Source organism: Pseudomonas sp. HMSC066A08 (genome assembly GCF_001813025.1).
Taxonomy (GTDB): Bacteria; Pseudomonadota; Gammaproteobacteria; order Pseudomonadales; family Pseudomonadaceae; genus Pseudomonas; species Pseudomonas aeruginosa.
In genome coordinates this window covers 150008-202703 of record NZ_KV811281.1, presented here as the reverse complement: position 1 = coordinate 202703, position 52696 = coordinate 150008, and the positions used below count along the sequence as shown (strand labels likewise).

Below are 52696 nucleotides of genomic sequence, written 5' to 3'. Positions count from 1 at the left end.
GCGTTCCGCGGGCTCTTTCATCGGCGGCGCGGCTACAGGCTCAGCGGACGGCTGGAAGCCTTGAGGAACTCGCGCTTGAGGTCTTCGTAGGTATGCACCGCGGGGAACTGGGGAAACTCGCGGATCACGTTTTCCGGGGCATGGAACAGGATGCCGGCGTGGGCCTCGGAAAGCATGGTGGTGTCGTTGTAGGAATCGCCGGCGGCGATCACCCGATAGTAGAGGCTCTTGAAGGCGATCACCGACTGCCGCTTGGGATCCTTCTGGCGCAATTGATAGCCGACCACCCGGTCGCTGTCGTCGATCTCCAGCTTGTGGCACAACAGGGTCGGGAAGCCCAGCTGGCGCATCAGCGGCTGGGAGAACTCGTAGAAGGTGTCGGAGAGGATCACCACCTGGAAGCGTTCGCGCAGCCAGTCGACGAATTCCACCGCCCCCTCCAGCGGCTTCAGGGTGGCGATCACCTCCTGGATGTCGCCCAGCTTCAGGCCATGTTCGTCGAGGATGCGCAGGCGCTGCTTCATCAGCACGTCGTAGTCCGGAATGTCCCGGGTGGTCGCCTTCAAGGCGTCGATACCGGTTTTTTCCGCGAACGCGATCCAGATTTCCGGAACCAGCACGCCTTCCAGGTCAAGACAGGCAATTTCCACAGGACTCTCCTCGAAATTCTCTGAACGATGGGGTGACGACGGACGCGGCACTCTAGCCCCTCGCCGAGGGCAAGGCAACGCCAGCTTATTCCTGGAATAAAGGTCGACCGGGGTAAATGGTTATTTAGGGCCATATGCCGCCCTTTGCTACCATCCCCGCCACAGAGCGCGACAGCGCCGCCCAGCACCAGGACCCCAGCCCGATGAGCCAGCCTTTCGACCTTCCCGCCCTCGCTTCCAGCCTTGCCGACAAATCCCCCCAGGACATCCTGAAAGCCGCCTTCGAGCACTTCGGCGACGAGCTGTGGATCTCCTTCAGCGGCGCCGAGGACGTCGTCCTGGTAGACATGGCCTGGAAGCTCAACCGCAACGTGAAGGTGTTCAGCCTCGACACCGGTCGCCTGCACCCGGAAACCTATCGTTTCATCGACCAGGTCCGCGAACACTACGGCATCGCCATCGACGTGCTTTCCCCCGACCCGCGCCTGCTCGAACCCCTGGTGAAGGAAAAGGGCCTGTTCAGCTTCTACCGGGACGGCCACGGCGAGTGCTGCGGCATCCGCAAGATCGAACCGCTCAAGCGCAAGCTCGCCGGCGTGCGCGCCTGGGCCACCGGCCAACGCCGCGACCAGAGCCCCGGCACGCGCAGCCAGGTGGCGGTGCTGGAAATCGACGGTGCCTTTTCCACGCCGGAAAAGCCGCTGTACAAGTTCAACCCGTTGTCGTCCATGACCAGCGAGGAAGTCTGGGGCTATATCCGCATGCTCGAACTGCCCTACAACAGCCTGCACGAACGCGGCTATATCAGCATCGGCTGCGAACCCTGCACCCGTCCGGTGCTGCCCAACCAGCATGAGCGCGAGGGCCGCTGGTGGTGGGAGGAAGCCACCCACAAGGAGTGCGGGCTGCACGCCGGCAACCTGATCAGCAAGGCCTGAAACCGTCGATAGAGCGTATGCAATCGGGGTAAAGTGCGGCTCGAACCCCGAGCGGAGACCCAGCATGCGCATCACCATGGTCAAGAAAGTCCTCGCCAATGGCGAGGACTGCCGCAAGTGCAAGGAAGTCCGGCAACGCCTGGAACAAGGCGGCTACCTGCCGCGCATCCATCGCACCCTGGTGGCCGACGAACGCGACCCGAACAGCGCAGGCTGGATGGTCGCCGCCCAATATGGCGTAGAGACCGCGCCGTTCTTCGTGGTTCGCCACGACGACGGGCGCGAACAGGTCTACACCGTGTTCATGAGCTTCCTCCATGAAGTCCTCGAACCGCGAGCCGAGCAGGCCGCGGACGCCGATCGCGAAGCGCTGGCCAAGCTGGCCGGGCGCGACAATCTCGACATGCTCTGAGGGCCAGCCATGAAAAAGCCCGGCACCAGGCCGGGCTTTTTCATGGGCCGAGGCGATCAGTAGACCGGCAGTTCGATGCCGTCGAACAACTCGTCCAGCTCGGCCTTGTTGTGGCATTGCACGGCCTTGGCCAGCAGCTCGCGGGTCAGATGCGGAGCGAATTTCTCGATGAAGTCGCACATGAAGCCGCGCAGGAAGGTGCCGCGGCGGAAGCCGATCTTGGTCACGCTGGACTCGAACAGGTGGCTGGCGTCGAGGATCACCAGGTCGTTGTCGAGCTTCGGATCGACCGCCATGTGCGCCACGATACCGACCCCCAGGCCCAACCGCACGTAGGTCTTGATCACGTCGGCATCGGCCGCGGTGAATACCACCTTGGGCACCAGGCCGCGCTGGCTGAAGGCTTCGTCGAGCTTGGAGCGGCCGGTGAAGCCGAACACGTAGGTGACGATCGGCTGCTCGGCCAGGGCTTCCAGGGTCAGTTTCGGCAGCTTGGTCAGCGGATGGCCGTGGGGCACGATGACGCAGCGATTCCAGCGGTAGCAGGGCATCATGATCAGGTCGCCGAACAACTCCAGCGCCTCGGTGGCGATGGCGAAGTCGACAGTGCCGTCGGCCGCCATTTCGGCGATCTGCATCGGCGTGCCCTGGTGCATGTGCAGGGAGACGTCCGGGTACTGCTTGATGAAGCCGCTGATCACGTTGGGCAGCGCATAGCGCGCCTGGGTGTGGGTAGTGGCGATGGACAGCGTGCCCTTCTTCTCGTTGGAGAATTCCTGGGCGATCTGCTTGATGCTCTCGACCTTGCGCAGGATCTCGCCGGCGGTATGGATGATCCGCTCCCCCGCCGGCGTCACACGGGTCAGGTGCTTGCCGCTGCGAGCGAACACCTCGACGCCCAGTTCGTCCTCCAGCAGGCGGATCTGCTTGCTGATGCCCGGCTGCGAAGTATAGAGGCTCTGCGCCGTGGCGGAGACGTTGAGGTCGTGGTGCGCAACCTCCCAGATATAGCGCAATTGCTGAAGCTTCATGGAGATTCCTCGAAAAGGTTGTCGCGACCGGCGATCAAGAACCGAAGGTATATAACCATATTAATGGTTTGAGGAATAAAATTAGACGTTTTTTTTGATTTTGCACGCTTTTTCACCAGCGACCGCTGGCCTAAAGGTCGCGACTACGGTGCTGCAACATCGGCACCAGGTACACCGGTACTTCCGCCAGTTGCACCAGACGCGCGGCAGTCCGGCCCAGCGGCGTGTCGAGCTGGGTGCCGTGGCTATGGCTGCCGGCGACGATCAGGTCCACGGCCAGCTTTTCCGCCTCATCGAGGATCATCTGCGGCGGGTCGCCCTGCACCACCCGCACGCTCTTGACCAGCGCCGCATCCTGGGGCAACTCGCCGAGTTCATCGCGAAACCCTTCCAGGACTCGCTTCTCGATGCTTTCCATGACGTTGTCCAGCCCTTGCGCCCGCAGGTCCTGGAGACGCTCGGTGTCAAGGTAGGTCTGCAGGACCGACTCGGCGAACAGCCCGAGGGGCTCCACCACATGGATGACATAGAGCTCGGCGTTGTAGGCGCGGGTCAGCGACAGGGCGTGTTGCAGGACATAGGGAGCATAGAGCCCCAGGTCGGTGGCATAGAGAATCGAACGAATCATGCGGCCTCCTCGACAGCCTGCGCGGCGGGCCTCATTAGCAGATTAGCAGCAAGCATCCATTCTCCTAGCGTTCCCTGCTGTTTCGGGCTTTTTCCGGCCCGTTGGGGTAAATCCCTTTTCTTCCTGCGAGCGCGAGGCCGGCTGGTCGCCGCGCTCGGCTCTTCAGCGCGATTGCGCTTCGAGGAAACGCAACGCCTGGTGCAGCGCCTCGACCCTGGGCATCCGGTGGCCCGCAGCAGCAGCGCGGGCCAGGGGCGCGGCATAGATCGCCGCCAGCTCCAGTGGCCGCCCCTGGGTGAAGTCGTGGTACATGCTCGGCCGATAGTCGGGCATCCGCTCGGTCGCCGCCAGCAGTTGGTCCGCATAGCCCTCCGGCAGGATGAAGCCGCAGGCGCCGGCAGCACCGATGACTTCCTCCATGATCGCCTCGATCAGCGACCGACTGTCCGCGTTGGCCATCAGCGGCGCGGTGCTGCTCTTCAGCAATACCGACAGTCCGTTGTAGGGGATGTTCCAGACCAGCTTCTGCCAACGCGCCTGCTCCAGGTCGGGCATCGCCGTAGACTCCAGCCCGGACTCGCGGAACAGCGCGGCGCCCTCCTCGACGATCTCGCGCCGGCGTCGCTCGTCGGCCGGTCCGGAATGATAGCCGAGATTCACTCCGCCGTAGGCCTGGTGCTCGATCACGCCCGGTTCGCCGCGATGCACACAGATGAAGCAGAGGCCGCCCAGCAGATGCAGGCTTTCCGGCAGCAGCGGCCGCAGCCGCTCCTCCACGCCCAGACCGTTCTGCAGCAGCAGAACCTTGGCTCCCGGCGCCGCCGCTGCGCGGATCAGGGGGGCCAGCTCGTCATTGCCGGTGGTCTTGACGCCCACCAGCAACCAGTCGCAGGACGGCATGTCCTGCGCCGAATGGTAGGCCTGGACCGGCGCCAGGCGCCGGAAGCCATGCACCGCACTATTCAGGCTGAGTCCGGCGCGATTGACCGCCTCGAACTCGCTGCGCAGGAGAAAATGCACGTCGTGACCGGCATGCGCCAGCATCAATCCATAGAAGCCGCCGATGGCTCCCGTACCGATGACGCCGACCCGTTGCTGCTTGGAATCCATCAGGGCAACTCCTCAGGTAAAGCGGTCGACCCCGCCAGCACCGCACCCCGCAAGGCTTCCTGGTGCAGCGGAACGTTCAGTGCGCCATGGAAGCGGCCGTCGCGGACCATGAACAGGGCCGGCAGGTGAAAGACGCCGTAGCGTTCCACCAGGCCGCCATTGCGGCCGGCGTCCACCCAGCACAGGCGCTCGATGGGCAGGTCCATCGCGGGGAGATGGCGCCGGGCCCAGCGGCACGACGCGCAGCCTTCGCTGGTGAATACCAACAGCGAAACCCCTTCCAGGGCAAGCAACTGCCGGTCGGCGTCCAGATCGGTGAGTTCCAGGGACGGCACGCTGCTGACCTCGATAGAAAGGAAGAAATGGGTCCCCACCATCATCCCTATGCTTCGGCTCCTGCGATAGCGGTGGCGTCCTCCTCGGCCAGCGGATACGGGCAAGGCGCGCCCCTCCGCAGCACCTGCACAATATCGTCCGCGGCGGCCTCGCCTGCAACTCCGCTGGCAGCCTTGGCCCGGAGCAACGAAGAAAACGTGCGCAGAGCGGGGAAAACACCGGCGAACCGCGTCCCGCCCATTGTCTAGGCCCGGCCCGACACGTTAAGGTTCGTCTCCCCGTTTGCGAACTTCATGCCTGCGCCCTTTCGCAGGGGGCCTCCCGGCGCCCGTGACCTGATTGAGTACCACGATGGCTGATTTACAGATCGACGACCTTAACGTTGCCTCCAACGAGACCCTGATCACGCCGGAGCAGCTCAAGCGTGAAATTCCCCTGACCGACAAGGCGCTGCAGACCGTGGCCCATGGTCGCCAGGTGGTGCGCGACATCCTGGATGGCAAGGACCACCGTCTGTTCGTGGTGATCGGCCCCTGCTCCATCCACGACATCAAGGCCGCCCACGAATACGCCGACCGCCTCAAGGCGCTCGCGGCCGAAGTGGCGGATACGCTGTTCCTGGTGATGCGCGTGTACTTCGAGAAGCCGCGTACCACGGTGGGCTGGAAAGGCCTGATCAACGATCCGTACCTGGACGACTCGTTCAAGATCCAGGATGGCCTGCACATCGGTCGCCAACTGCTCCGCGACCTCGCCGAGAAAGGCTTGCCCACCGCCACCGAAGCGCTCGACCCGATTTCCCCGCAGTACCTGCAGGACCTGATCAGCTGGTCGGCGATCGGCGCCCGTACCACCGAATCGCAGACCCACCGCGAGATGGCTTCCGGCCTGTCTTCCGCGGTCGGCTTCAAGAACGGCACCGATGGCAGCCTGACCGTGGCGATCAATGCCCTGCAGTCGGTCTCCAGCCCGCATCGTTTCCTCGGCATCAACCAGCAGGGCGGCGTATCCATCGTGACTACCAAGGGCAACCGCTACGGTCACGTGGTGTTGCGCGGCGGCAACGGCAAGCCGAACTACGATTCGGTCAGCGTCGCGCTCTGCGAGCAAGACCTGAACAAGGCGAAAATCCCGCTGAACATCATGGTCGACTGCAGCCACGCCAACTCCAACAAGGACCCGGCCCTGCAACCGCTGGTGATGGACAACGTCAGCAACCAGATCGTCGAAGGCAACAACTCGATCGTCGGCCTGATGGTGGAAAGCCACCTGGGCTGGGGCAGCCAGCCGATTCCGAAGGATCTCGACCAACTTCAGTACGGCGTCTCCATCACCGACGCCTGCATCGACTGGGCGACCACCGAGAAGAGCATCCGCAGCATGCACGCCAAGCTCAAGGACGTGCTGCCGAAACGCCAGCGCGGCTGAGCGAGGCGGAAACGAAAACGCCGGGCTGATGCCCGGCGTTTTTCATTGCGCGCCTGCTCAGGCGGCCGGATCGGCCTGACGCTGGCGACGCTCGATATAACGCTCCACGTAGGAGCAGGACGGGATCACGCTGTAGCCCATGCGGTCGGCGTACTGCAGGGCGTGTTCGGTCAGCGCGGCGGCGATACCGCGACCACGCAGCGAATCCGGTACGAAGGTCCGGTAGATATCCAGCGTCTGCTTGCCCAGGTCCATATACGCCAGATAGGCACGATGGCCATCCACCGTCGTCTCGAACTGATGGCCGCCCACGTCATGATGGATGGACAGGGACTCGCTCACTTTGGATCTCCTCAACGGGTTCGTAACCCGACCCGCGCCTGATTGATAGGGTTCCTCGCGAGGATGCCCCCGCGTACCGGCCTTCAGCAGGCCGCCGGATAACTTCGTCCGTTCTCGTCTCGGCGGCTGATCGCGCCTGGCGGACATCCTCGAAACGGGTGACCTGCACCGCATGCAAGGCCGGACTAACGATAGGGCCCATATTGCTGTCTTCCCCGGCCAGACTCAACCGTTTCTTCTGGCAGGAACGCGCAGGCGTCACTGGAGCCCAGTTCGGGAGGCCCACGCAAGCACAATCGCGCATGACCCGCGGGTCAGCCAAAGCGCTTTACGCCGACGACGCCCATCAGTAAGGTCTGCGCCACTCCACCAAAAGGAATCCTGCCATGAGCGAGTTGATCAGCTACCAGTTCGAAGACGGCATCGCCACCCTGACCCTCAACAACGGCAAGGTGAACGCCATCTCCCCGGCGGTGATCGACGCCTTCAACCAGGCTCTCGACCAGGCCCTGCAGGACAAGGCCGTGGTCATCGTCACCGGCCAGCCGGGCATCCTCTCCGGTGGCTACGACCTGAAGGTCATGACCTCCGGCCCGGAGAATGCCGTCAACCTGGTCGCCGCCGGCTCGACCCTGGCTCGCCGCCTGCTCTCCCATCCCTACCCGGTGATCGTCGCCTGCCCCGGGCACGCGGTAGCCAAGGGCGCCTTCCTGCTGCTCTCGGCCGACTACCGGATCGGCGTCGACGGGCCGTTCCAGATCGGCCTGAACGAAGTCGCCATCGGCATGACCATGCACCATGTCGGCATCGAGCTGGCCCGCGATCGCCTGCGCAAGTCGGCGTTCACCCGCTCGGTCATCAATGCCGAGATGTTCAGTCCGGCCGCTGCGGTGGATGCCGGATTCCTCGACACCCTGGTCAGCCCCGACCAGTTGCAGGAAAGCGCGCGTGCAGCGGCCCAGCAGTTGAAGAAACTCAACATGACCGCGCACCGCAATACCAAGCTCAAGGTGCGCAAGGCACTGCTGGAAACCCTCGACCAGGCGATCGAGCTGGACAAGAAGCACCTGGGCTAAGGCCCGCTCCAGCGAAAGCCCGGTTGGTACCGGGCTTTTTTGCGCCCAATAATTACTTATTACGCAAAGGTAACTCTCATTAACTGCTATTTTTAAAAAATTATTACGGATTATCCTGATGACATTCCCAAGGAAAACCGGAGGTCATCATGAAACGCAACGTCTTCGCCGCCATTCTCCTCGGCATGGCTACCACCCTCGCAGTGCAAGCCAGCTTCGCCGACGAATCCAGCCTGATGGAAAACCGCATGGTCCAACTGAACCAGCACGCCATCGAGCAGGCCCAGCAGCAACAGGCCACTGCGCCAACCACGAGCGACACCGATGCGCAGGGTTGAACGCCGCCTGCCAGGAAGTTTTTTCTTTTCCCCGCAACCCTGAAAAGCCCGGCTAACGCCGGGCTTTTCGTTCAGGCCAGCTTTTCCTCGGCCGCCACGCCCTTGCGATAGACCTCGTAGAGAATCACCGGGATCTCCAGGTCGCCCAGGTGGCGAACCACCAGCGGCTTGACCTCGGACCAGTCCAGCCCGCCCACTCCCGTCGCCACGCAGGGTAGAGCCAGGCTGCTCACCCCTTCGCTGCGCACATAGCGGGCCAGCTCGCGCAGGGCATGGCCGACATCCTCCAGGCTCGCCTTGCCCGGCTTGGCGCTGCGACCGCTGTGCAGCATGCCCTGGGTGATCAGGTTGACGATGCACTGGGTCTTGCCCTGCTCGTCGACCCCGGCCCAGACCCAGATGCCGCCCGGCTCGGGCGCCCTGGCATGGGCGGCATGCCGGTAGTCGCGAACCATCGACGGCCAGCGTTCGCGCAAGGCGAGGGCCAGGCCGCTGTCGAAATGGTCCTGGGGCGCGATGCCGTGGGCGATCACCTGGGCCCCGGAAAGCAGAATGTCACCTTCAACTTCACGAATCATGAGCGTTTCCTTCTTGGCTTCGGGACAGGCGCTTCGTGCGCCGCCCTGCATCTTTCACCGTACGCCTTGCCCGCCGGCGCCAGTTGATGCGTATCAAGAACGGCCGGTCCCATCCGCTACGGGCCGACTAGACTGCATGCGAGGGAACCTTGGAGGCGCCTCGCCTCTCCATTGGATTCCAGCCTCATGCCGTCTCATCCATGACAAGGAAACAACCGCCATGCCGAAATGGATTGCACTTTGCCTGATCCCGCTGTTGGCAAGCTGCGCCACCTGCCGCCAGGACAGCGACAGGGAAAAACTGCTGTACGAGAACGACATGCTGCAGGCGAAACTGATCATCGTCGCCAACGACCGCGATCGCCTGCCGCTGGCCCAGGCCCTGCTGGAGCGCGCGGCGCGCGACGACCGCAGCGGCGAGGCGGACTTCTACCAGGCCGTGCTGATCGCTCGCCGCGACGGCCAGGCCAGCGATTGCGAGCGCATCACCCACCTCCTCGAACGTTCCGCCGAGCGACGCTACCCGCTGGCCAACGCGATGCTCTACAAGATCTACGCCGAGCCCTTCCTGTTGCCGCGCGCCGACATTCCCAAGGCCGAGACCTATCGCCAGGCCTACGCCGAGCTCCCGGTCGCGCGCAGCGGCTACCCTTCCTTCGAGCGTGCCCGGCAGGTGGTCGATCGCCTGCTCGCGCCGACTTCGTCCTGATCCATCGAGGGCCTGGACCCGGGCCCCGCAACCCGTACCGGTCGTTCGGCTAAAGCATCATTTCTGTCGATAGTTAATAGCGCGACAATTCGTTATCCAATCGAATTCTTCTCCGCGATCCTATGCCCATCCGAGGTATCGATCACGGAAGCCGCCATGAAACGCCGCAGCCCACGCCACTACGCCCGCAACACCGCCCTGGCCACCCTGGGTCTGTACGCCATCCTCATGCTGGTCGTGCTGAGCCTCGTCGCCGGCGCCGAAAGCGCCAGGAACGCCACACCCGACAACGACACCGCCACGACCTTATCCAACCAGATCGGCCAGGCCCTGCCAGGCCTGCTCTCGGGGTTGAACAGTCGACGCGCCGGTTGAACGCCGGCTTCTTTCCCGGAAACAGCATGAGAAGGCAAACACGGAAATTCTGGATCGTCGCCGCCCTGGCGATATTGACCAATGGCTACTCGCTACTCGGCCTCGCACAAGGCTCGGCGGGTGCGCTGGCGCGTACCATCGAATGCAACCAGGCGATGGTCCGCGCGCTGGCAGCCAGCCTGGCGCTGAAGCTGCAGAGCGGCACTCCGCCGGCACGCCCGCAGCGCTGGATCCCGGAGCGCTTCATCCTCGACTGCCCGGCCTGAAACGAAAACGCCGCCAACCCCGGGAGGCTGGCGGCGCTCGCATGGCGCGGGGCCGGCTCAGGCGCCGGTCGGCTGGCGCGCGACGAAACGCATCATCCATTCGGCGACGACGGTGCCCTGGTGGTCCCTCGCCAGGCTATCGACCCCCTTGCGATAGAGTTCCTCGCCCAGGTGCTGCTGGCGCAGTTCGAGCAGTTCGCGGGAATAGTCGTGGACGAACTCGGGATGCCCCTGGAAGCACAGCACCTGGTCGCCGATGGCGTAGGCGGCATAGGGACAGAAGTCGCTGGAAGCGATCACCCGCGCGTTTTCCGGCAGCCGGGTGACCTGGTCCTGGTGGCTGATCAACAGGGTCAGGTCCGGCAACGCCGGGCTCATCCAGTCGGCCCGTTCGTTCAACTGGTACTGGTGGATGCCCATGCCCCAGCCCTGGCTGGCGCGCTCGGCCTTGCCACCGAGCAGCAGGGCCAGCAACTGGTGGCCGAAACACACGCCGAGGAGCTTGTCGCCGCGCTCGTAGCGGTCCAGGAGGAAGGTCTTCAGGGTCTGGATCCACGGGTCGGGACCGAAGGAGTCGGCCTTGCTGCCGGTCACCAGGTAGGCGTCGAAGCGCTCGTCGTCCGCCGGATAGCGCCCCTCCACCACGTTGTAGATGACGAATTCGGCGGCGATCGGCTGCTTGGCGAACAGTTGCTGGAACATCCGGCCGTAGCCTTCGTACCGCTCGATCAGTTCGGGACGAAGGATATCGGTTTCCAGGATACAGATGCGGAGCGACATAAAGACTCTCTGAAGAAGTGGGGTTATTGTCGTTTTCGTTTGATTTAATTAACACAGGAGCGCGGGCAAGGGAACCGTCGCCCTGGCCTCGAAAGGAATATCCGGACGATTCGCCAAAAAACAAGCGGCCGGCAGAAAGATTCCCGAGACGCTCAACCGTAAAGAAATCTGCACAGGAGACGGAAGGGCTCCCCATGCCCGGAACCGCCACGTAAACTGGCGGTTTTCCCGCGAGGCACACGCCATGTTGCTCAAGGCAGTACGTAACGGACTGGGTCAGGCGATTATCCTCGCCGACTTCGTCAGCCGCCCCCGCAAGCTGCAGCGCAGCGCCGAGGCTCAGGCCGAGGTCGAGCGGGCGCTGCGGAACCTGTCGCTCTACCAGTTCCGCGCCTGTCCGTTCTGCGTGAAGACACGCCGCGCCATGCACCGGCTGAACCTGCCGATGCAACTCAAGGACGCCATGAACGATCCGCAGGCCCGCCAGGCTTTGCTGGAAGGCGGCGGCAAGGTCAAGGTGCCGTGCCTGCGCATCGAGGAAAATGGCCAGGTGCGCTGGATGTATGAGTCCAGCGAGATCATCGCCTATCTGGAAGGTCGTTTCGCCAACGCCTGAGCGGCCGATCAACGGTCCCGGCCGCATCCAGGGGCAGCCGGTGGATCAGGAAACGCGCCGGCACCTCGCCCTCGCGCCCCGGCAACAGGCGGTGGCGAATGCGTGACTCGCTGACATAGGCGCAACCCTGTCCGGTGACGGTCAGGTTGACCGGCGACTCCAGGCCCTCGCGCAACACTTCGATGCCGCGCCGCCCGGCGGCGAGCGGCTCGGCGATCCGCAGCACCTTGCCGGCGCCGCTGCGGATGGCGTTCTCCAGCACGATCAGCGAGCCGTCCGGAGCCAGCGCCATGCCGTCCGGATTCTCCAGCGTTCGGGGCAGTTCCATCTCGCGCAGCCGCGGACGAGTGGCGACCCCTTCGACGACATGGATCGCCCCGCTACCGAAGTTGCCGACCACCAGGGTGTCGTCGTCCACCCGGACGATGCCCGCCGCACCCAGCCCACCAGGGCCGGCCAGGCGGCTGTCACGCAACATCACCTGGAATACCGGTGCCCCGGGCCGCAGCCGCATCAGGCTGCCATCCCGGGTTTCGCTCAGGTAAACCGTTCCGTCGGGCGCCACTGCGAGATCGTTGCCCATCCCGTCGCCGGGCAGGGTCAGATATCGGCGCACGGCGCCGGTCGCGAGATCCAGGGCGAACACCCCGTGCGGCCGGCGCCGGCCAGCGGGTAGGAAGTCCGGCGAATTGCCCCAGAGCAGGCCACGCGGCTCGTCCAGCCGCAGCGCGGTGGCAGCGAAGATCGCCGGGTTGCCGGCGAAGAAGGTTTCCCACTCTCCCCCGGGAGGCTTGCGCAGGATGCGCCCGCTGGTGACCAGACCGACGTACAGCGTTCCATCGGCGGCATGGGCGATGCCGTTGGGATACCGGGCCCCCGCTGGCAGGACGATGCTCGTCGCGGCGCAGGACGGCTCGCGGTCGCCCGGCGCACGGGCGAAAACCGGCAAGACGGTCGCCGATACCATGGATACCAGCAGCAACACGGAAGCCAGTCGTCTCATCATGCTTTCTCCGTCGATGTGCGCCCTACCAGCGCGGGGTCCGGGCGTGCGCCGTGAGCGGCGCCTCCAGCGTGGCGCACTCCTCTTCGGCGAGGTCCAGCGTCAGCGCCGCGAGAGCATCCTCGAGGTGATGCGGCCTGGACAGGCCGACGATCGGCGCGGCGACACCTTTCCGGCCAAGCAGCCAGGCCAGGGCGAGTTGCGCCGGTGGAAGCCCGCGGGCAGCGGCGAGTTTCTCCAACGCACCGAAGGTCGACTCGACCTCCTCCCTGCCGCCGTACCAACGCGGGGCCTGTTCGTCCGTCCGGGTCCGCAGCGTGCCGGCGCTTCTTGCCCCGGCCAGCAGCCCACGCGCCAGCGGCGACCAGGGCGTCAACGCGATCCCCTCTTCCTGGCACAGCGGCACGAGGTCCTCCTCGTCCTCGCGAACGATCAGGTTGTACTGGCTCTGCATCGAGATGAACTGCGCCAGGCCGTGGTGGCGCTGGAAGGCGAGCATCTTCATGAAGCGCCAGGCCGGCATCGACGAGGCGCCGAGGTAACGGACCTTGCCGGCACGCACCAGGCTGTCGAGGGTTTCGCAGGTTTCCTCGATCGGGGTGTCCGGATCGAAGCGGTGGATCACGAAGAGATCCAGGTAGTCCGTACCCAACCGTCGCAGCGAGGCATCCACGCTGGCAAGCAGGTGCTTGCGCGACAAGCCGCAAGCGTTGGGCCTGTCGCTCATGGGAAAAAACGCCTTGGTGGCGATTACCAGGTCCTCGCGCTGCGCGAAGTCCCTGAGCGCGCGTCCGAGGATCCGCTCGCTCTCGCCGGTGGAATAGATATCGGCACTGTCGAAGAAGTCGATCCCGGCTTCCAGCGCCTCGCGAATGAACGGACGCGCCCGTTCCTCGTCCAGCACCCATGGACGCCACGCCGGATCGCCATAGGTCATGCACCCCAGGCAGAGTCGGGAGACTTTCAGGCCGCTGTTGCCAAGACGGACATGCTGCATCGTACGACCTCGTCGGAAGACTCTGAAAAGAGCCCGGCCCACCCTGTTCATGAGCCAGGTTTCCCGACGATGCTATATTGCTGCCGAATAGCTAACTATCCTGGAAAAATCTCTTTCACTGTTCGATTTATTTTAATAATCCAATGAAAAAGCCCGATCTCACCGGTCTCGCCGCCTTCGTCGCCATCGCTCGCGAACGCAGCTTCCGCCGCGCCGCCGCCACCCTCGGCGTAACCCCGCCGACGCTCAGCCACACCCTGCGCGAACTGGAAACCCAGCTCGGCATCCGCCTGCTCAACCGCACCACTCGCAACGTCTCGCCGACCGAGGCCGGCGAGCACCTGCTGGCGCACCTGGACCCGGCGTTCGAAGACATCGCCGCCGCGCTGGACAGCCTTAACCGCTTTCGCGAAACGCCTCACGGCCTGGTACGAATCAACGCATCGCGAAACGCCATCGGTCTCGTCCTCGCGCCACGCTTCGGCGAACTGGCCCGCGACTATCCCGGCATCACCCTGGAAGTGGTGGCGGACGAAGGTTTCGCCAATATCGTCGAAGCCGGTTTCGACGCTGGCATCCGCCTCGGCGAAGACCTCCAGCACGGCATGCGCGCCGTGAGGGTCGGCCCGGACCTGCGCTTGGCCATCGTCGCGACCCCGGCCTACTTCCGACGGCAAGGCAGGCCGGGTAGCCCGGAGGAGTTGCTCGGCCACCGTTGCATCGGCTGGCGCAAGGTGTCTTCCGGAGAGCTGTACAAATGGCAATTCAGCAAGGGCACGAAAGCGCTTTCGGTGGCCGTGAGCGGACCGCTGGTCCTCGACGACCCGCGCCTGATGCTGCAGGCGGCGCTGGCCGATGTCGGGATTGCCTTCGCCATCGAGGAGGAAGTCGCCGAGCACCTCGCCGCCGGCCGCCTGGAACGGGTCCTGGCGGATTGGTGCGCGCCGTTTCCCGGTTTCCATCTCTATTATCCGAACCGCCGCAACCACCCGGCGGCGTTGAGCGCCGTGATCGACCTGCTGCGCTACCCCGGCGAGGAACACCCAGGTCCTGCGTAGGTACATCGACGGAAGCGCCCGGGGCGGCCTGGAGGCAAGCATGGAGGCTGGCCTGTGCCGGCGCGCGGCGTAGGGCGCATAACCGCATCGCGGTTATCCGCCGAATCTCGGTATATCGGCGGATAGCGCCTGTGGCGCTATTCGCCCTACCAATGGCGGCTGGAGGCAAGGGCCTGTATCGACGCGCGGCGTAGGGCGGATAACCGCATCGCGGTTATCCGCCGAACCTCGGTATATCGGCGGATAGCGCCTGTGGCGCTATTCGCCCTACTAATGGCGGATTGGAGGCAAGGGCCTGTACCGACGCGCGGCGTAGGGCGGATAACCGCATCGCGGTTATCCGCCGAACCTCGGTATATCGGCGGATAGCGCCTGTGGCGCTATTCGCCCTACCAATGGCGGCTGGAGGCAAGGGCCTGTATCGACGCGCGGCGTAGGGCGGATAACCGCATCGCGGTTATCCGCCGAACCTCGGCATATCGGCGGATAGCACCCATGGCGCTATTCGCCCTACCCGTGGCGGCCTGGCTGGCAAGAACCAGGGATACCGGGGTGGCGTCATCCGCCGCGGTACGCGACCACGAGAAAGCCGGCCCGAAGGCCGGCTCTCCATGCGACGCCAGGACTCAGAACAGCTCGCCCTTCGCCGCCTTCTCCAGCAACAGCGCCGGCGGCTCGAAGCGCTCGCCGTACTGTTCGACCAGGTATTGGGCGCGGGCGATGAAGTCCTTCAGGCCGTACTGGTTGATGAACTGCAAGGCGCCCCCGCTCCAGGCGGCGAAACCGATGCCGAAGATCGAGCCGATGTTCGCGTCGGCGGTGGAGTGCAATACCCCCTCCTCCACGCAACGCACGGTCTCGATGGCCTGGATGAACAGCAGGCGGTCGCGGACATCCTCGGCGGATATTTGCGCATCGGGCTTCTCGAAGCGGCTCTTGAGTTCCGCCCAGAGATGTTTCCTGCCGTTCGCCGGGTAGTCGTAGAAGCCGGCGCCGGCCGCCTTGCCTGGGCGCTTGTACTCATTGACCATCAGGTCGATCACGGCGAACGCGGGGTGCGTCGGCAGAGCCTTGCCCTCGGCCTCGAGGTCGCGGGCGGTCTGGTTGCGGATGTGGGTCATCAGGCTCAGGGAGACTTCGTCGGAAATCGCCAGCGGCCCCACCGGCATACCGGCCTGGCGCGCCTGGTTGTCGATCATTGCGGCGCTCACGCCTTCGCCGAGCATGGCGATGCCTTCGTTGGTGAAGGTGCCGAATACCCGCGAAGTGAAGAAGCCGCGGCTGTCGTTGACCACGATCGGCGTTTTCTTGATCTGCAGCACGTAGTCGAAGCCGCGCGCCAGGGTTTCGTCGCTGGTCTTTTCGCCGCGGATGATCTCCACCAGCGGCATCTTGTCCACCGGGCTGAAGAAGTGCAGGCCGATGAACTTCTCCGGCCGCGCCACCGCCTGGGCCAGTCCGGTGATCGGCAGGGTCGAGGTATTGGACGCCACCACCGCATCGGCCAGGGCATGCTTCTCGGCCTCGGCGGTGACCTGGCCTTTCAGCGCGCGGTCCTCGAAGACCGCCTCGATGATCAGGTCGCAGCCTTCGAAGTCGGCTTCGCTGACGCTCGGCACGATCCGCGCGAGGAAGGCGTCGCGCTTCTCGGCGGACAGGTGCCCGCGCGCAACTTTCTTGTCCAGCAGCCTGGCCGAATAGGCCTTGCCCTTCTCCGCCGCTTCCAGCGAGACGTCCTTGAGCACCACCTCGATGCCGGCCGCCGCCGATACGTAGGCAATGCCCGCGCCCATCATCCCGGCGCCGAGCACGCCGACCTTTTTCGTCGCCCGCACCGCATACCCCTGCGGCCGCGACTTGCCGGCGTTGATCTCGTTGAGCTGGAACCAGAAGGTGCCGATCATGTTCTTCGCCACCTGGCCGGTGGTCAGCTCGGTGAAATAGCGCGCCTCGATCAGTTGCGCGGTGTCGAAATCGACCTGGGCGCCCTCCACCGCCGCGCACATGATCTTCTCGGGCGCCGGGAAGCAACCCTTGGTCTTGTCGCGCAGCACCGACGGTGCGATGGCCAGCATCTGCGCCACGTTGGGACTGGCAGGCGTACCGCCGGGAATCTTGTAGCCGGCGCTGTCCCAGGGCTGCTTCACCGCCGGGTTGGAGAGGATCCAGGCGCGGGCCTTCTCCAGCATTTCCTCGGGGCTGTCGGCCAGTTCGTGGATCAGCCCGGCCTTGAGCGCTTCCGCCGGACGCACTTTCTTGCCTTCGGCGAGGTACGGCAGGGCTTTCTCCAGGCCAAGCAGTCGCACCATGCGCACGATCCCGCCGCCGCCCGGCAACAGGCCGAGAGTCACCTCCGGCAGGCCGAGCTGCACGCCGGGATTGTCCAGGGCGATGCGGTGGTGGCAGGCCAGGCAGATCTCCCAGCCGCCGCCCAGCGCAGCGCCGTTGATCGCGGCGACCACCGGCTTGCCGAGGGTTTCCAGGCGCCGCAGTTGGCCCTTGAGTTCGAGGATGCCCTGGTAGAAGGCCGGAGCGTCGGCCTTGGTGACCTTGATCAGTTCGTTGAGATCGCCGCCGGCGAAGAAAGTCTTCTTCGCCGAGGTCAGCACCACGCCGGCGATCCCCTCTTTCTCCGCCTCCAGCCGTGCGATGGTCTTCGCCATCGCCTCGCGGTAGACGCCGTTCATGGTGTTGGCGCTCTGGCCGGGCATGTCCATGGTCAGGACGACGACGTTGTCCTGGCCTTTTTCGTAACGGATAGCGTCAGTCATTCCGGTTCTCCCTTCACACGCGCTCGATGATGGTGGCGATGCCCATGCCGCCACCTACGCAGAGGGTGGCCAGGCCGTAGCGCAAGTTGCGCCGCTCCAGTTCGTCGAGCAGCGTGCCGAGGATGATGCAGCCGGTGGCACCGAGCGGGTGGCCCATGGCGATGGCGCCGCCGTTGACGTTGACCTTGCTTTCCGCCACGCCCATGTCCTTCATGAATTTCATCACCACCGAAGCGAACGCCTCGTTGACTTCGAACAGGTCGATGTCTTCCACCTTCAGGCCGGCCTTGGCCAGGGCCTTGCGGGTCGCCGGCGCGGGGCCGGTAAGCATGATGGTGGGATCGCTGGAGGTCACCGCGGTAGCGACGATCCGCGCCCGCGCCTTCAGGCCCAGCTCGCGGCCCTTGGCCTCGGAGCCGATGAGCATGGCGCTGGCGCCGTCGACGATCCCCGAGCTGTTGCCCGGCGTATGCACGTGCTCGATGCGCTCGACCTGGCTGTACTTGCGCAGCGCGGTGGCGTCGAAGCCCATCTGCCCCATCATCTCGAAACTCGGCTTGAGCGCGGCGAGCCCTTCCAGGGTGGAGTCGGCGCGAATGAACTCATCGTGGTCGAGCAGGACGATGCCGTTCTGGTCGGCGACCGGCACCAGCGACTTGCCGAACAGCCCTTCGGCGCGGGCCTTGGCGGCCCTCTGCTGGGAGCGCAGGGCGAAGGCATCGACATCGGTGCGACTGAAGCCTTCCAGGGTGGCGATCAGGTCGGCGCCGATCCCTTGCGGGACGAAGCTGGTGTGCAGGTTGGTTTCCGGATCCAGTGCCCAGGCGCCGCCGTCGGAGCCCATCGGCACGCGTGACATGGACTCGACGCCACCGACCAGGACCAGGTCCTCGAAGCCGGAGCGTACCTTCATCGCCCCCAGGTTCACCGCCTCCAGGCCGGAGGCGCAGAAACGGTTGATCTGCACGCCGGCAACCTGTTCGTCCCAGTCGGCCACCAGCGCCGCGGTCTTGGCGATATCGGCGCCCTGGTCGCCCACCGGCGTCACGCAGCCGAGCACGATATCGTCGACCTGGGCGGTATCCAGGTCGTTGCGCCGCTGGACCGCGCGCAACAGCCCGGCCATCAGGTTCACCGGCTTGACGCTGTGCAGCGCGCCATCCTTCTTGCCCTTGCCGCGGGGAGTACGCACGGCGTCGTAAATGAATGCGTCGGTCATGGCGGTCTCTCTTATCCTGTTCTCGTCCGGCCGAGCGGGCCTCCGCCTACCTTAAACAGGCTCGCCGGCGGGACAATGACCGAACCGCTCAGGCTGATTGACCACCCAGCTCAGCCTGCAACGCCGGGAAGATAGCACCATGCCATCTTTCGACCGGAAACCCGGACACCGGACGAACGGTCGAGGCGCACGCCAGAGCCGTCACCACGCTGTCATATAGAGGGAATATGTCTAGACCGGAGCAGCTTGTATCCAAGTGGTCTAAGCCCGCGCAGGCCGGGGCTTAGACTGATTCATGCAAGCGTTCGAAAGGGAGGTCGACGCCGGGGATGCCGGGCCGACCGAAGAGTACGCCACTGCGTGGCAAGCCGTTCCGCCAGGCCGTAGCGCGGAGCAGGCAGCCACCCGACAACAAGAAAGGCAGACAGGCCATGTTGAACGAGCAGCCAAAAAGATGGCGGCAAGCGAGCCTCATCGTCTTCGCCACCACAGTCATCCTGATCCTTCCCAACCTTAACAGTCTGATCCGCTAGGGCACCTGCTGCCTGCACGCTGCGCACCGCCTCGCGGTCAGCGCAGCGCAGGCAGCCACCAGGTCAGCAGCAGCGGAATGAAAGCGAACGAGAGCAGGGTCGAACACAGCACCAGGCTGGCGACCTGATCCGGCGAACGATTGCCGCGCAAGGCGTAGAGATAGTTGAATACCGCCACCGGCATCGACGACTGCACCACCAGCACCCCCTGCGCCAGCGGCGGCAATTGCAACGCCAGCGCCACCGACCAGCCCACCAACGCTCCCAGCAGAAGACGCAGGCCGCCATAGAAGAAGCCATTGCCCAGTTGCCGCGGGCGGATGCTGGCCAGGGACACACCGAGGGTGATCAGCATCAGCGGAATGGTCAGCCCGGCCATCAGGTCGACGGTATTCGCCATCCAGCGCGGCAGTTGCAGGTCGAGCCCCATCAACGACAAGGCCAGCAACACGCTGAGCAGGATCGGATTGCCCAGCAGCGAGCGCCAGGAGCGCTCGCCGCTCATCCAGAACACGCCGAGGCTGAAGTTGCCGATCGACATGATCAGGTAGAACGCCACCGCCAGGGTCATCCCCGCCTCGCCGAACGCATACAGGCACACCGGCAGGCCCATGTTGCCGACATTCGGGAAGCTGTAGGCCGGCACCAGCACCTGCCACTCCTGGCGCCCGAGGCGTGCCGCCGCCCAGCCCAGCGCAGCCATGCAGACGCAGATCAGCGCGCTGGCCAGGGCCATCCGGCCGAAGCTGTGCAGGTCCACCCGGGTATGCGCCAGGGTGGCGAGGATCAGGCATGGCGAACCGATGTTGAACACGATGCGCGAAACGAACTCGGTCGGATAGGCGTGTCCGAGACGGACCCAGACGTAACCGACACCGGCGCCGAACAGCACGGGCGCCATCACGGCGAACAACTCGGCGAGCACGGGAACCCCTTGGTTAGCCAGCTATGCAATGGCCCGCATGCTACCGCGAGGCCCCCGTTCCGTGCCAATCTCTCGCTCCATGTCATAACCGGCGGATGCACGAGGAACCCGCATGCCTGTCACTCTCCCGCGCCTGGCGTTGCTAGGTGCCCTGCTCTTCCCTGTGGTTGCCGCCTGGGCCGCCGAGCTTCGCCTGGAACTGCCGGGGGGCACGCAGACCTGGAGCAGCGAAGAACTGCTCAGGCATCCTCAGGCCCGCGACCTGGACATCCCGGCCGACGTCGCCTACCGCCGGAGCATGCACTACCGCGCCGTGCCACTGGCGGCGTTGTTGAAAGGCGTGCATCCCGAAGACCATTTGCAGGCCGTGGCCAGCGACGGCTTCGCCGCCGAGTTGCCGGCCGCCCCGCTGCTCGCCGAACAGGGCTCGCAAGCCTGGCTGGCGATAGAGGATCCGCAGCGCCCCTGGCCGCCGCTGGGCGCCGGCAAGCCGTCCGCCGGGCCGTTCTATCTGGTCTGGAGCAAACCCGAGGAAAAACGCATCGGTCCGGAGCAATGGCCCTTCCAGGTCGTCCGCATCCGCTACCAGCCCCCTCTGGCCGAACGCTTCCCGGCCCTGCTGCCGGCCGCCGACGCCAGCGCGGAGGTGCGCGCCGGCTTCGCCGTGTTCCAGAAGAACTGCCTGGCCTGCCACCGTCTCAACGGTGCCGGCGACGCCCAGTTCGGCCCGGACCTGAACCTGCCGTACAACCCCACCGAGTACTTCCAGCCGCAATTCCTCGCCCGCTACATCCGCGACCCGCAGGCGCTGCGGCAATGGCCGCAGGCGAAAATGCCGGCGTTCCCGGAACGGGTGATCGACGACGAGGAGTTGCGCCAGTTGATCGGCTACCTGCGCCACATGGCCGGCCGCAAGGCGGGCGCGGCCGGCTGAAGCGGCGTCAGATGTTGTACGCCGAGGGCGGCGACGGCAGGCGCTCCAGCAAGTCGTGCAGGCCGGCGCTCCACTGGCGGCGGATGGCGCTGAAATAGGCGTCGTCCTCGGTGACCCGATAGCCCTCCGGCAGGATCAGGCTGTCGCGGTGGTAGACCAGCAGGTCCAGCGGCATGCCCACCGAGAGGTTGCTGCGGATGGTCGAGTCGAACGACACCAGCGCGCAGCGCAGGGCCTGCTCCAGCGGCGTGTCGAAAGTCAGGTTGCGGTCGAGGATCGGCTTGCCGTACTTGCTTTCGCCCAGTTGCAGGAAAGGCGTGTCCGGCGTGGCCTGGATGAAGTTGCCCTGGGGGTAGATGCTGTACAGCGCCGGCGGTCCGCCGGCGATCTGCCCGCCGACCAGGAAGGAACAGCTCAGGTCGGTATTGCCGGCCAGATTGCCGCCGTCGCGGGCCATCACCTCGCGGGTGGTCTCGGCGACCAGCGCCGTGGCGTCGTAGACCGAGGGCACGTTGAGCAGGCTGGCGCCGTCCCGGCGGATGCGCTGCTGCAGCAGGTTGATCACCGACTGCGAGGTCGCCAGGTTGCCGGCCGTCTGCACCACCAGCAGGCGCTCGCCGGGCGTGCCGAACGTGAACAGCTTGCGGAAGGTGGCGATATGGTCGATCCCGGCGTTGGTCCGCGAATCGGAGGCGAACACCAAGCCGTCGGCCAGGTGCATCGCGACACAGTAGGTCATCTCGAGTCTTCCTTATTCGTCCGTCCCCGCCCCTCAAGCGTAAAGGCAATCGCCGATAACGCCAGGCGCGCAATGGATCGTCACTGTTGCTGCACCTGCAGCAGCGGCGCGCTGACCAGCACCCGCGCATGCATCTGCTCGCAACCGCCACCACGGCGCAAGCCGCGCACCGGGCAGGCATCCAGGTAGTCGAGGCCGACGGCCAGCTTGAGATGGCGCTCCGGACGGCCGAGCCGGTTGGTCACGTCGAAGCTGTACCAGCCGTCGCCGAGCCAGGCCTCGGCCCAGGCATGGCTGGCCAGGTGCGTATCGTCCTCGGTGTAGAGGTAGCCGGAGACGTAGCGCCCCGGCACGCCCTGGCTGCGGATGCAGGCGAGGAAGGCATGGGCATGGTCCTGGCAGACCCCGGCGCGTGCGCCGAAGGCCTCGATGGCGGTGCTGTCGACGCGGGTCGCCCCCGGCTGGTAGAGGATATGCCCGTGCAGCGCATGCATCAGGTCGAGCAGGCCGCCGCGGTCCTTGCGGCCGCCCATGGCGCGTTCGGCGAAGGCACGCATCTCGGCATCGGCGCCGGTCAGGCGGGTGCTGCGCAGGAACGGCAACGGCGACTGGCGATCGTGCTCCACCTCGCGCTCCTCGTCGATCTCGACCAGGCCGTGGGCGGCGATCAGGACCGACTCATGCGGTTCGTCCAGGGTCAGGACGTGCAGGATGTTGCCGTACGGATCGCGAAGCGGCCGCGCAGGGCGCGGCAGGTCCAGGCGCCAATCGACCACGTGCTGGCGCTCGCTGTCCTGCGGGGTCAGGCGCAGGTACTGGATGCTGGCGCGCACCCGGTCTTCGTAGCGATAGGTGGTGTCGTGGGTGATCGAGAGTCTCATGCGGCCTCCAGGTAGGAGCTGTGAATGGCGTTGGCCAACTGGCGAACCAGCAGGATGTAGTCGGTGATCCAGGTATGCAGGCCCTGTTCCAGCACCTCGTCGATACCGGTGTAGCGCACCCGCGCCTCCAACTCGGCGGCCAGGCGCTGCGCCGGCCGGCCGTTGACGCCGGGCAGGCCGGAAAGGATCTCGCTCAGTTCCTCGATGCAGGACAGCAGCGAACGCGGCACGTCCTCGCGCAACAGCAGCAATTCGGCGATGTTGCGCGCGTTGGGCGAGGCGCGGTACAGCTCGGTGTAGCCCTCGAAGGCGGATAGCGCCCGCAGCAGCGCGCTCCACTGGTAGTAGCCGCGCGCGGTGCCCTCGTCCGCCCCGGCGAGCGCCGCTTCGCCCTGGGTCTGGTAGCGCGCATCGAGCAGGCGCAAGGTATTGTCGGCGCGTTCGATGAAGGTTCCGAGACGGATGAAGCGGAACGCATCGTTGCGCATGCTGGTGGCGAAGGTCGCGCCGCGGAACAGGTGCGAGCGGTCCTTCACCCATTCGCAGAAACGACTGATGCCATAGCGCAGGATGCCCTCGGCGGCGATGCCGCGCATTTCCAGCCAGGTGGCATTGATGTTCTCCCACATGTCCAGGGTGATCCGCCCGCGTACCGCATGGGCACTGGCGCGCGCAGCGGCCAGGCAGCTGTAGATGCTCGCCGGGTTGTCCGGGTCGAGGGCGAAGAAACTCAACAGGCGCTCGGCGGCCAACTCGCCGTGGCGCTCCAGGTAGGCGTCGAGGGTGCCGGTGATCAACAGCGGCATCGCCAGTTCGTCCAGGCCGCCGCCGTTGCGGTCCTGCGGCAACAGCGACAGCGAGTAGCTGACGTCGAGCATGCGGGCGAGGTTCTCCGCGCGTTCCAGGTAGCGCGACATCCAGTAAAGGTCGGAAGCGGTCCGGCTGAGCATGCTTATTCCTCCACCACCCAGGTGTCCTTGGTGCCGCCGCCCTGGGACGAATTGACCACCAGCGAGCCTTCGCGCAATGCCACCCGGGTCAACCCGCCAGGCACCAGGCGGACCCGGTCCGGCGCCGACAGGACGAACGGCCGCAGGTCGATATGGCGCGGCGCGACACCGCTCTCGACGAAGGTCGGACAGGTCGACAGGGACAGCGTGGGTTGCGCGATATAGGCCTCCGGACGAGCCTTCAGGCGCTCGCGGAACAGCTCGATTTCCTCCCGGCTGGCCGCCGGTCCGACCAGCATGCCGTAGCCGCCGGAACCCTGGGTCTCCTTCACCACCAGCTCCGGCAGGTGCGCCAGGACGTGCGCCAGTTCCTTCGGCTTGCGACATTGCCAGGTCGGCACGTTGTGCAGCAGCGGGTCTTCGCCGAGGTAGAAGCGGATCATGTCCGGCACGTAGGGGTAGATCGACTTGTCGTCGGCCACCCCGGTACCGATCGCGTTGGCCAGCACCAGGTTGCCGGCCCGGTATGCGGCCAGCAGGCCGGGCACGCCGAGCAGCGAATCCGGGTTGAACGCCAGCGGGTCGAGGAAGGCGTCGTCGATCCTTCGGTAGATCACGTCCACCGCTTGCGGTCCAGCCGTCGTGCGCATGTAGACCCGCTCGTCGCGGACGAACAGATCGGCGCCTTCGACCAGTTCCACGCCCATCTCGCGGGCGAGGAAGGCGTGTTCGAAGTAGGCGCTGTTGAAACGTCCCGGCGTCAATACCACCACGCTCGGCGACTCGACGTCACTGGCCCGCTTGAGGGTGTCGAGCAACAGGTCCGGGTAGTGGTCGATCGGCGCCACGCGCTGGCGGACGAACAGCTCGGGGAACAGGCGCATCATCATCTTGCGGTTTTCCAGCATGTAGGAAACACCGCTGGGCGTGCGCAGGTTGTCCTCCAGCACGTAGTAGTTGCCGCTGCCGTCGCGGACCAGGTCGACCCCGGCGATATGCGCGTAGACGTTGCCCGGCAGGTCCAGTCCCTGCATCGCCAGTTGGTACTGGTCGTTGGCCAGGACCTGCTCGGCAGGAATCACACCGGCCTTGAGGATGCGCTGTTCGTGGTAGAGATCGGCGAGGAACAGGTTCAGCGCCTGGACGCGCTGGATGCAGCCGGCCTCGATGTGCGCCCACTCCGCCGCGGGAATGCTGCGCGGGATGGTGTCGAAGGGGATGAGGCGCTCGGTGCCCTGTTCGTCGCCGTACAGGGTGAAGGTGATGCCGGCGCGGTGGAACAGCAGGTCGGCTTCACGTCGGCGTTGCAGCAGTTGCTCTTCAGGGGTGTCGGCCAGCCAGCGAGCGAATTCCCGATAATGCGAGCGGCATTCGCCGCCAGCATCGTGCATCTCGTCGTAAAACATGCGTGCCATGCCGGACTCCTTGTCGTCACGAACGATGGGGAACTCGCAAAGCCCGTGCCAGCGCGCGGATCACGGCTCGTCGGCGATTCGCAGGGTCGGCGCGGCGGGTTCGCCCCAGTCTGGTGCATCCTGCCCACAGGGAGAGGAAGGGCGCCCCGTTCGACGGCATGCGCGCCCCGCTGCCACGGACCGGCATCGACCTGCCGATCGCGAAGCGACCTATGGGACCGATAAGTCTAGAACAGACCCGGAAGGGGGACGGCTTCTCCCCCTCCCTTCCATGCAGACAGCCGTCTCGCTCGAACGAGCGATAAAGCGGACCGGCGGTAGTGCCAGGGGGGCGCCCGCGGCCGGGAAGGTCAATCGATCAGCGACAGCCAATGACGGTAGAAACCCTCGGCCACCCGATTCAGCCCGGCAACCTTGGCAGGCAATCCGGCCAGCATGTCCTCGGCGGATTGCTGGCTGGGCTGGGAGGGATCGAGCAGGTGCGGCCAGCCGGCGATCCAGCGCCGCACCAGTTCCTCGGTCATTTCCGGATGGCCTTGCAGGCCCAGTACGTGACCGCCCCAGGAAAACCCCTGGTTCTCGCACCACGGGCTGGACAGCAGGCGCTCGGCGCCCTGCGGCAGGTCGAAGGCATCGCCATGCCACTGGAAGATCGAGAAGCACTCCGGCAGCCCGGCCAGCCATGGACTGTCGCGGCTTTCCCGCTGCATGGGCTGCCAGCCCATTTCGGTGTAGGGCTGTTGCCGCACCGTCGCGCCCAAGGCGCGGGCCAGCAACTGGCCGCCGAGGCAATGGCCGATCAGCGGGATGCGTCGCTCGATGAAGCGACGCAGCAACGCGAGTTCGTCGCGCAACCAGGGCAGGTCGTCGTTGACGCTCATCGGCCCACCCATGATCGCCACCGCTCGCGGGCGTTCGGCGTCGAGACCGGCGAGCTCGCCGAGGTCGGCGCGGATCACGCGGAAGTCCAGGCCACGCTCCGCCAGCACGGCCCCCAGATGGCCTGGCGGACAGAACTCGGCATGGGTCAGGATCAGAATATCGCTCATGGCTTACCTCCTTCCCCAGTCTGAAGGAAAGCCTTCGAGGAAGGAAAGCCCGACGCAGGAGCCCCGGCCCGGGATCGCGGCCGGGGTCCCGCCACCGTCACGGACGCAGCGAAGTGACCTCCTGAGTCACGCCCCACCCGTCCAGCACGCCACCCAGCGGCACCACGACTTCCTCCAGGTCGTGTTCGAAGGCACCGATGGCAGCATGGGTGGCATACATCACCTTGCTGACCTGCAGGTTCCAGGAGCCATCGTCGCGAGCGACGACCTGGGCCCTGAGGGATTCGCCGCGAAACTGGCCCGCTGCCTGGCGGGCCTCCCGCTCACTGGGAAAGATGGCGAAGAAGTCGATGGGATGGATGCGCGCGAAGTCGAAGCCGCCTTCTTTCATGCGACGCAGGACATTCACGCTGACATCATCCGAGAAGGGCTTTTCCATGAGACGCACCTCCTGTCGAGACATTCAGAAAGTTCACCGATTCCCCATTCAGCTGAAGCCATCGTCGGCGATCATGAGAGTTTTTTGATCAAGCCAGAGAAAGATCGGACGACCATGGCTTCTTTCAGGGTAGCGTCAACCTGCCAGCGCTGCCGAGCTTTCCGCCGCCTGCCCCGGCGGGCGGCGACCGGCGGCAGACAAAGCGCTGTACAAAAGGCCCGGCCGTTGAGCAAGATTCCGCCTGCGCCGGCGACCGTTGGTCCTGCCCGATGGCATTGGCGAAAGCGACTCGTGCAATAATATCAGGTTGATATCAACCACTTCTCTCCCGCTATCCCGTTCGGACGCTTTCATGCTTATCAGCAGCTACAACCAGGTTCTTGTCGCCTTTCCCTGATTGTGGCCATCCTGGCGTCCTACACCGCTCTCGACATGGCCGGCCGGGTGACCCTGGCGAAAGGCCGCGAGGCGCTCTCCTGGCTGATCGGCGGCGCTTTCGCCATGGGCTTCGGCATCTGGTCGATGCATTTCGTCGGCATGCTCGCCTTCAGCCTGCCGATCCCGCTCGGCTACGACCTGGGCCTGACCCTGCTGTCGCTGCTGCTGGCCGTCGGCAGTTCGGCCTTCGCCCTCTGGCTGGTGTGCCAGGCGGAGCTCCCCTGGCAACGCCTGGCGCTAGGCGCCCTGCTGATGGGCAGCGGCATCGCCGCCATGCACTACACCGGGATGGCCGCCCTGCTGATGATGCCGGGGATCGTCTACGACCCGCTGTGGCTCGGCCTCTCCATCCTGATCGCGGTGATCGCCTCCGGCGCCGCGCTGTGGATCGCCTTCCGCCTGCGCCATGGCAGCCGGCGCATCGTCCTGGTCCGGGCCGGCGCCGCCCTGGTGATGGGCTGCGCCATCGTCGGCATGCACTACACCGGGATGGCCGCCGCGCAGTTCCCCCTGGGCAGCTTCTGCGGCGCCGCCGGCCGAGGCATCGACAACGGCTGGCTGGCGGTGCTGGTCATCGTGATCACCCTGGCGGTGATCGCCATCGCCCTGATCGTCTCGGTGCTGGACTCGCGCCTCGAGGCACGTACCTCGGTACTCGCCACCTCCCTCGCCCGAGCCAACCGCGAGCTGATCCAGTTGGCCCTGCACGACAACCTGACCAAGCTGCCCAACCGCATGCTCCTCGACGACCGCCTGGAGCAGGCGATCCAGCAGGCGATCCGCGACGATCGCCGGTTCGCCGTGCTGTTCATGGACCTGGACGGCTTCAAGGCGGTCAACGATGCCTACGGCCATCACCTCGGCGACCTGTTGCTGATCGAAGTCGCCGAGCGTATCCGCGCCAACGTCCGCGCCCAGGACACCATCGCCCGCCTCGGCGGCGACGAGTTCGTCCTGCTGATCGAGGCCCGCGAGCCCGCCGACGCCGCGACCCTGGCCGAGAAGCTGGTGAAGCGGATCAGCCAGCCGTACCAGATATCCCGCCACGAGGTGCGGATCTCGGCGAGCATCGGCATCGCGCTCTACCCCGGCGACGGGCAGACCCGCCACGAGCTGATGATCAATGCCGACGCGGCGATGTACCACGCCAAGGACCAGGGACGGAACGGCTACTGCTTCTTCGAGAGTTCGATGAACGCCAACGCCCAGGAACAGTTGCAACTACTGCATGACCTGCGCCAGGCCCTGGAGCGCCGGCAACTGGTCTTGCACTACCAGCCCAAGGTACTGGCGCCGAACGGACCGATGATCGGCGTGGAAGCGCTGCTGCGCTGGGAGCATCCGCAACATGGGCTGATCACCCCCGGCCAGTTCCTGCCGCTGGCGGAAAAGACCGGCCTGATCGTGCAGATCGGCGAGTGGGTGCTCGACGAAGCCTGTCGGCAGATGCGCCTCTGGCTGGACGGCGGACATGCGGACTGGAACATCGCGGTGAACCTTTCGGCCCTGCAGTTCGCCCATGCCGGCCTGGTCGACTCGGTACGCAACGCACTCCTGCGCCACAGCCTGGAGCCTAGCCACCTGGTCCTCGAGGTGACCGAATCGACCGCCATGCGCGATGCCGATGCCAGCCTGGTGATCCTCGAGCAGTTGTCGGCGATGGGCGTCGGCATCTCCATCGACGACTTCGGCACCGGCTACTCCAGCCTGCTCTATCTCAAGCGCCTGCCGGCGAGCGAACTGAAGATCGACCGTGGCTTCATCAACGAACTGGCCCACGACAGCGACGACGCCGCGATCGTCTCGGCGATCGTCGCCCTCGGCCGCACGCTGAACCTGAAGATCGTCGCCGAGGGCGTGGAAACCGAGGCCCAGCAGGAGTTCCTGACCCGCCTCGGCTGCAATTCGCTGCAAGGCTTCCTGCTCGGCAGGCCGATGCCGGCCGAGCAGTTGCTCGCCAGCGTCGCCTGAGCGCCGCCAGCGGCGCGCCACGGGACCTGTCAGAACCGGCAGATTCGCCCATCGCCGTCTCGTTGACTTCCGCCCGCGCTGCGAACACCTTATGTCGCGCCCGCCGGGCGGCAGTCACGCCGCCACGACGAGTGTCTATCCAATAACGAGAAAACATGCATGAACAGGCTGTGTGTACTGGGGCTTCTCATCGGGCTGAGCGGGAGCCCGGCACTGGCGGCTGGCCAGGGCGAATCCGGCAATCCGCCGGCCACCGACAAGGAACGTTTCATCGCCAGCCTGATGGCTCGCATGAGCAACGCGGAAAAGATCGGCCAGCTACGCCTGGTCAGCGTCGGCGCCGACCATCCCAAGGAAGCGCTGATGGCGGATATCCGTGCCGGCAAGGTCGGCGCCATCTTCAATACCGTGACCCGCCCGGACATTCGCGCCATGCAGGACCAGGTCCGCCATAGCCGCCTGAAGATCCCGCTGTTCCATGCCTACGACGTGGCCCACGGGCACCGCACCATCTTTCCCATCAGCCTCGGCCTCGCCGCCAGCTGGGACCCCGAGGTGGTCGCCCGCAGCGCACGGATCTCCGCCCTCGAGGCCAGCGCCGACGGGCTCGACATGAGCTTCTCGCCGATGGTCGACATCACCCGCGACGCGCGCTGGGGGCGGGTCTCGGAAGGCTTCGGCGAAGACACCTACCTGACCTCGCTGCTGTCCGGCGTGATGGTCCGTGCCTACCAGGGCTCCAGCCTGGCCGCCCCGGACAGCATCATGGCGGCGGTCAAGCACTTCGCCCTGTACGGCGCGGCCGAAGGCGGCCGCGACTACAACACCGTGGACATGAGCCTGCCGCGCATGTTCCAGGACTACCTGCCGCCCTACAAGGCCGCGGTGGACGCCGGCGCCGGCGCGGTGATGGTCTCGCTGAACACCATCAACGGCGTGCCCGCCACCGCCAACCGCTGGCTGCTGACCGACCTGCTGCGCCAGCAGTGGGGCTTCAAGGGGCTGACCATCAGCGACCACGGCGCGGTAAAGGAACTGATCAAGCACGGCCTCGCCGGCAACGAGCGGGACGCCACGCGCCTGGCGATCCAGGCCGGTGTCGACATGAACATGAACGACGATCTCTACTCGACCTGGCTGCCGAGGCTGCTGGCGGCCGGCGAGATCGACCAGGCCGACATCGATCGCGCCTGCCGCGACGTGCTGGCGGCGAAGTACGACCTCGGCCTGTTCGCCGATCCCTACCGGCGCCTGGGCAAGCCGGACGACCCGCCGTTCGACACCAACGCCGAGAGCCGCCTGCACCGCCAGGCCGCCCGCGAGGTGGCTCGCGAAGGGCTGGTCCTGCTGAAGAACCGCGACGGCCTGCTGCCGCTGAAGAAACAGGGGCGGATCGCGGTGATCGGCCCCCTGGCCAAGAGCCAGCGCGACGTCATCGGCAGTTGGTCGGCAGCCGGCGTGCCCCGCCAGGCGGTAACCGTCTACCAGGGCCTGGCCAATGCCGTCGGCGACCGTGCCACCCTGCTCTACGCCAAGGGTGCCAATGTCAGTGGCGACCAGGCGATCCTCGACTACCTGAACAGCTACAACCCGGAAGTCGAGGTCGATCCGCGCTCCGCCGAGGCGATGCTCGAGGAGGCCTTGCGCACCGCGCACGACGCCGACCTGGTGGTCGCCGTGGTCGGCGAATCGCAGGGCATGGCCCACGAGGCATCCAGTCGCACCGACCTGCGCATCCCGGCCAGCCAGCGGCGGCTGCTGAAGGCACTGAAGGCCACCGGCAAGCCGCTGGTGCTGGTGCTGATGAACGGCCGACCGCTATCGCTGGGCTGGGAGCAGGAAAACGCCGACGCGATCCTGGAAACCTGGTTCAGTGGCACCGAAGGCGGCAATGCCATCGCCGACGTGCTGTTCGGCGAGCACAACCCCAGCGGCAAGCTGACCATGTCCTTCCCGCGCTCGGTGGGCCAGGTACCGGTCTACTACAACCACCTGAACACCGGCCGGCCGATGGACCACGACAATCCCGGCAAATACACCTCGCGCTATTTCGACGAAGCCAACGGCCCGCTCTACCCGTTCGGCTACGGCCTCAGCTACACCGAGTTCAGTCTCTCGCCCCTGCGCCTGTCCAGCGAACGGCTGGCCCGCGGCGACACCCTGGAAGCGCGGATCACGCTCAGCAACAGCGGCAAGCGCGCCGGCGCCACGGTGGTCCAGCTTTATCTGCAGGACCCGGTCGCCAGCCTCAGCCGGCCGGTGAAGGAGCTGCGCGGGTTCCGCAAGGTGATGCTGGAGCCCGGCGAATCGCGGGAGATTGTCTTCCGCCTCGGCGAGGCGGACCTGAAGTTCTACGACAGCCAGCTCAGGCACACGGCCGAGCCAGGCGAGTTCAAGGTCTTCGTCGGCCTGGATTCGGCGCAAACCGAAAGCCGCAGCTTCACCCTGCTCTGAAGGCGCCGACCGCACCGCCACCGTCGCCGCCGCGGGCGAACGGCAGCGCCTCAGCCCTCGGCCCGGAGCCAACGCCCGGACCGGGGGCGGCGCCTGGCTCCCTCAACCGGCGTCCCCTTCCTCCTCGCCGCTCCGCGCCACGCCCTCCGTCAATGCGGCCTGCAACGCCGCCAACTGGCTGTCGAGCGAAGCGTCGATGATCCCGATCTCGGTTTCCAGGATACAACCGCCCTGGTCCAGCCGCGCATCGCCGACCACTTCCAGGTAGCCCACCTCGGGGAAATCCTTGAGCACCCGGGCGACCTGCTCGCGCACCGCGGCCAACTGTTCCGGCTGGACGTGCAGGATCACCTGCTTCTGGTTGCTCACCAATGCCAGTGCCTCGCGCGTGGCCGCCAGGGTCAGCTCGACAGCGTCGTAGTGGCGCAACACCTTGCGCACCGCCTGCAGCACCACCTCGCCAAGCTGGCGATCGACCTGCCGGTAGTAGCGGTTGCAGCGCAGTAGCGTTTCCTGGATCAGCCCGGCCTGGCGCAGACGCGCCTCCTCCAGCCCGGCCTCCCAGCCCAGGCGCTTCTGCTCCTGGTAAACCTCGTGGGCCTCGCGCTCGATTTCGGCGGCACGCTCGCGTGCCGCTTCCACCAGGCGGTTGGCGCTGAGGTAGTCCTGGTAGTCGCGGGCGCGCAACAGGGCCTGCCCGGGGGCCAGCCGCACGCGACTGGCGTCTAGTTCAACAAATGGAAGCATTCATCGCTCGCTTGTCGGGCGACCTTCAGGCACAGGGTCCGCGCCAGGGATCGCCGTTGTTCGTCGAAGGTCCAGTCCGCCGGGGCCGGCATGGCCTCCAGGCGCAGGCGCAGGCGCCGCGAGAAACCGCAGTCGGCATCGCTACAGGCGGCCAGCCAGAAAGCCAGGCCGCAGCGCCGGAAATAGCCGTCCTCCGGGGTTTCCGGCAAGGCCCGCTGCCAGCCCGGCGGCCAGCGACCGATGAGCAGGTCGAGCTGCTCCAGGCAGAAACGCTGGCCCTGTTCGCCGATCTGCGCGCGGATGCGCCGTACCCGCGCACCGTCCAGCACCTGCCGCAAGGCCTGGCCGTGCAGCAGCGCGCCGAGCCAGCCCAGGGTCCGTTCCAGCGCCGCCTGCGGGTAAAGGGCCAGCCCGCCCAGTTGCGCGGGCATGCGGAACGCGCAGTCCAGTTCCAGTTGCTCCAGCAGCCAGGCATTGAGAACGCTCTGTCGCCGCCAGTCCGGCAGCGCCGGCAGCAACCGCAGCAATACCGCGGGCAGGTGCGACTCGTGGATGTAGCGGGCCGGACAGAAGCGCAACTGGTAGGCCGTCAATGGCATCGCGCCGCTCAGCCCCGTTGCCGGTGCCAGAAGAACTGCGCCAGGTTGCTCGCCAGCAGCAACGCCAGCAGCAGGCCGAACAGGCCGAGCAGGCGTCCGCGCGAGTGTTCCGCCACCTGGATCGAGAAGACACTCTCGAAGCGTGGCGCCAGCGGGACCTGGCGGACCCCGGCCGACGGCACCAGCACCACGCTGATGCGGTCGTAGCTGAGTCCTTCGATGCCGTTGTTCACCAGTTGCTTGATCTGCGGCACGTAGGCATCCAGCTGCACGTCGGCGGCGTGCTTGATGAACACCGAGGCCGATGCCGGCGAGGACTTCCTGCCCAGTCCGTCGCGCTCCTCGGGCAGCACCACATGGACCCGCGCCACCAGTACGCCATCGATCTCGGAAAGGGTATGGGAAATCTCCTGGGCCTTGGCGTAGTTGAGCCGCGCGCGCTCTTCGATGGGCGAGGAAATCAGCCCGTCCTTGGGAAACACATCCTTCAGCGTGGAGAAGTTCTCCCGCGGATAGCCCTTGCGCTTGAGCACCTCCACCGCCTCGGCGATATCCGACTCCTCCACCAGCAGGCGCACGGTGCCATCCTTGTCCGCCTGCTTGTCCGCGGAAACGCCCTCCGAACGCAACAGCGCCAGCATCTCGTTGCCTTCCTTCTGGCTGATCCCGGTATAGAGTTCGACCTTGCACCCGCCCAACGCCAGCACCAGCGCCAGGAGCACCATGCCCGACAGACCTTTCACCGTTCGCCTCATTGGGTCTTCATCAGGGTTTCGACGTTCTGGCTCATGCGCCCGACGGTCTTGGCGATCAGCTCTTCCTGCATGGTGATGCGCATCAGCGACCACTGCATCTGCATCAGACTGTTGGGATCGTCGCCGGGCGTCGACAGCTCCACCTGCAACTCCTGCTTGGCCTGGCTGAAACGCTCCTTGATCTGCCCCAGTTCGCTGAGCAGGTCGCCGCCCAGGCTGCCGGCACCGCCCATCGCCCGTTCGAACTCGGCGACGTGGGCCGCGCCGGCCGGGCCGCCGGAGAGTTCTTCGAGACTGGTGATCTGCGCCTGGGCGCCCATCCGAGAGATATCCATCATGACTCCAGGTCGAGTTTGTGGCTGTTGCGCACGAGGTTGTCGAGCATGCCGTTGAGCGGGATCAGCACCTGCAATTCGCGACGCGCCAGTTGCGCCAGGTATTCGCCGCCCGGCGCATGCTCGAGCGCACCGAGCAACTGGAGGAGAAAGGTTTGCTGCTGGCGCCCCAGCGGCAGTTCCGCGCGGAGCATCGCCTTCAGCTCCAGGCGGTCCGCCTCCAACCCTTGCAGCGGCTGGGCAAAGCGCTGCAGCAGGCGCTCGCCGAGAACGCCGCTCTCCAACCCGGCCAGGCGGCGTCCGTCCGCCGGCGGCTCTCCGCCGAGGGCCTGTTCGAAAGCCAGCACCTGATCGACAGCCGGCAGGTTCGCCGCCTTCGGACTGGCCGACGGATAGACGGCGAATCCCGGCGGCGCGTCGATGCGGCTCATGTCCGCATCTGGGCGCGCATGCCGGCGGCGAAGTCGGCCAGGGCAGGATCGCTGCTGCCGCCCAGCCCGGCCAGCCTGCGGTCCAGCGCGGCGCCCAACCCCAGGTGCCACTCGCACAAGGCGAACCAGGGCTCCAGCGCCGGCCAGGGATTGCCATGGGCGAAGACCAGCGCTTCCTGATAGCGCCCCTGGTTGGCCAGGCTGGAAATCCGGATCAGCCGCGCCGCTTCGTCCTGTCCGAGGCGCTCCAGCCACTCGGCGATGCACAGCGCCTCTTCGTGGCAGTGCTGCCCGCTGCCGGCCAGCGCCAGTTCCGCCAATTCGCGTATCAGTGAAGTGTCCATGTTCAGATCTTCTGCAGGATGCCTTGCATCAGGTCGCGCAGCGCACGGGTTACCGTCGAGTTGATGTTGTAGATGACCGACCACTTGTTGATCTTGTGTTGCAGCTCGGCCAGCAGCGCCGGGTTGTCGGCATTGTCGGTCCCCTGCAAGGCCTTGATCGCGTCGTTGACGTCCTTGTTCGCTGCGTTGGCCTGCTCCTTCAGGGCATTGGCCACGGTATCGAGGGTATTCCCCGGGTTGGGGTTGAATATCTGCGCCATGCTTAGTCCTCTGTGAGCTGCGAAAGAATGCCGAGACCGCCTTCGAGGGCCCGGGCCTGCTGTTGCAGGAATTGGAAGCGCTCCGGGCCGGCGCCCCTGGCCAGCTCCCGGCGACATTCCGCCAGCGCCGCTTGCAGACGCTGCCGGAGCGCTGCGGCATACGTGCCGTCAGCGACCGACAGTCGCGTTTCCAAGGCTGTCATCATGGAGCACCTCCCCTTTGAGATTGATGATGAAACGCTGCTTGCCGCGGGCCACCAGGATCGACTCCGGCTCGATGGCGAGGATTCGCACACCGCGGGATGTCGAGGCGCCCACCGGGTATTTCTGGCCGTCGCCGAGCACTACATAGGGCACCCGCCCCAGCGACACCGAGCGCACCGTGAACTCCAGTTCGTCGCCGCTGGCGCGCTTGCCGCGACTGAGCAGCTCCAGGCTCGGGCGGTTGCCGAACTCCTGCTGGAACTCGCGTTGCAGGCGGTAGAAGGCGCTGAGCTGAACCTCGTCGAGCGTGCCGCTCAGCTCGATGCGCTCGCCGCGCTCGCGGAAACTCAGTTGCCGGTCGAGGCCGGCGTCCGCCAGCAGGCGCTCGAGCCGGCGCAGGTGCGAGCCGGCCACCCGGACCTGGTCTTCCACCCCGAGCAGGCCCGGCACCTCGGACTCCAGCAATGCGTCGATCCGCGCCCAGCGTTCGTCCTGCTCCGCCAGTTCGCCGCTGAGCCGGACCCAGCCAGGCTTGTCCGCGTTGCTGCTGAGGATCTGCCGATAGCCGAATTTCTGCAGGATGAAATCCACACCCTGGCGAATGTCTTCCATGCTCCGTGCTTCCAGTCGGTAGTCCACGCCGCTGCCATCGAGGTAGCGCTGCAGCGCCAGGCGCCGGGCGTTGTCCTCCAGGTAGCCGCCGAGCAGGAGACTGTCGCCCTGGCGCTGCACATCCACCTCGGTCATGCCCTGCTCGCGCAGGTAGGCGCGCACCTTCGCCAGGGGCTCCTCGCCGGCCATGCCGTGCTGGCGGGCCGACCAGGGCTCGACGAGCATGCCCAGCAGGCACAGCGCCAGCGCCAGGCTGATGCCGAGCAGCCAGGCCCCGCCGGCACGGGCGGACCGCTTGCGGCGCACTGGCGCGGCCTGCGCCTCGACTTCGGGGAAACGCTCGGGAAAACTCCGCTGCGGATCGCAGAATGCCCAGCGCAGCGGGCCGCAGGTCTGCCCGGCAAGCGCCTGCAGGATCGCTCCGGCGACTTGCGGCTGGCCGTCCTGGCGAGGCTCGCAGCCCTCCGCCCATTCCAGCAGGCGCACGCCCTGGCCATCGACCTCGAGCACCAGGTGGACTGCCGCGATGCCCTCGTCGAGCAGCACCAGGTCGGCCTGCAACGGATCGCTGCCAAGCGCCACCCGCCCCTCTCCGAGCGAGACTTCGGCGCCCTGGTTCAGCCCGCTGTAGAAGCGGATCTTCCAGGCCATGCTAATTCCCGCGCTCCGCGCCGACGCACCAGGCGCCGTCCTTGGGACAGGCGCCGTCGGTCACCCGCCAGCCCTCCTGCGCGCCCATCCGGCAGGGCGTGAGGAACGAACCCTGGCCAGCCTGGCGCAAGCGCTCCTGCTCGGCCCTGGCCGGCGCCAGCGCCTGGCAGCGGGCGCTACCGAGCAGCTTGCGCAGCGACAGGCTCTGGTTCGACAACTCGTCGATTTCAAGCAGGCCGCCGCGCAGGTCGCGACGGTTGTTCAGCGCCAGGTAATGGCCGACGCCATCGTCGATCAGCCGCGGCTCGATGAGGAACAGCCGCACCGAGCGGCGCACGGTGTCCGCGGTCGTGCGGAACAGCGCGCCGAGATAGGGAATGTCGCCGAGCCAGGGTACCTTGCGCTGGCTCTGGCTCAGTTCGTCGCGGTAGATGCCGCCGATCAGCAGGCTCTGGCCATGGCCTACGCGGGCGATGGTATCGATCACCGTACGGTTGATCGTGGGGATCTTGTCCAGGCCGGCGCTGTTGGGTTTCTGGCTGCCGTCCTCGATGTGCAGGCTGAGGCTGATCTCCGGCGTATCGCCGAGAGTCACCACTCGCGGCGTCATTTTCAGCATGGTGCCGTAGGTGATCGCCTTCAGCTCGGCCACCCGCTCGCCCGTGACCCGCACATAGTAGGTTTCGCTCTGGTCGAGCACCGCCTGGGTATTCTCCTGGGTCAGCAGGGTCGGCCGGGATCCGATCTGCGCCTGTCCCTGGCTCTGCAACAGGGTGACCTTGGCCAGCAGGAAATCCAGCCCGCGACTGTCCACCAGGCTGCCGACCGCCCCGTTACCGGCGCCGCCGCCCTCCTCGCTATCCTGGCCGGTGGTACGGATCTGGATCGACTTGTTGTTGCCCAGGCGAATCCCGGCGCTCCAGTCGACGCCCAGCTGGGCGAGGTTCTCGGCATTGATGTCGATGATCGACAAGCCGACCTCGATCCGCGCCGAGGGCCGGTCGAGGGCTTCGATCAGACGGCGATACATGGGCAACCGGTCCTTGTGGTCGCGCACCACCACCGCGTTCAGCGACGGTTCCGCCTGGACCACCGCATGGCTGGATTGCGGTCCCGGACGCAGCTTGCCCGGCTCGTCGCCCACCGCAACCACGTTGGCATCGCTGAGCACCCGCGAGAGGATGCTGGCGATGCCCGGTGCCTCGATCTCGTCGTCGCGGTATTCGATCTTGCGGTCCTCGGCGACCGCATAGCGCAGCGGGAAGATCTCCACGCTGAGGTCGCCGGTCTTTTCGCTGCGCAGGGTGTATTGCTGCTCCAGCACCTGGGCGGTCTGCTCGACCAGTTCGAGATAGCGCCCCGGACCGGACACGTGCACCAGCCGCCCGGAAGGGTCGGCACGCCAGCCGAAGCGCGGCTCCCAGATGCCGGCGGCGGTCAGCGCGCGCTTCAACTCGGCCTCGCCGACCTGCTCCAGCCTCACCAGCCGCGATTGCATCTCGGTGGTCTTGAATACGTACAGCACGGTGCCGTCGTAGTACCAGCCGAGGTTGTAGAGGGAGGTCATCAACTGCAGGAAGGCCTGCGGGCTTTCCAGGTCGAAGCGACCGCTGACCTGGTCGTTGACCTTGTCGCTGACGATCACCGAGGCATCGTAGTTGGCGCCGAAGTTGGCCAGCACGTCGCGCAGGCTTTCGCCCTGCGCCACATAGTCGTAAGGCAGGCTGGGCCAGTCCAGCGGCTGCGCGCGCAAGACCGCGCCAGGCAGCAGCGCCAGCAGTCCGCCGATCAGCAGGCGGCGCATCAGGGACGCCACACCGGAGCCTGCGGCGGCAACCCGCGGGGCAGCGGCTCCAGCTCCGGCGCCAGCGCCTCGAGCAGCCCCACCTGGGCGGCCAGGGCCCGTTCGAGTCGCTCGGGATCGAGGCCGTCGAGGCCCAGCCGCGCCTGCAACAGCAGGCGCCCGTCCGCGTCCAGGACGATGGCCTGGGGATAGCGCCGGCTCCAACTGGCGACCCGCGACAACAGCGCCCGCAGCAACCCCAACTGGTCGCGCTGCGGATCCAGGGGGGCGTGCTCCAGCGGGCTTTCCAGCAGAAGGTCGTCGCCCTGGCGCAGCAACAGGACGCTCTGTCCGTCGATGCGCAGGTGGTACGAACCCGTCCGATCGGCAACAAAGGGCCCTTGGCCCAGGCGAGTGGCCAATCCGCTCAACAGATGATCCATGATTCCTCGGTAGGGCCGGCTTTCGCCGGCCGCTCAGCTCTGCCAGTAGAAGTGATCCTGTGCCTGGCACAGGTTGCGTTCGTGCAGCCAGGCCTGGACAGCGTCCGCCGCGCCGACGTCGTCGTCCAGCCGGCAGAGAGGTTGCCAGAGGCATTCGAGGACCTCGGGGATCGGCTCGAAGCCGGCCAGCCCGCCGTTGGCGAGCAGCGTCGCCATGCCCCGCTGCCAGTTCGGCCAGGCGCTCTTCGCCAGTGCCGAAGCCGTCTCCAGCTTGCCGGCCAGTTCGGCCACCTGTTCCTGGGTGCGCGCCTGGCACTTGGCGACCCTGGCCAGTTCCTCGCGGGCCTGCTCCGGCTCCAGCTCGGCCACGCGGGACCAGAATTCGGACTTGATTCGCAGTTGCCGGGACTGGGTCTCCAGCTCCACCAGCGACAGGCGCCAGCCGGGAATCGCCTGGTCGAGCAGGCTTTCCCACCAGCCATAGACCGGCAGCAGGACCCAATCGATCATCGACTGCGGCACGGCGAGGTTGACCCGGTCGCCCAGTTCGGCGCACCAGCCGTCGTCGTCCTGCGCCGCGCAGAGGAGAATCTGCCGCACCTCTTCGCGCCCCAGCGCCAGGCCGCGCGCCAGGCGCTGCTGCAACCACTCGCAGCGGAACAGTTGCTCCAGCCGCAGGCGCGGCAGCATCCGCTGCAGCAACGCCAGTTGCCGCGCACTGATGATTCCGGACTCACGATACAAACTGCTCGATGCGTAACCCGGCACCCGACCCCGCGAGCGGGCGTCCGAGCCCACCACGGATACCCGCCTGCCGGCGAACACCGCTTCTCGGGAGTACTGCTTATCGTCTTCCTGCTCCATTCTCTGCCTTGGCTTCCTCACTACATTGCGCGCTCGTCAGAGCCTGCAATTTGGGCCGATTCTACTCATGCAGCCGCTACCGGGCTTTCAAAAAACGTCAGTTATTTTTAGCCCGGCATTCGTCCTTCCCCTGCCGCGAGCGGCTCGGTGTGCAGCCGAAACGGCGGCGATAGCTCTGGGTGAAATAGGACTGACTGGAAAAGCCCGCCTCCATGGCGATATCGACGATGCTCATGTCGCTGTTGAGCAGCAACTGATGGGCATAGAGGATTCTCCGCTCGCTGATCCAGGCGCGCGGCGAAACCCCGTAGACACTGCCGAACAGCTCCTTGAAGGTGGTCAGCCCCATGCCGAACTCGCGGGAGAAGTCGGACAGCTTCCACTCGTTGAGGTAGTGCTTCTCCATGAATAGCTGCAGACGCTCGACATGCCGGTTGCTCAGTTGCCGCAGGACCGACATCAGCAGCGGCCCCTGCGGACTGAACGCGAAGAGCATCAGCAACTCCTCGATCTTCAGGCAGGCGAGCATCGGCGGATGCTCATGCACAAGCAATTCCTTCAACCCCTTGACGCAACCGGCCAGCAGAGGCGTGGCAGCGAACGCGATGATGCCCGGCACGGGCTCGTCGCAACGCTCGACTTCGCTCAACAGCGCGCCGAAGCGCTGGACGAAGCCTTGTAGAAACTGGGCAGATAATGGAATCCAGAGTATTCGGCTGTCCTTTCCCTTGGTACTTACGACATAGCTTCCGCGGCGGACGAAAAGCAACTCGCCAGGCGCCAGGCAAAAAGTGGAATCGATGTCCTGGACGGTCAGTTCGCCCTCGAGCAGAACATATACGCCCTCTTCCTTGTTTACCCTGTATTCGAAAGTTGGAATGTTCCAATGACAAGACGTTATCTGCTTTCGGCCAAGAGATTTGGCTCCTTGCATATTATAAGAACCCCAACACTTCCCGTCGTACCTTGAATGCCCCGCCTAGCGGAGAGGCATGAATACGCTCCGTTTTATTGATTTTCAAAGCCATGAGCACGGAGTCGATTTTATAATAATCAGGATTATCCGACGTGCGCTGATTCGCAGAGCGAGTCGGCTTCCGCCAATTAATCCAGCCTTCTTCAGAAGCGGAACAAAAGTACCAGTTTTATTATTCGAGGCCTTCCCTGAAAACGAACGAGACTTGCACTTCTTTAATCTCCATACGCACTTTCCGAAACAGCAGGCAATGTATCAATCGTTGCCAGATCTTTCTTCCGGGCGAGCGGCCGTACAATTCGGAAAACAGTCGCGCCGAACCAGCCGGACCCGCTCATCGACGCCCGCCGCCACCTGTTGCCAGGCACTCGCCTGGACCGCCGCGACGCCCACCCAGGAAAGCTCGGTACGCAGGTACAACGCCTCGCCCTCCAACCTGTCGACCTCCAGATCGAAGGCATAGCGCAACGGCAACCCGGACACCCGGTAGCGCCGCTCGGCAATCGTTTGCATCCTTCCCTGAACGACGGCATACAGGCGCAGCCTGAGTTGCGCCTGGCGCGCCTGCAGGGAAACGCCGCCCACCGAACCACCCACCGTCACCTTCGGCGACATCGACGCGGGCTGGCTGACGCAACCGCCGAGCAGCAACGCCAGCGGCAACAGCATCCGGCACCTCACCTGCGCCGGACCGTGCGCGCCTCCAGCGGCGTGCCGTCACCGTCGGCGAGGCGCTGCAAGGCCTGCTCACTACGCGGATCGCCAGCCACGTTGCGCGCCAGCCAGCGCGCCAGCCCGGCCACGCTGGAACGGTCCTCGCCGCGAACGGCCGCGCGGGTCACCGAACGCCCCTCGAAATGCCCCACCGCCTCGGTTCCAGCGTCTTGGGACGGCTGCACCGGCGAGATCGATTCGATTTTCATGGGACCGCTCAAACCCTCATGCCGACCGCAGCGACCGCCTCGCGATCACTGTCGCACGGCAGCAGGCGCTGCCAGAACTCGGCGTGATCGAGCAGGTTGGCCAGGGTCGCCTCGAAGCATTCGAGGGTCAGTTGCGCTGCGAGAATCTGCGCATACAACTGGACCTTGCCGGTCAGCTCGTCGAAGCCGAAATGCAGATCGAAACGGTGCCAATGGCGGTTGAAGCTGGCGAGCTGGCGAAAGATCCCCTCGCCCAGCACATCGATGCCCGCCACGTCGGCCTCCAGCAACAGACGCTCGCGCTCGGCGAGCAGCAACAGGGTGACGCCCACCTGTTCGTCGAACAGCAGGCTCGCCATGCCCTCTTCGTCGAGGGACAGGGAAGGCAAACCGATACGGCCTGCGAACTCGGCAAGCAGTCGGTTGACCTTGCTCGTTAAATCCATGGGGGCGCCTCCTAAAGCTCAGCGCATGCTAGCACCGGGCTATGCATCGCTTTTGTCACTGAGAGACTTTTCTTTTAAGAAAAAAGCCACATCGCTGTGGCCTTTTCCTCCCGCGCGGAGACGGCTCAGACCACTCCGGCCGCCGCACGCCAGGCCTGGTTATGGCTCTGGGTGTACTGCTGGATGAGTTGCAGGACGTCCTTCATGAAGCCGGCATCGAAGCTCATCTGGTCCTCGACCTTCTGCTTCTGGCTCTGCCCGATGGTGGCGTTGACCTCTCCTTCCCGAGCGCTCGCCTGCGATTCGCCCTGGCGCACCTGGACCGACGCGTTGGCCATCTGGACGAAGGACTGGATCACCGTGTTGACCACCTGCAGGGCGCCGTTGCGGCTCTCGAAGGCACGGCCCGCCGCACGCAACGCCACACTGTCCTGCACCTGGTCCGCCGCCCAGACCTTGCCGACGATCTTGCGATCCTCGTCGGAGGTCTTGCCCAGCGCCTGCATCTTCGCGTCGATCAGTTCGTTGCGCCCATCGATGTTCTTCTGCAGGGTCTTCTCCTGGCTGATGGCCTTGCCGTTCTTCAACGCGCCGAGGCTGCCGACCACCGCCGAGGCCAATGCGCCGACGCCGGCGATCACCGCCATGGCGATCATCAGCGTGGCGCCGCTGCGCATCTCGTCCACCTGCGCCTTCTGCGCGTGGATGATCGACTGGTTCTCGTTGTCGCGCTGGAGCACGCCCAGCTCGCGCGCCTTCTGCGCGATGCGGAAGAGAATCAGCAGAAGCTCGACGCTGCTGTCCAGCTCGCTGCCGGCCGCTTCCATGCGCACCGGGTCGAGCGCCTGGCGCGGAGCGTTCAGTTCGACCCGGTCGGCCCGCGCGGCCGGCGCCTGCGGCAGCTCCGCAGCCGCTTGCGGCGTGCCGACGGAACGCCCGGCGGCGCCGGGAGCGATCGGCTCGGAGGGGATCGCGGCCTGGGCAGCCGCCAGGGAATATTGCGTATCGATCATGTGACGTCTCCTCAGATCGCTGCCGGTCGGCTGGACAGGTTGTGCAGGGCTTCACCCTTGGCCTGGAGCATGGCGAAGATCCGCTCCATGATTTCCTGGAATGCTTCCAGCATGCGGCTCAGCTCTTCCTTCAGGCGCTCGATCACGCCCTGCAGGGTGGTCAGGTCGGCACGCGATTCCTGCACATCGGCCTGGCGGTTCGCGGCCTTCGCCTGGAATCCCGAGTGAGTGGCCTGGGCCGCGCCGCTGGCGACGTCCAGGGTCAGGTCGGAAACCTGCACGCCGAGTTTCAGCGAGTGCGACAGCGATTGACCGGCCAAACTGCCGAACTTGCCGCCCAGGTCGGCGACCTTACTCGCCAGGCTGGCGGTTATCTCGGCCGCCTTGCCGCCGATCTTCGCGCCCAGCCTGGCCAGCCCGCCGACCGCTGAGCCGCCGAAGCTGACCACCGCCGCCAGCAGCGCGACGGCGATCTCGATACCCATCAGTGCCGGGCCGAGCTTTTCCATCACTTCCTTGCTGATCAATCCGTCCGCGGCTGCCTGCTGTACCGACTGGGAGACCACTCCCATGACACCGCCCGCGATCATCAGTGCACCCGCGGCCGCGCCGACGCCGGTTGCCACCATGATTGCGCCGACGATGATCGAAGCTATTGCACTGATCCAACCAAAGATTTTGGCTGCCAGACCGGACTTCTGGGCTTCTTTCGCGGCTTCTTCCGATTCCCTGATCTTCTGCTGGTTGTCCTCCATCTTCTGCAGGTTCTGCTTTCGCGCCTGCTCGATTTCGGTCAGCTTGAGTTTCTTCTGCTGGTTCTCGACTTCGCCGGTGATTTTCGCCAGCTCGATCTCGAACGCCTGCGGCGACATCAGTCTGGCGGACAACAGCATCGAAGCGCCGGCCAGCACAAGCTGCCGCGCCAGTCCGGCATCCTCGCCCACTGCTTGCACCAGGCTGGCGATCTCCGCACGATTGGCGACCTCCAGGCGCTGTTGGCTGGCTGCGGACGGCGGCGTCAGCGCCACCCCCGTGCCGCTCGCGGAAGCCGCGGCCGGCGCCACCAGGCGCTCCACCCGCAGACTCTCGACATCCCTCGCGACCGGCCTGTCGAGCGCCGGGATATCCCCGGCGTCGGCCACCCCGTAGGGCAGTCCGGCGCGTTCAAGCGTTATCGGATTCATATGTTCGATCCTTTCTCGCGGTTACGGCTTCCAACATGGCGCCGGCACGCGCGGCCAGGGCCTCGTGCGCCGGCTGTGCCGCGGCCAGGGCCCGGGCCGAGTAGAAGCCACTCTCGGCTCCGTCGAGATCACCCAGTTGCAGGTGGCACTCGGCGGCATGGAAGGGAAAGCGCGGCTCGTTGATGTCCATCAGCGCGCCGTAGCTGTAGCTCTGCAGGGCCTGGTCATAGAGACCGAGGGACTGGCGGCAGGCGCCCAGGCCGAGAAAGTAGCGGGCATCGTAGTGGTCGAGCATGCACAGTGCCTGGAAGATCTTCTGCGCGTCGTCCCACTTGCCCGCCTGGTACTGGTTGAAGCCCAGCGCATAGAGCTGCTCCAGGGTGTCCTCGCTGAGTCCGCGAAGCATCGCCAGGGTGCCACCGTCGCGCAGGAAGGCCTCCAGCGCCTGTTGCTGGTCGGTGTCGGAAGGGGTCGCTTGCTGGTTCATGGATACCTCTAGATCGCGCTGAGAATGTCGCGCAGGACGCTGTCGTATTTCTGGATGAAGCGGTTGAGCGCCTCGACCGCCGAGTTGTAGCGGGAGCTGGTGTCGTTGAGCAGGGTGGTCTTCTCGTTGACCTTGTCGTTCAGCGGACGCGAGCGGTCGCTCACCGTGGTGGCGAAATTGCCGACCGGGTTGTTGTCCTTCTCGAAGGGGTACTCATCCCTGAGGCCCTTGAGCTCCCCGCTCTGCTTCGGCGAGCCGCTGAGAAAATTCTTGATCGACAGCTTGCCGCTGAAGGTACCCAGATTGCTCAGCAACGCATACTCGGGGCTGCCCTTCCATCTGGGATCGCCGACGGCATAGCCATAGAGCGTGGGGTCGAGCAGATCGATACCGCCAGCGTCGATCCTGATGCCCTGCTTGGCCGACAGCGCGGCGTTGATCTGCGACTGGATCACGCCGTAGACCTTCAACTCCGCGGTCAGCGCCTTGAGCTCGTCGAGCAGCGCCTTGCGCTTGCCGTCCTGGGTCTGCAGGACGGCCTCGTAGACGCCGATGACATCCTCGTCGAGACGGCCGTGCAGGCTGAAATAGGCCGACACCAGGAACTCGCGCAGATCCCACTGCGCACCGGGCTGCCGACGTGCCTGCAGGACTTCGCGGAGTACCTCGAGGCCCTGCCCCGGAGGCGCGGACGGATTGGCCGCGAGCAACCAGGCGAGCGCCTTGAGCACTTGTGCCTCGCTCAGCGGCTGGCCGGCGTGGGCCAGCACGATCCGCTCGCTGCGCAACAAGGCCAGCAGTTCCTCCTGCTCGGCACTGGCAGGCGCCGCCGGCGCGGCCAGGAGCTCGTCCAGGAACAGCTCGCGAGCGGCATTAAGGTTTCTGACTTCCATCGTGATTCCTCAGATCAACAAGCCACGCATCGGCGTCGGACGCCGCGGCCGGGTACCCTGCTCGCCCTGCGGCGGCCGGGAGCTGCGCATGCGCCGCAGTTCGGCCAGCAGCTCCTCTTCGGCGGCTCGCGCCAGCTCCCGCTCCGGCGCCCGAAACAGCATTTCGCCGACGTCCACGGCAAGCCCCAGGCCTTGCCACATTTCCGCCAGCAGGCGGCCGCGCTCCTCGCTGTCGCGAATCGCCAGTTCGGCGGCCTGGACGCTCGCCCGCAGGGTGTCTTCGGTGTATTCGTTCATGTCGCCCATGGTAGGGATCGACGTCGCCGGAGCCTGTCAGGCACGGTCGGGTTTTTGTCGTTTTCGCAGGCTTCGCTGCGTCACCACCCGCCCGGCCTCCAGCTCGAACCAGCCGTCGGCGGGCTCGGCGGCGCCGGTCCAGCGGCGATAGAAGCGCGCCATGCGCTCGCCAGGCAGCGGGCTGCCGGCCAGCGCCAGGACCTTGCCGTAGAGACGCTGGCGCGGCCCCAGCGTATCGAGCGTGGCCTCCGCCAGCAGGTACAGCGCGGCGAATGGATTGGCCAATCCGCGGCGCGCCTGCCGCCGACGCAACATCAGGATCCAGACCCGCTCGCCGTCGCAGCGCCAGGCCAGTTCGCAGCCATGGGCCAGGACCTGCCAGCCGAGCGCGATCGAGGTGTCGCGCAGGCAATGCGGACGCACCGCCAGGCCGCGGGCGAGAAACCAGGGAACCAGCGGATCGGCGCTCACAACACGATCCTGCCAAGCGGCTGGATGTTGATCTGCTGGGTCAGCTCCTGGTAGGACAGCACCGGCAGCCCGGCATAGTCGCTCTCCACCAGCTTGCGCACGTAGCGGCGGATATCCATGGAAACGATCAGCACCGGCCGGTTCTGCATCTGCGCGAGATCGCCGACGGTCTGCCGCACGCGCTCGAGGAAGGCCTGGGTTATCGCCGGGTCGAGGGCCAGGTAGCTGCCGGCGCTGGTCTGGCGGATGCCACCGCGGATCTGCTCCTCCACCGCCTGGTCCAGCAGATAGGCGGGAAGGATATTGTTGCCGCTGGAGTACTTGTAGCAGATGTAGCGCTTGAGGCTGCTGCGGATGTACTCGGTGAGCTGCACCACGTCCTTCTCCTTCTGCCCCCACTCCACCATCGCCTCGAGGATCGCCCGCATGTTGCGGATCGAGATGTCCTCGCCGACCAGGCGCTGGAGAATCTCGGTCATCCGCTGCAGGGGAACGATCCGCTGCGCCTCCTTCACCAGCTCGCCGTAACCCTGCTCCATCTGCTCCAGCAGGTAGCGCGTCTCCTGGATGCCGATGAAATCCTCGGCGTACTCCCGCAGCACATGGGACAGGTGCCAGGTGAGCACCTGCTCCAGGCCCAGGCAGGCACAGCCGGAACGCTCCAGGCGATCCTGATGCGCCTGCTCCACCCAGCTCGCCTCTTCTCCCGGCACCTGCAGCTCCGCCGGCTCGTGGGGGACCGCGAGCAGTTCCAGCTGCGAGGCGCGTTCGCGCACCAGCAACCAGCCCGGCCGCAGGCACCCGCGCGCGACCGGGACCTCCTGTAGCTGCACCAGGTATTCGCCATCGCCCATCGCCTCGTTGAAGCGCAAGTGGATACCCGGGAATGGCACGCCGAAATCCAGGTACAGCGCGCGTCGTACCCGCACCAGCTCCTCGTTCAGCGACATCGCCTCGAGACGTTCCTGAAGGCTGGCATCGACGTCGATCAGCAACGGCACGGTGAGGGCGAACTCCTCCTGCTCGGCGAGACGCCCGGCCTTCGGCTTGCCGCCGCCAGCCTTGCCGCGCGCCTTGGCCGATGGCGCTCCGGCGCCCTGCGCGAGCAGCGCCGGCAGGTCGCGGGAACCGGCGCTGGCCTGGGCCCGCTGGCGCCAGAGCATGAAGTAGCCGCCGCCGCCGACCAGCAGCGCGAGAGCCAGGAAGGTCAGGGTCGGGAAACCGGGAATCAGGCCGAACAGTACCAGCAACAGGCCGCCGATCAGCAGCGCCTTGGGCTGCGCCACCACCTGTTCGCCGATGTCGCTGCCGAGGTCCGCCGATTCGTCGGAAGACACCCGGGTGACGATGATCCCGGCGGTGATGGCGATCAGCAACGCCGGCACCTGCGAGACCATGCCATCGCCGACGGTCAGTACCGCGTACAGTTGCAGCGCGTCGGCGGTGCTCAGGCCCTTCTGCGTGACGCCGATGGCGATGCCGCCGAGGATGTTGACGACGATGATGATCAGCCCGGCGATGGCGTCGCCCTTGACGAATTTCATCGCGCCGTCCATGGAGCCGAACATCTGGCTTTCCTTTTCGATCACCGCACGCCGCGCCCGCGCCTCGTTGACATCGATCACGCCGGCACGCATGTCGCCGTCGATGCTCATCTGCTTGCCCGGCATGGCATCCAGGGAAAAGCGCGCGCTGACCTCGGCGACCCGCTCGGCACCCTTGGTGATCACCAGGAACTGCACGATGGTGATGATCAGGAAGATGATGATGCCCACCACCAGGTTGCCGCCGACCACGAAGCTGCCGAAGGTGTTGACGATCTGCCCCGCGTCGGCCTGCAGCAGGATCATCCGCGTGGTGCTCACCGACAGCGCCAGGCGGAACAGCGTGGTGATCAGCAGCACCGCCGGGAACACCGAGAACTGCAACGGCGAGCCGATGTACACCGACATCATCAGCAGGACCACGGAGATGGTGATGTTGACGGCGATGAGGATGTCCAGCAGCAGCGGTGGCAACGGCAGCACCATCATGAACACCACCGCCAGCAGCAACACCACCAGCAGGATGTCCTTGCGCTCGCCGACCCGGCCGAGAAGCCCGCTCAGGTCGTTCATTCCCGCGCCTCCAGCTCCAGCGCCCGGGCGTGCGCGGCACGCGCCGCGTCGAGACGCCCGGCGAGCTGTTCGGCACGGCTCAGGCAAAGCCACAGACCGGGCTCTTCCTCGCCATCCTCCTGCAACTGCCGGCACAGGCGCACGGCGGGCTCGCCGAGTCCTTGCTGGAGCAACGCCAGGAGCAAGGCTCGGCGCCCGTCGCGGCGCTCCGGCGCAACGCTCAGCAAGGCCTCCAGCAACACCTGGGCACGTCGCGGCTGGCCGCATTGCAGGTGCAACCAGCCCAGCATCAGCAACAGGCGCTGTTGCGTCGGTTTCAACGTCATCGATTCATACCTTGTGCAACAGGTTCAGGGCCATTTGCAGCAGTCGCTGGTCTTCGTCGCGCTCGCCGAGCAGGCAAGCCGCGGCCTGCAGGGCGGGCTGGCCGGGCAGGGTGAGGGCCAGGCGGAGATCGCGCAGCGCCTGGCGGAAGTCGCCGGGGCGCAGCAGGCCGTGGAACTCCACCTGGGGCCGGGCGTAGTCGAACAGGCGCTGTTGCGCCTGCTGCGCGGGATACAGGCTGGCGACATGGGTCTCGACCGGCCGGCCGTCGGGCGCCAGCAGATGGCGCTCCGGCAGGGGCGGCGCGAACGGCTCGGCATGCGCCAGGTCGAGTCGTTCGATGCCGATGTGCCAGGCACCGACCCGGCTCATGCGGCGAGCACTTCGCTGCGCGCCGAGCGCAGCGCCTGCAAGGCCTGGTGCAGCGTCGGGATGCCGACCTGCTGGGCTTCCAGGGTGATGCACAGCAGCAGGCGCGATTCGCCGCTCCAGGCGCAACGCAGCGGCAGGCTCCCGGCCGCGCGCGCATGGCACAGGCGCAACGCCCGCAGGGTGCCGCGATAGGCCTGGTGCCAGGCCAGGTCACAGGCCAGCCAGAGCGACAACTGTTCGCCATGGCGTTCCAGCTGCAAGGTGCCGCTGTCCTCGAAATCCAGTTGCACCACGCGCGCCAGCGGCGCCGGTACGCTCACCCGCAGGTCCTGGCAGAACTGCGCGACGGCCAGCTCAACCCAGTCCATGCTGCTGCTCCTCTTCGCGCTCGATCGCCAGGTCGAGTGCCATCTGGCAGGCATTCAAAAGATTCTGGCGCTGCTCGTCGTCGCCGAACACTTCGACCGGCAACAGGCGGTAGAGACGCTTCAGTTCGCGGAAGAAATGGATCTGCCGGGCGACGTCGGCCAGCGGCAACGGCTCGAGCAACGCCTGCACCTCGGCGACGCCGACCCAGCGCTTCTCGAGCAAGGCGATGACTGCGCCGGTCAATTCAGAAGGCCCGTATGCCATGGCCCCGCTCCCCCGTCACCAGCACCTGCCAGAGCGCCCCCACCTGCTCCGCCAGGCCGCCGAGCACGCGCAGCTTGTGCATGTCGCTCATGACCCGCTCCAGCTTCACCGGATCGAGCCGGCTCGACTGACTGTCCAGGTCGGCGCTCAGGGCTTTCTGCAGGAAGGCCACGACCCGCTCCAGCGGCGTCGCGGCGAAGCGCGCCTGGATGTCCTGCTAGGCCGCCGACAGGCCTCGGTAGTCGAGTACTGCGTCACGGTAGGTATCGCGCAGCGCCTGGATATCGCCGACACCGGCGGCGGAAGCCTCGGCGGCCAGCGGCTCGATGCGCAGGCCGAGTTCGATCTCCAGGCCCTGCTCGTCGGCCATCCGCAGCAACGCCTGGTCGACCAGCGCCAGCATCGCCCGCGCCTCCGGCCGCCCGGCCAGGACGTCGCGCGCCCGCGACAGCGCCAGGAAGCGCTGGCTGATCTCGCTGGAGAAGCCCTCCAGGTAAGCGCTGAGCTGCGCCAGGCTGCTCAGCTGAGCGCTGCCCAGGTGGGCGATCAGCGCCTCGAGCTTCTGCTGGCTTTCCAGGTCCGGAATGCGCTTCCAGTACTCCTGCAGCATGGCCTGGACTTCGCTCAGGCGCGCATGGGCGTCGCTCAGGCGGCGCTTGGCCAGGGATTTCTCGGCGCGCTCGGAAAAGGCGAAGGTCAGCTCTTCCGCGGCATCGGCCAGCGACTGCGAAACGGAAACGTAGTGGACGCGCTCGCCCTGGAAGCTGCCGCCGACCTGCTGCGCGGGGGCGTTGGCCGCTTCCCGCGGCGCGAGGGGCGCGGCGGAGGAACTCTGGAGGATGTCCATCGTGGCTGTGGTTCCTGGTCTGCAAAGGCGGCGCAGTATAGGAACCGGTCCAGTGCCGCCGATGCCAATATCGGCCGGTTTTTTTTAGCCGCGGCGGCAACCGATTTCTAAAAACTCCCGGCTGGCACTGAAATTCGTCGCGCGAGGCTTTCTCTATAGTGCGCGCCGACTCCAGCCGAACCGACCCGCCATGCCCGCGCCTCTCTCTCCTCTCATCGTCCGGATGCGCCACGCCATCGAAGGCTGCCGGCCGATCCAGATCCGCGGGCGGGTCACCCAGGTCACCGGAACCCTGCTCAAGGCCGTGGTGCCCGGCGTGCGCATCGGCGAACTCTGCCAGTTGCGCAATCCCGACCAGAGCCTGGCGCTGCTCGCCGAGGTCATCGGCTTCCAGCAGCACCAGGCGCTGCTCACCCCGCTCGGCGAGATGCTCGGGGTTTCCTCCAACACCGAAGTCAGCCCTACCGGCGGCATGCATCGCGTGGCGGTTGGCGAGCACCTGCTCGGGCAGGTGCTCGACGGCCTCGGCCGCCCCTTCGACGGCAGCCCGCCGGCCGAGCCGGCGGCCTGGTATCCGGTCTACCGGGATGCCCCGCCGCCGATGAGCCGGCGCCTGATAGAGCGGCCGCTATCGCTGGGTGTGCGCGCCATCGACGGCCTGCTGACCTGCGGCGAAGGCCAGCGCATGGGCATTTTCGCTGCCGCCGGCGGCGGCAAGAGCACCCTGCTGGCCAGCCTGGTGCGCAATGCCGAGGTGGATGTGACGGTACTCGCCCTGGTCGGCGAACGCGGTCGCGAAGTCCGCGAGTTCATCGAAAGCGACCTCGGCGAACAGGGGCTGCGCCGCTCGGTGCTGGTGGTCGCCACCTCCGACCGACCGGCGATGGAACGCGCCAAGGCCGGTTTCGTCGCCACCAGCATCGCCGAGTATTTCCGCGACCAGGGATGCCGCGTCCTGCTGCTGATGGACTCGCTGACCCGCTTCGCCAGGGCCCAGCGCGAAATCGGCCTGGCGGCCGGTGAACCGCCCACCCGCCGCGGCTACCCGCCCTCGGTGTTCGCCGCGCTGCCACGCCTGATGGAGCGTGCCGGGCAATCCGAGCGGGGCTCGATCACCGCGCTCTACACCGTACTGGTGGAAGGCGACGACATGAGCGAGCCGGTGGCCGACGAGACCCGCTCGATTCTCGACGGGCACATCGTGCTGTCGCGCAAGCTGGCCGCCGCCAACCACTATCCGGCCATCGACGTGCTGCACTCGGTGAGCCGGGTCATGAACCAGATCGTCGACGACGATCAGCGCCATGCGGCCGGACGCTTGCGCGAATGGCTGGCGAAGTACGAGGAAGTCGAGTTGCTGCTGAAGATCGGCGAATACCAGAAAGGCCAGGACAGCGAAGCCGACCAGGCCATCGAGAAGATCGGGGCGATCCGCCAGTGGCTGCGCCAGGGTACCCACGAAACCAGCGATTACGCACAGGCCTGCGCGCAGTTGCGGAGCCTCTGCGCATGAGCCTGGCGCTGCTGTTGCGCGTCCGACGCCTGCGCCTGGACCGGGCCGAGCGCGCCCAGGGCCGCCAATTGCTACGGGTTCGCGCCGCGGCGCAGGAACACACCGAGCGCCAGGCGGCGCAACGGGACTACCGCGACTGGCGACTGGCCGAAGAGCAACGGCTGTTTCTCGCCTGCCAGGCGGCCATGCTCGACCGCCGACGCCTGGAAGCCTGGCAGCAGCAGGTAGGGCTGCTGCGGGAAAAGGAAGCCGGCCTGGAACAGGACTGCGCCGAGACCGCGCAGCGCCTCGAAGGGGAGCGCGAGCGCCTGCGGCAGTGCCGGCGAGAACTGCTGGAACGCCAGCGGCAACTGGAGAAGTTCGCCGAACTGGAGCGCCACGTCGACGCCGAGCGCCAGGGGCTGCGCGAACGCAGCGAGGAAGGCGAACTGGAAGAATTCACCCGCCACGAGACCTGGCCATGCTCAAGCTGAACGCCGTGGATACGGCTCCGCTCGTGTCGTCCGACACCCCTGCCCCCCTTCCGCCGCTGCGCGCGCAGCAGATCGCCTTCGAACAGGCCCTGCCCGCGCACCGACCGCCGGCGCCCAGGCCACCGTTCGACAAGGGCGACGAAACGACAGAGGCCGAAGAGCCCGCCGCGACAGCCGACGCGCCGACCTCGACGCCTCTCGCCGACCAGCCCGCGGCGCCTGCCGCCGACCGGCCGCCGACCACTCGGCAAGCCCCCGTGCCAGTTGCCGCGGACGCAACGCCAACGCCAACGCCAACGCCAACGCCAAC

Annotated in this window: 60 protein-coding genes and 3 pseudogenes; 16 read left to right on the top strand and 47 right to left on the bottom strand. The window is 66.2% G+C overall.

The genetic code is table 11. The features are described from left to right. Positions 1 to 32: 32 nt before the first annotated feature. The gene (thrH, locus tag HMPREF2886_RS07835) at positions 33 to 650 is read right to left on the bottom strand and encodes a bifunctional phosphoserine phosphatase/homoserine phosphotransferase ThrH (RefSeq protein ID WP_033972991.1); all 618 of its coding nucleotides are present in this window, start codon (positions 648 to 650) and stop codon (positions 33 to 35) included. Positions 651 to 784: 134 nt separating this feature from the next. Here thrH and HMPREF2886_RS07830 point away from each other — a divergent pair, with 134 nt between their 5' ends. Next, positions 785 to 1588 carry a phosphoadenylyl-sulfate reductase gene (locus HMPREF2886_RS07830; protein WP_073648575.1) on the top strand — a complete coding sequence of 268 codons (804 nt, stop codon included), beginning with the start codon at positions 785 to 787 and terminating at the stop codon, positions 1586 to 1588. Positions 1589 to 1652: 64 nt separating this feature from the next. Further along, positions 1653 to 2000, top strand: coding sequence for a hypothetical protein (locus HMPREF2886_RS07825; protein WP_033972990.1), 348 nt, complete (start codon positions 1653 to 1655; stop codon positions 1998 to 2000). Positions 2001 to 2056: 56 nt separating this feature from the next. Here HMPREF2886_RS07825 and cysB read toward each other — a convergent pair whose 3' ends face one another. The 4 genes from cysB to HMPREF2886_RS07805 form a co-directional block, all read right to left on the bottom strand. Next, the gene (cysB, locus tag HMPREF2886_RS07820) at positions 2057 to 3031 is read right to left on the bottom strand and encodes an HTH-type transcriptional regulator CysB (RefSeq protein ID WP_003087775.1); all 975 of its coding nucleotides are present in this window, start codon (positions 3029 to 3031) and stop codon (positions 2057 to 2059) included. A 130-nt stretch (positions 3032 to 3161) separates the two neighbouring features. Continuing rightward, entirely contained in the window at positions 3162 to 3659 is a 498-nt protein-coding gene (locus HMPREF2886_RS07815; RefSeq protein ID WP_033972987.1) for a universal stress protein, read from the bottom strand. A 162-nt stretch (positions 3660 to 3821) separates the two neighbouring features. Next, a complete protein-coding gene (locus HMPREF2886_RS07810; RefSeq protein WP_033977282.1) occupies positions 3822 to 4769 on the bottom strand; it encodes a putative 2-dehydropantoate 2-reductase in 948 nt (315 codons plus the stop codon). Next, positions 4769 to 5146 carry a thioredoxin family protein gene (locus HMPREF2886_RS07805; protein WP_079387631.1) on the bottom strand — a complete coding sequence of 126 codons (378 nt, stop codon included), beginning with the start codon at positions 5144 to 5146 and terminating at the stop codon, positions 4769 to 4771. The genes HMPREF2886_RS07810 and HMPREF2886_RS07805 overlap by 1 nt, the downstream gene beginning before the upstream one ends. Before the next feature lie 310 nt (positions 5147 to 5456). Between HMPREF2886_RS07805 and HMPREF2886_RS07795 the strand changes: the two genes are divergently transcribed. Then, positions 5457 to 6533 (top strand): 3-deoxy-7-phosphoheptulonate synthase, encoded by a 1077-nt coding sequence (locus tag HMPREF2886_RS07795; RefSeq protein WP_003087765.1) that lies wholly within the window; start codon positions 5457 to 5459, stop codon positions 6531 to 6533. Between the two features lie 57 nt (positions 6534 to 6590). On the opposite strand, the gene HMPREF2886_RS07790 is transcribed toward HMPREF2886_RS07795, so the two are convergent. Next, a complete protein-coding gene (locus HMPREF2886_RS07790) occupies positions 6591 to 6875 on the bottom strand; it encodes a GNAT family N-acetyltransferase (protein ID WP_003087762.1) in 285 nt (94 codons plus the stop codon). Between the two features lie 386 nt (positions 6876 to 7261). On the opposite strand from HMPREF2886_RS07790, the gene HMPREF2886_RS07785 reads away from it, so the two are divergent. Next, positions 7262 to 7951: a crotonase/enoyl-CoA hydratase family protein gene (locus HMPREF2886_RS07785; RefSeq protein ID WP_033972983.1), complete on the top strand. Its 690-nt coding sequence runs from the start codon at positions 7262 to 7264 to the stop codon at positions 7949 to 7951. Between the two features lie 149 nt (positions 7952 to 8100). Next, a complete protein-coding gene (locus tag HMPREF2886_RS07780) occupies positions 8101 to 8289 on the top strand; it encodes a hypothetical protein (RefSeq protein WP_033972981.1) in 189 nt (62 codons plus the stop codon). Positions 8290 to 8360: 71 nt separating this feature from the next. Here HMPREF2886_RS07780 and HMPREF2886_RS07775 read toward each other — a convergent pair whose 3' ends face one another. After that, positions 8361 to 8867 (bottom strand): macro domain-containing protein, encoded by a 507-nt coding sequence (locus tag HMPREF2886_RS07775; RefSeq protein WP_003087757.1) that lies wholly within the window; start codon positions 8865 to 8867, stop codon positions 8361 to 8363. 220 nt (positions 8868 to 9087) lie between these two features. On the opposite strand from HMPREF2886_RS07775, the gene HMPREF2886_RS07770 reads away from it, so the two are divergent. The 3 genes from HMPREF2886_RS07770 to HMPREF2886_RS07760 all read left to right on the top strand — a co-directional run bounded on the left by HMPREF2886_RS07770 (position 9088) and on the right by HMPREF2886_RS07760 (position 10217). After that, complete coding sequence (locus HMPREF2886_RS07770) at positions 9088 to 9576, top strand: hypothetical protein (protein WP_033972980.1); 489 nt, start codon at positions 9088 to 9090, stop codon at positions 9574 to 9576. Positions 9577 to 9732: 156 nt separating this feature from the next. After that, positions 9733 to 9951 carry a hypothetical protein gene (locus HMPREF2886_RS07765; protein ID WP_033972979.1) on the top strand — a complete coding sequence of 73 codons (219 nt, stop codon included), beginning with the start codon at positions 9733 to 9735 and terminating at the stop codon, positions 9949 to 9951. Positions 9952 to 9977: 26 nt separating this feature from the next. Beyond that, positions 9978 to 10217 carry a hypothetical protein gene (locus tag HMPREF2886_RS07760; RefSeq protein ID WP_033972978.1) on the top strand — a complete coding sequence of 80 codons (240 nt, stop codon included), beginning with the start codon at positions 9978 to 9980 and terminating at the stop codon, positions 10215 to 10217. A gap of 57 nt (positions 10218 to 10274) precedes the next feature. On the opposite strand, the gene HMPREF2886_RS07755 is transcribed toward HMPREF2886_RS07760, so the two are convergent. Continuing rightward, positions 10275 to 10997, bottom strand: a complete 723-nt coding sequence (locus HMPREF2886_RS07755) for an amidotransferase (RefSeq protein ID WP_003087753.1) — start codon at positions 10995 to 10997, stop codon at positions 10275 to 10277. A 244-nt stretch (positions 10998 to 11241) separates the two neighbouring features. Between HMPREF2886_RS07755 and HMPREF2886_RS07750 the strand changes: the two genes are divergently transcribed. Next, positions 11242 to 11613 carry a glutaredoxin family protein gene (locus HMPREF2886_RS07750; RefSeq protein WP_003087752.1) on the top strand — a complete coding sequence of 124 codons (372 nt, stop codon included), beginning with the start codon at positions 11242 to 11244 and terminating at the stop codon, positions 11611 to 11613. Here the strand turns inward: HMPREF2886_RS07750 and HMPREF2886_RS07745 are convergent. Continuing rightward, positions 11576 to 12619 carry an NHL repeat-containing protein gene (locus tag HMPREF2886_RS07745; protein WP_070747073.1) on the bottom strand — a complete coding sequence of 348 codons (1044 nt, stop codon included), beginning with the start codon at positions 12617 to 12619 and terminating at the stop codon, positions 11576 to 11578. The two genes, HMPREF2886_RS07750 and HMPREF2886_RS07745, sit on opposite strands and share 38 nt — an antisense overlap. Before the next feature lie 22 nt (positions 12620 to 12641). Next, positions 12642 to 13613, bottom strand: a complete 972-nt coding sequence (locus HMPREF2886_RS07740) for an aldo/keto reductase (RefSeq protein ID WP_058178116.1) — start codon at positions 13611 to 13613, stop codon at positions 12642 to 12644. Between the two features lie 143 nt (positions 13614 to 13756). Between HMPREF2886_RS07740 and HMPREF2886_RS07735 the strand changes: the two genes are divergently transcribed. After that, on the top strand, positions 13757 to 14671 hold the full coding sequence (locus HMPREF2886_RS07735) for a LysR family transcriptional regulator (RefSeq protein WP_070747071.1): 915 nt from the start codon (positions 13757 to 13759) through the stop codon (positions 14669 to 14671). A gap of 626 nt (positions 14672 to 15297) precedes the next feature. Here the strand turns inward: HMPREF2886_RS07735 and HMPREF2886_RS07730 are convergent. From HMPREF2886_RS07730 to HMPREF2886_RS07720, 3 genes are all read right to left on the bottom strand, one after another. After that, a complete protein-coding gene (locus HMPREF2886_RS07730) occupies positions 15298 to 17442 on the bottom strand; it encodes a 3-hydroxyacyl-CoA dehydrogenase NAD-binding domain-containing protein (RefSeq protein ID WP_070747070.1) in 2145 nt (714 codons plus the stop codon). Between the two features lie 13 nt (positions 17443 to 17455). Further along, positions 17456 to 18661, bottom strand: coding sequence for an acetyl-CoA C-acetyltransferase (locus HMPREF2886_RS07725; protein WP_033977293.1), 1206 nt, complete (start codon positions 18659 to 18661; stop codon positions 17456 to 17458). 570 nt (positions 18662 to 19231) lie between these two features. Next, a complete protein-coding gene (locus HMPREF2886_RS07720; RefSeq protein WP_033974018.1) occupies positions 19232 to 20119 on the bottom strand; it encodes an AEC family transporter in 888 nt (295 codons plus the stop codon). A gap of 112 nt (positions 20120 to 20231) precedes the next feature. Between HMPREF2886_RS07720 and HMPREF2886_RS07715 the strand changes: the two genes are divergently transcribed. Next, positions 20232 to 21053, top strand: coding sequence for a cytochrome c (locus tag HMPREF2886_RS07715; protein ID WP_058018346.1), 822 nt, complete (start codon positions 20232 to 20234; stop codon positions 21051 to 21053). A 7-nt stretch (positions 21054 to 21060) separates the two neighbouring features. Here HMPREF2886_RS07715 and HMPREF2886_RS07710 read toward each other — a convergent pair whose 3' ends face one another. The 6 genes from HMPREF2886_RS07710 to HMPREF2886_RS07685 all read right to left on the bottom strand — a co-directional run bounded on the left by HMPREF2886_RS07710 (position 21061) and on the right by HMPREF2886_RS07685 (position 26526). After that, on the bottom strand, positions 21061 to 21792 hold the full coding sequence (locus HMPREF2886_RS07710) for a proteasome-type protease (protein ID WP_003117714.1): 732 nt from the start codon (positions 21790 to 21792) through the stop codon (positions 21061 to 21063). Positions 21793 to 21872: 80 nt separating this feature from the next. After that, positions 21873 to 22673, bottom strand: coding sequence for a transglutaminase family protein (locus HMPREF2886_RS07705; protein WP_033974014.1), 801 nt, complete (start codon positions 22671 to 22673; stop codon positions 21873 to 21875). Then, positions 22670 to 23623: an alpha-E domain-containing protein gene (locus HMPREF2886_RS07700; RefSeq protein WP_003087742.1), complete on the bottom strand. Its 954-nt coding sequence runs from the start codon at positions 23621 to 23623 to the stop codon at positions 22670 to 22672. Before HMPREF2886_RS07700 ends, HMPREF2886_RS07705 begins: the two co-directional genes overlap by 4 nt. A gap of 2 nt (positions 23624 to 23625) precedes the next feature. After that, the gene (locus tag HMPREF2886_RS07695) at positions 23626 to 25038 is read right to left on the bottom strand and encodes a circularly permuted type 2 ATP-grasp protein (RefSeq protein WP_033974012.1); all 1413 of its coding nucleotides are present in this window, start codon (positions 25036 to 25038) and stop codon (positions 23626 to 23628) included. Between the two features lie 350 nt (positions 25039 to 25388). After that, positions 25389 to 26087, bottom strand: a complete 699-nt coding sequence (locus HMPREF2886_RS07690; RefSeq protein ID WP_033974011.1) for a type 1 glutamine amidotransferase — start codon at positions 26085 to 26087, stop codon at positions 25389 to 25391. A 97-nt stretch (positions 26088 to 26184) separates the two neighbouring features. Then, complete coding sequence (locus HMPREF2886_RS07685) at positions 26185 to 26526, bottom strand: ribonuclease E inhibitor RraB (protein WP_003087738.1); 342 nt, start codon at positions 26524 to 26526, stop codon at positions 26185 to 26187. Between the two features lie 352 nt (positions 26527 to 26878). On the opposite strand from HMPREF2886_RS07685, the pseudogene HMPREF2886_RS07680 reads away from it, so the two are divergent. Both HMPREF2886_RS07680 and bglX read left to right on the top strand, forming a co-directional pair. Then, positions 26879 to 28935 (top strand): annotated as a pseudogene (locus HMPREF2886_RS07680) (putative bifunctional diguanylate cyclase/phosphodiesterase). Between the two features lie 159 nt (positions 28936 to 29094). Continuing rightward, entirely contained in the window at positions 29095 to 31389 is a 2295-nt protein-coding gene (gene bglX / locus HMPREF2886_RS07675; protein ID WP_070747068.1) for a beta-glucosidase BglX, read from the top strand. 102 nt (positions 31390 to 31491) lie between these two features. Here the strand turns inward: bglX and pscL are convergent, their stop codons facing one another. The 28 genes and pseudogenes from pscL to popN form a co-directional block, all read right to left on the bottom strand. Continuing rightward, on the bottom strand, positions 31492 to 32136 hold the full coding sequence (pscL, locus tag HMPREF2886_RS07670; protein ID WP_023088392.1) for a SctL family type III secretion system stator protein PscL: 645 nt from the start codon (positions 32134 to 32136) through the stop codon (positions 31492 to 31494). Next, the gene (gene pscK / locus HMPREF2886_RS07665) at positions 32115 to 32735 is read right to left on the bottom strand and encodes a SctK family type III secretion system sorting platform protein PscK (RefSeq protein ID WP_033974004.1); all 621 of its coding nucleotides are present in this window, start codon (positions 32733 to 32735) and stop codon (positions 32115 to 32117) included. The genes pscL and pscK overlap by 22 nt, the downstream gene beginning before the upstream one ends. An 8-nt stretch (positions 32736 to 32743) precedes the next feature. After that, positions 32744 to 33490 (bottom strand): SctJ family type III secretion inner membrane ring lipoprotein Psc, encoded by a 747-nt coding sequence (pscJ, locus tag HMPREF2886_RS07660; RefSeq protein WP_070747066.1) that lies wholly within the window; start codon positions 33488 to 33490, stop codon positions 32744 to 32746. Next, positions 33487 to 33825 (bottom strand): SctI family type III secretion system inner rod subunit PscI, encoded by a 339-nt coding sequence (pscI, locus tag HMPREF2886_RS07655; protein ID WP_003132858.1) that lies wholly within the window; start codon positions 33823 to 33825, stop codon positions 33487 to 33489. The genes pscJ and pscI overlap by 4 nt, the downstream gene beginning before the upstream one ends. After that, positions 33825 to 34256 carry a YopR family T3SS polymerization control protein PscH gene (gene pscH / locus HMPREF2886_RS07650; protein ID WP_070747063.1) on the bottom strand — a complete coding sequence of 144 codons (432 nt, stop codon included), beginning with the start codon at positions 34254 to 34256 and terminating at the stop codon, positions 33825 to 33827. The genes pscI and pscH overlap by 1 nt, the downstream gene beginning before the upstream one ends. Then, positions 34253 to 34600, bottom strand: coding sequence for a YscG family type III secretion system chaperone PscG (gene pscG, locus HMPREF2886_RS07645; RefSeq protein WP_070747061.1), 348 nt, complete (start codon positions 34598 to 34600; stop codon positions 34253 to 34255). Before pscG ends, pscH begins: the two co-directional genes overlap by 4 nt. A gap of 2 nt (positions 34601 to 34602) precedes the next feature. Next, the gene (pscF, locus tag HMPREF2886_RS07640; RefSeq protein WP_003087729.1) at positions 34603 to 34860 is read right to left on the bottom strand and encodes a type III secretion system needle filament protein PscF; all 258 of its coding nucleotides are present in this window, start codon (positions 34858 to 34860) and stop codon (positions 34603 to 34605) included. A 2-nt stretch (positions 34861 to 34862) separates the two neighbouring features. Next, on the bottom strand, positions 34863 to 35066 hold the full coding sequence (pscE, locus tag HMPREF2886_RS07635; protein WP_033973994.1) for a YscE family type III secretion system co-chaperone PscE: 204 nt from the start codon (positions 35064 to 35066) through the stop codon (positions 34863 to 34865). Continuing rightward, complete coding sequence (pscD, locus tag HMPREF2886_RS07630; protein WP_070747059.1) at positions 35029 to 36327, bottom strand: SctD family type III secretion system inner membrane ring subunit PscD; 1299 nt, start codon at positions 36325 to 36327, stop codon at positions 35029 to 35031. The genes pscE and pscD overlap by 38 nt, the downstream gene beginning before the upstream one ends. Before the next feature lies 1 nt (position 36328). Further along, complete coding sequence (pscC, locus tag HMPREF2886_RS07625) at positions 36329 to 38131, bottom strand: SctC family type III secretion system outer membrane ring subunit PscC (protein ID WP_033973991.1); 1803 nt, start codon at positions 38129 to 38131, stop codon at positions 36329 to 36331. Next, positions 38131 to 38553: a YscB family type III secretion system chaperone PscB gene (pscB, locus tag HMPREF2886_RS07620; protein ID WP_003100754.1), complete on the bottom strand. Its 423-nt coding sequence runs from the start codon at positions 38551 to 38553 to the stop codon at positions 38131 to 38133. Before pscB ends, pscC begins: the two co-directional genes overlap by 1 nt. Before the next feature lie 33 nt (positions 38554 to 38586). Further along, on the bottom strand, positions 38587 to 39417 hold the full coding sequence (gene exsD / locus HMPREF2886_RS07615) for a T3SS regulon anti-activator ExsD (protein ID WP_033973990.1): 831 nt from the start codon (positions 39415 to 39417) through the stop codon (positions 38587 to 38589). 97 nt (positions 39418 to 39514) lie between these two features. Next, a complete protein-coding gene (exsA, locus tag HMPREF2886_RS07610) occupies positions 39515 to 40351 on the bottom strand; it encodes a T3SS regulon transcriptional activator ExsA (protein ID WP_003120334.1) in 837 nt (278 codons plus the stop codon). A 297-nt stretch (positions 40352 to 40648) separates the two neighbouring features. Further along, positions 40649 to 41062 (bottom strand): YscW family type III secretion system pilotin ExsB, encoded by a 414-nt coding sequence (gene exsB, locus HMPREF2886_RS07605; protein WP_033973988.1) that lies wholly within the window; start codon positions 41060 to 41062, stop codon positions 40649 to 40651. Positions 41063 to 41070: 8 nt separating this feature from the next. Further along, positions 41071 to 41316, bottom strand: a complete 246-nt coding sequence (gene exsE / locus HMPREF2886_RS07600) for a T3SS regulon translocated regulator ExsE (protein WP_033943010.1) — start codon at positions 41314 to 41316, stop codon at positions 41071 to 41073. 8 nt (positions 41317 to 41324) lie between these two features. After that, positions 41325 to 41762 (bottom strand): type III secretion system regulatory chaperone ExsC, encoded by a 438-nt coding sequence (gene exsC, locus HMPREF2886_RS07595; protein WP_003100769.1) that lies wholly within the window; start codon positions 41760 to 41762, stop codon positions 41325 to 41327. Positions 41763 to 41887: 125 nt separating this feature from the next. Next, positions 41888 to 42775 (bottom strand): type III secretion system translocon subunit PopD, encoded by an 888-nt coding sequence (gene popD / locus HMPREF2886_RS07590; protein ID WP_070747057.1) that lies wholly within the window; start codon positions 42773 to 42775, stop codon positions 41888 to 41890. Positions 42776 to 42786: 11 nt separating this feature from the next. After that, complete coding sequence (popB, locus tag HMPREF2886_RS07585) at positions 42787 to 43959, bottom strand: type III secretion system translocon subunit PopB (RefSeq protein WP_033973985.1); 1173 nt, start codon at positions 43957 to 43959, stop codon at positions 42787 to 42789. Further along, complete coding sequence (gene pcrH / locus HMPREF2886_RS07580) at positions 43940 to 44446, bottom strand: SycD/LcrH family type III secretion system chaperone PcrH (protein WP_033973983.1); 507 nt, start codon at positions 44444 to 44446, stop codon at positions 43940 to 43942. Before pcrH ends, popB begins: the two co-directional genes overlap by 20 nt. A gap of 8 nt (positions 44447 to 44454) precedes the next feature. After that, entirely contained in the window at positions 44455 to 45339 is an 885-nt protein-coding gene (pcrV, locus tag HMPREF2886_RS07575; RefSeq protein WP_033973981.1) for a type III secretion system needle tip protein PcrV, read from the bottom strand. Positions 45340 to 45348: 9 nt separating this feature from the next. Then, entirely contained in the window at positions 45349 to 45645 is a 297-nt protein-coding gene (locus HMPREF2886_RS07570) for an LcrG family type III secretion system chaperone (RefSeq protein ID WP_052151887.1), read from the bottom strand. Between the two features lie 27 nt (positions 45646 to 45672). Beyond that, entirely contained in the window at positions 45673 to 46107 is a 435-nt protein-coding gene (gene pcrR, locus HMPREF2886_RS07565) for an LcrR family type III secretion system chaperone PcrR (protein WP_070747055.1), read from the bottom strand. After that, entirely contained in the window at positions 46104 to 48224 is a 2121-nt protein-coding gene (gene pcrD, locus HMPREF2886_RS07560; protein WP_033977312.1) for a SctV family type III secretion system export apparatus subunit PcrD, read from the bottom strand. Before pcrD ends, pcrR begins: the two co-directional genes overlap by 4 nt. Continuing rightward, positions 48221 to 48550 (bottom strand): type III secretion system chaperone PscY, encoded by a 330-nt coding sequence (pscY, locus tag HMPREF2886_RS07555; protein ID WP_003087695.1) that lies wholly within the window; start codon positions 48548 to 48550, stop codon positions 48221 to 48223. Before pscY ends, pcrD begins: the two co-directional genes overlap by 4 nt. Positions 48551 to 48554: 4 nt before the next feature. Next, positions 48555 to 48920 (bottom strand): type III secretion system protein PscX, encoded by a 366-nt coding sequence (gene pscX, locus HMPREF2886_RS07550; protein WP_033973976.1) that lies wholly within the window; start codon positions 48918 to 48920, stop codon positions 48555 to 48557. Then, the gene (sycN, locus tag HMPREF2886_RS07545; protein WP_070747053.1) at positions 48917 to 49288 is read right to left on the bottom strand and encodes a type III secretion chaperone SycN; all 372 of its coding nucleotides are present in this window, start codon (positions 49286 to 49288) and stop codon (positions 48917 to 48919) included. Before sycN ends, pscX begins: the two co-directional genes overlap by 4 nt. Continuing rightward, positions 49275 to 49553 carry an Acr1 family type III secretion system gatekeeper subunit Pcr1 gene (gene pcr1, locus HMPREF2886_RS07540; protein WP_003087693.1) on the bottom strand — a complete coding sequence of 93 codons (279 nt, stop codon included), beginning with the start codon at positions 49551 to 49553 and terminating at the stop codon, positions 49275 to 49277. Before pcr1 ends, sycN begins: the two co-directional genes overlap by 14 nt. Continuing rightward, positions 49534 to 50400, bottom strand: a pseudogene (gene popN, locus HMPREF2886_RS07535) (SctW family type III secretion system gatekeeper subunit PopN). Before popN ends, pcr1 begins: the two are co-directional and overlap by 20 nt. A 190-nt stretch (positions 50401 to 50590) precedes the next feature. On the opposite strand from popN, the gene pscN reads away from it, so the two are divergent. From pscN to HMPREF2886_RS34235, 3 genes and pseudogenes are all read left to right on the top strand, one after another. Continuing rightward, the gene (gene pscN, locus HMPREF2886_RS07530; protein WP_070747051.1) at positions 50591 to 51913 is read left to right on the top strand and encodes a SctN family type III secretion system ATPase PscN; all 1323 of its coding nucleotides are present in this window, start codon (positions 50591 to 50593) and stop codon (positions 51911 to 51913) included. Then, entirely contained in the window at positions 51910 to 52386 is a 477-nt protein-coding gene (pscO, locus tag HMPREF2886_RS07525) for a type III secretion system central stalk protein PscO (RefSeq protein ID WP_003109497.1), read from the top strand. Before pscN ends, pscO begins: the two co-directional genes overlap by 4 nt. Then, positions 52374 to 52696: pseudogene (locus tag HMPREF2886_RS34235) on the top strand (type III secretion system needle length determinant); the annotation flags it as partial. The gene pscO and the pseudogene HMPREF2886_RS34235, both read left to right, overlap by 13 nt.

Bases quoted from the DNA above. Each gene is read 5' to 3' on its own strand.
- exsE (WP_033943010.1), bottom strand. From the start codon at position 41,316: ATGAAAATCGAATCGATCTCGCCGGTGCAGCCGTCCCAAGACGCTGGA.
- HMPREF2886_RS07745 (WP_070747073.1), bottom strand. From the start codon at position 12,619: ATGATGAGACGACTGGCTTCCGTGTTGCTGCTGGTATCCATGGTATCG.
- HMPREF2886_RS07735 (WP_070747071.1), top strand. From the start codon at position 13,757: ATGAAAAAGCCCGATCTCACCGGTCTCGCCGCCTTCGTCGCCATCGCT.
- HMPREF2886_RS07685 (WP_003087738.1), bottom strand. From the start codon at position 26,526: ATGGAAAAGCCCTTCTCGGATGATGTCAGCGTGAATGTCCTGCGTCGC.
- HMPREF2886_RS07815 (WP_033972987.1), bottom strand. From the start codon at position 3,659: ATGATTCGTTCGATTCTCTATGCCACCGACCTGGGGCTCTATGCTCCC.
- HMPREF2886_RS07700 (WP_003087742.1), bottom strand. From the start codon at position 23,623: ATGCTCAGCCGGACCGCTTCCGACCTTTACTGGATGTCGCGCTACCTG.
- HMPREF2886_RS07765 (WP_033972979.1), top strand. From the start codon at position 9,733: ATGAAACGCCGCAGCCCACGCCACTACGCCCGCAACACCGCCCTGGCC.
- popB (WP_033973985.1), bottom strand. From the start codon at position 43,959: ATGAATCCGATAACGCTTGAACGCGCCGGACTGCCCTACGGGGTGGCC.
- HMPREF2886_RS07810 (WP_033977282.1), bottom strand. From the start codon at position 4,769: ATGGATTCCAAGCAGCAACGGGTCGGCGTCATCGGTACGGGAGCCATC.
- HMPREF2886_RS07740 (WP_058178116.1), bottom strand. From the start codon at position 13,613: ATGCAGCATGTCCGTCTTGGCAACAGCGGCCTGAAAGTCTCCCGACTC.
- HMPREF2886_RS07780 (WP_033972981.1), top strand. From the start codon at position 8,101: ATGAAACGCAACGTCTTCGCCGCCATTCTCCTCGGCATGGCTACCACC.
- pcrV (WP_033973981.1), bottom strand. From the start codon at position 45,339: ATGGAAGTCAGAAACCTTAATGCCGCTCGCGAGCTGTTCCTGGACGAG.
- exsD (WP_033973990.1), bottom strand. From the start codon at position 39,417: ATGGAGCAGGAAGACGATAAGCAGTACTCCCGAGAAGCGGTGTTCGCC.
- HMPREF2886_RS07690 (WP_033974011.1), bottom strand. From the start codon at position 26,087: ATGAGCGATATTCTGATCCTGACCCATGCCGAGTTCTGTCCGCCAGGC.
- HMPREF2886_RS07760 (WP_033972978.1), top strand. From the start codon at position 9,978: ATGAGAAGGCAAACACGGAAATTCTGGATCGTCGCCGCCCTGGCGATA.
- HMPREF2886_RS07825 (WP_033972990.1), top strand. From the start codon at position 1,653: ATGCGCATCACCATGGTCAAGAAAGTCCTCGCCAATGGCGAGGACTGC.
- HMPREF2886_RS07695 (WP_033974012.1), bottom strand. From the start codon at position 25,038: ATGGCACGCATGTTTTACGACGAGATGCACGATGCTGGCGGCGAATGC.
- popD (WP_070747057.1), bottom strand. From the start codon at position 42,775: ATGATCGATACGCAATATTCCCTGGCGGCTGCCCAGGCCGCGATCCCC.
- pcrH (WP_033973983.1), bottom strand. From the start codon at position 44,446: ATGAACCAGCAAGCGACCCCTTCCGACACCGACCAGCAACAGGCGCTG.
- pcr1 (WP_003087693.1), bottom strand. From the start codon at position 49,553: ATGGCATACGGGCCTTCTGAATTGACCGGCGCAGTCATCGCCTTGCTC.
- pscK (WP_033974004.1), bottom strand. From the start codon at position 32,735: ATGCCATTGACGGCCTACCAGTTGCGCTTCTGTCCGGCCCGCTACATC.
- HMPREF2886_RS07775 (WP_003087757.1), bottom strand. From the start codon at position 8,867: ATGATTCGTGAAGTTGAAGGTGACATTCTGCTTTCCGGGGCCCAGGTG.
- exsB (WP_033973988.1), bottom strand. From the start codon at position 41,062: ATGCTGTTGCCGCTGGCGTTGCTGCTCGGCGGTTGCGTCAGCCAGCCC.
- HMPREF2886_RS07755 (WP_003087753.1), bottom strand. From the start codon at position 10,997: ATGTCGCTCCGCATCTGTATCCTGGAAACCGATATCCTTCGTCCCGAA.
- pscX (WP_033973976.1), bottom strand. From the start codon at position 48,920: ATGAGCCGGGTCGGTGCCTGGCACATCGGCATCGAACGACTCGACCTG.
- HMPREF2886_RS07830 (WP_073648575.1), top strand. From the start codon at position 785: ATGCCGCCCTTTGCTACCATCCCCGCCACAGAGCGCGACAGCGCCGCC.
- pscH (WP_070747063.1), bottom strand. From the start codon at position 34,256: ATGAGCCGCATCGACGCGCCGCCGGGATTCGCCGTCTATCCGTCGGCC.
- HMPREF2886_RS07770 (WP_033972980.1), top strand. From the start codon at position 9,088: ATGCCGAAATGGATTGCACTTTGCCTGATCCCGCTGTTGGCAAGCTGC.
- HMPREF2886_RS07730 (WP_070747070.1), bottom strand. From the start codon at position 17,442: ATGACTGACGCTATCCGTTACGAAAAAGGCCAGGACAACGTCGTCGTC.
- pscG (WP_070747061.1), bottom strand. From the start codon at position 34,600: ATGGACACTTCACTGATACGCGAATTGGCGGAACTGGCGCTGGCCGGC.
- pscN (WP_070747051.1), top strand. From the start codon at position 50,591: ATGCCCGCGCCTCTCTCTCCTCTCATCGTCCGGATGCGCCACGCCATC.
- HMPREF2886_RS07750 (WP_003087752.1), top strand. From the start codon at position 11,242: ATGTTGCTCAAGGCAGTACGTAACGGACTGGGTCAGGCGATTATCCTC.
- HMPREF2886_RS07795 (WP_003087765.1), top strand. From the start codon at position 5,457: ATGGCTGATTTACAGATCGACGACCTTAACGTTGCCTCCAACGAGACC.
- pscB (WP_003100754.1), bottom strand. From the start codon at position 38,553: ATGGATCATCTGTTGAGCGGATTGGCCACTCGCCTGGGCCAAGGGCCC.
- pscL (WP_023088392.1), bottom strand. From the start codon at position 32,136: ATGCTTCCATTTGTTGAACTAGACGCCAGTCGCGTGCGGCTGGCCCCC.
- HMPREF2886_RS07725 (WP_033977293.1), bottom strand. From the start codon at position 18,661: ATGACCGACGCATTCATTTACGACGCCGTGCGTACTCCCCGCGGCAAG.
- pscC (WP_033973991.1), bottom strand. From the start codon at position 38,131: ATGCGCCGCCTGCTGATCGGCGGACTGCTGGCGCTGCTGCCTGGCGCG.
- exsC (WP_003100769.1), bottom strand. From the start codon at position 41,762: ATGGATTTAACGAGCAAGGTCAACCGACTGCTTGCCGAGTTCGCAGGC.
- pscF (WP_003087729.1), bottom strand. From the start codon at position 34,860: ATGGCGCAGATATTCAACCCCAACCCGGGGAATACCCTCGATACCGTG.
- pscD (WP_070747059.1), bottom strand. From the start codon at position 36,327: ATGGCCTGGAAGATCCGCTTCTACAGCGGGCTGAACCAGGGCGCCGAA.
- exsA (WP_003120334.1), bottom strand. From the start codon at position 40,351: ATGCAAGGAGCCAAATCTCTTGGCCGAAAGCAGATAACGTCTTGTCAT.
- HMPREF2886_RS07785 (WP_033972983.1), top strand. From the start codon at position 7,262: ATGAGCGAGTTGATCAGCTACCAGTTCGAAGACGGCATCGCCACCCTG.
- HMPREF2886_RS07710 (WP_003117714.1), bottom strand. From the start codon at position 21,792: ATGACCTACTGTGTCGCGATGCACCTGGCCGACGGCTTGGTGTTCGCC.
- pscI (WP_003132858.1), bottom strand. From the start codon at position 33,825: ATGGATATCTCTCGGATGGGCGCCCAGGCGCAGATCACCAGTCTCGAA.
- pscE (WP_033973994.1), bottom strand. From the start codon at position 35,066: ATGATGACAGCCTTGGAAACGCGACTGTCGGTCGCTGACGGCACGTAT.
- cysB (WP_003087775.1), bottom strand. From the start codon at position 3,031: ATGAAGCTTCAGCAATTGCGCTATATCTGGGAGGTTGCGCACCACGAC.
- pscJ (WP_070747066.1), bottom strand. From the start codon at position 33,490: ATGAGGCGAACGGTGAAAGGTCTGTCGGGCATGGTGCTCCTGGCGCTG.
- HMPREF2886_RS07705 (WP_033974014.1), bottom strand. From the start codon at position 22,673: ATGAGACTCTCGATCACCCACGACACCACCTATCGCTACGAAGACCGG.
- pscY (WP_003087695.1), bottom strand. From the start codon at position 48,550: ATGACGTTGAAACCGACGCAACAGCGCCTGTTGCTGATGCTGGGCTGG.
- pcrD (WP_033977312.1), bottom strand. From the start codon at position 48,224: ATGAACGACCTGAGCGGGCTTCTCGGCCGGGTCGGCGAGCGCAAGGAC.
- HMPREF2886_RS07570 (WP_052151887.1), bottom strand. From the start codon at position 45,645: ATGGGCGACATGAACGAATACACCGAAGACACCCTGCGGGCGAGCGTC.
- pscO (WP_003109497.1), top strand. From the start codon at position 51,910: ATGAGCCTGGCGCTGCTGTTGCGCGTCCGACGCCTGCGCCTGGACCGG.
- bglX (WP_070747068.1), top strand. From the start codon at position 29,095: ATGAACAGGCTGTGTGTACTGGGGCTTCTCATCGGGCTGAGCGGGAGC.
- HMPREF2886_RS07805 (WP_079387631.1), bottom strand. From the start codon at position 5,146: ATGGTGGGGACCCATTTCTTCCTTTCTATCGAGGTCAGCAGCGTGCCG.
- sycN (WP_070747053.1), bottom strand. From the start codon at position 49,288: ATGGACTGGGTTGAGCTGGCCGTCGCGCAGTTCTGCCAGGACCTGCGG.
- HMPREF2886_RS07715 (WP_058018346.1), top strand. From the start codon at position 20,232: ATGCCTGTCACTCTCCCGCGCCTGGCGTTGCTAGGTGCCCTGCTCTTC.